The organism is Sphingopyxis sp. P1IMeth2 (assembly GCF_900185685.1).
Classification (GTDB): domain Bacteria; phylum Pseudomonadota; class Alphaproteobacteria; order Sphingomonadales; family Sphingomonadaceae; genus Sphingopyxis; species Sphingopyxis terrae_A.
Window position 1 is genome coordinate 567,247 of the sequence record NZ_FYAT01000001.1, and the last position, 57,208, is coordinate 624,454.

At 63.9% G+C, this 57,208-nt stretch carries 51 protein-coding genes and 1 tRNA gene (2 of these 52 running past the window's edge); 22 read left to right on the forward strand and 30 right to left on the reverse strand.

Annotated elements, in window-relative coordinates:
* The 3 genes from P1IM2_RS02595 to P1IM2_RS02605 form a co-directional block, all read left to right on the forward strand.
* Window positions 1-182: the 3' portion of a MarR family winged helix-turn-helix transcriptional regulator gene (locus P1IM2_RS02595; RefSeq protein WP_186401338.1), read on the forward strand. 181 nt of this gene lie to the left of the window's left edge; only the last 182 of its 363 coding nucleotides appear in the window; its start codon lies beyond the left edge, outside the window; the stop codon is at window positions 180-182.
* The gene (locus tag P1IM2_RS02600) at window positions 179-1,231 is read left to right on the forward strand and encodes a protein kinase domain-containing protein (protein WP_186401339.1); all 1,053 of its coding nucleotides are present in this window, start codon (window positions 179-181) and stop codon (window positions 1,229-1,231) included. The genes P1IM2_RS02595 and P1IM2_RS02600 overlap by 4 nt, the downstream gene beginning before the upstream one ends.
* Window positions 1,232-1,308: 77 nt before the next feature.
* Window positions 1,309-2,841: a tetratricopeptide repeat protein gene (locus tag P1IM2_RS02605; RefSeq protein ID WP_186401340.1), complete on the forward strand. Its 1,533-nt coding sequence runs from the start codon at window positions 1,309-1,311 to the stop codon at window positions 2,839-2,841.
* A 522-nt stretch (window positions 2,842-3,363) separates the two neighbouring features.
* Here P1IM2_RS02605 and P1IM2_RS02610 read toward each other — a convergent pair.
* Window positions 3,364-3,807 carry a DUF2958 domain-containing protein gene (locus P1IM2_RS02610; RefSeq protein WP_186401341.1) on the reverse strand — a complete coding sequence of 148 codons (444 nt, stop codon included), beginning with the start codon at window positions 3,805-3,807 and terminating at the stop codon, window positions 3,364-3,366.
* Window positions 3,808-4,625: 818 nt separating this feature from the next.
* On the opposite strand from P1IM2_RS02610, the gene P1IM2_RS02615 reads away from it, so the two are divergent.
* The 8 genes from P1IM2_RS02615 (at window position 4,626) to P1IM2_RS02650 (ending at window position 17,740) form a co-directional block, all read left to right on the forward strand.
* Window positions 4,626-5,189, forward strand: coding sequence for a hypothetical protein (locus P1IM2_RS02615; RefSeq protein WP_186401342.1), 564 nt, complete (start codon window positions 4,626-4,628; stop codon window positions 5,187-5,189).
* A 59-nt stretch (window positions 5,190-5,248) separates the two neighbouring features.
* A complete protein-coding gene (locus P1IM2_RS02620; protein ID WP_186401343.1) occupies window positions 5,249-6,118 on the forward strand; it encodes a DUF5677 domain-containing protein in 870 nt (289 codons plus the stop codon).
* A gap of 91 nt (window positions 6,119-6,209) precedes the next feature.
* Entirely contained in the window at window positions 6,210-6,596 is a 387-nt protein-coding gene (locus P1IM2_RS02625; RefSeq protein ID WP_186401344.1) for a hypothetical protein, read from the forward strand.
* A 288-nt stretch (window positions 6,597-6,884) separates the two neighbouring features.
* Window positions 6,885-8,213, forward strand: coding sequence for a DNA cytosine methyltransferase (locus P1IM2_RS02630; protein WP_186401345.1), 1,329 nt, complete (start codon window positions 6,885-6,887; stop codon window positions 8,211-8,213).
* A gap of 80 nt (window positions 8,214-8,293) precedes the next feature.
* Complete coding sequence (locus P1IM2_RS02635; protein ID WP_222102987.1) at window positions 8,294-10,330, forward strand: hypothetical protein; 2,037 nt, start codon at window positions 8,294-8,296, stop codon at window positions 10,328-10,330.
* A complete protein-coding gene (locus P1IM2_RS02640) occupies window positions 10,327-11,838 on the forward strand; it encodes a hypothetical protein (RefSeq protein WP_186401347.1) in 1,512 nt (503 codons plus the stop codon). Before P1IM2_RS02635 ends, P1IM2_RS02640 begins: the two co-directional genes overlap by 4 nt.
* Window positions 11,835-17,306 carry an ATP-binding protein gene (locus P1IM2_RS02645; protein WP_186401348.1) on the forward strand — a complete coding sequence of 1,824 codons (5,472 nt, stop codon included), beginning with the start codon at window positions 11,835-11,837 and terminating at the stop codon, window positions 17,304-17,306. The genes P1IM2_RS02640 and P1IM2_RS02645 overlap by 4 nt, the downstream gene beginning before the upstream one ends.
* A gap of 17 nt (window positions 17,307-17,323) precedes the next feature.
* A complete protein-coding gene (locus tag P1IM2_RS02650) occupies window positions 17,324-17,740 on the forward strand; it encodes a very short patch repair endonuclease (protein ID WP_260833897.1) in 417 nt (138 codons plus the stop codon).
* Between the two features lie 257 nt (window positions 17,741-17,997).
* On the opposite strand, the gene P1IM2_RS02655 is transcribed toward P1IM2_RS02650, so the two are convergent.
* The 3 genes from P1IM2_RS02655 to P1IM2_RS02665 form a co-directional block, all read right to left on the reverse strand.
* Complete coding sequence (locus tag P1IM2_RS02655; protein WP_186401350.1) at window positions 17,998-18,510, reverse strand: RNA polymerase sigma factor; 513 nt, start codon at window positions 18,508-18,510, stop codon at window positions 17,998-18,000.
* Window positions 18,507-18,998, reverse strand: a complete 492-nt coding sequence (locus P1IM2_RS02660) for a hypothetical protein (RefSeq protein ID WP_260833898.1) — start codon at window positions 18,996-18,998, stop codon at window positions 18,507-18,509. The genes P1IM2_RS02655 and P1IM2_RS02660 overlap by 4 nt, the downstream gene beginning before the upstream one ends.
* A gap of 220 nt (window positions 18,999-19,218) precedes the next feature.
* Window positions 19,219-20,139: a nucleotidyltransferase and HEPN domain-containing protein gene (locus tag P1IM2_RS02665; RefSeq protein ID WP_186401649.1), complete on the reverse strand. Its 921-nt coding sequence runs from the start codon at window positions 20,137-20,139 to the stop codon at window positions 19,219-19,221.
* Window positions 20,140-20,573: 434 nt separating this feature from the next.
* Here P1IM2_RS02665 and P1IM2_RS02670 point away from each other — a divergent pair, with 434 nt between their 5' ends.
* Window positions 20,574-21,059 carry a hypothetical protein gene (locus P1IM2_RS02670; protein ID WP_186401351.1) on the forward strand — a complete coding sequence of 162 codons (486 nt, stop codon included), beginning with the start codon at window positions 20,574-20,576 and terminating at the stop codon, window positions 21,057-21,059.
* Between the two features lie 48 nt (window positions 21,060-21,107).
* Here P1IM2_RS02670 and mobF read toward each other — a convergent pair whose 3' ends face one another.
* The 8 genes from mobF to P1IM2_RS02710 form a co-directional block, all read right to left on the reverse strand.
* Window positions 21,108-23,879 carry a MobF family relaxase gene (mobF, locus tag P1IM2_RS02675; RefSeq protein ID WP_186401352.1) on the reverse strand — a complete coding sequence of 924 codons (2,772 nt, stop codon included), beginning with the start codon at window positions 23,877-23,879 and terminating at the stop codon, window positions 21,108-21,110.
* Window positions 23,879-25,771 (reverse strand): type IV secretion system DNA-binding domain-containing protein, encoded by a 1,893-nt coding sequence (locus tag P1IM2_RS02680; protein ID WP_186401353.1) that lies wholly within the window; start codon window positions 25,769-25,771, stop codon window positions 23,879-23,881. The genes mobF and P1IM2_RS02680 overlap by 1 nt, the downstream gene beginning before the upstream one ends.
* Complete coding sequence (locus P1IM2_RS02685) at window positions 25,768-26,136, reverse strand: hypothetical protein (protein ID WP_186401354.1); 369 nt, start codon at window positions 26,134-26,136, stop codon at window positions 25,768-25,770. Before P1IM2_RS02685 ends, P1IM2_RS02680 begins: the two co-directional genes overlap by 4 nt.
* Window positions 26,137-26,343: 207 nt before the next feature.
* On the reverse strand, window positions 26,344-26,928 hold the full coding sequence (locus P1IM2_RS02690; protein WP_222102988.1) for a hypothetical protein: 585 nt from the start codon (window positions 26,926-26,928) through the stop codon (window positions 26,344-26,346).
* Between the two features lie 105 nt (window positions 26,929-27,033).
* The gene (locus P1IM2_RS02695; protein ID WP_186401355.1) at window positions 27,034-27,207 is read right to left on the reverse strand and encodes a helix-turn-helix domain-containing protein; all 174 of its coding nucleotides are present in this window, start codon (window positions 27,205-27,207) and stop codon (window positions 27,034-27,036) included.
* 175 nt (window positions 27,208-27,382) lie between these two features.
* Entirely contained in the window at window positions 27,383-28,282 is a 900-nt protein-coding gene (locus tag P1IM2_RS02700; protein ID WP_186401356.1) for a hypothetical protein, read from the reverse strand.
* The gene (locus P1IM2_RS02705) at window positions 28,279-29,472 is read right to left on the reverse strand and encodes a tyrosine-type recombinase/integrase (RefSeq protein ID WP_186401357.1); all 1,194 of its coding nucleotides are present in this window, start codon (window positions 29,470-29,472) and stop codon (window positions 28,279-28,281) included. Before P1IM2_RS02705 ends, P1IM2_RS02700 begins: the two co-directional genes overlap by 4 nt.
* A 167-nt stretch (window positions 29,473-29,639) precedes the next feature.
* A tRNA-Cys gene (locus tag P1IM2_RS02710) sits at window positions 29,640-29,713 on the reverse strand.
* Between the two features lie 267 nt (window positions 29,714-29,980).
* Here P1IM2_RS02710 and P1IM2_RS02715 point away from each other — a divergent pair.
* The 3 genes from P1IM2_RS02715 (at window position 29,981) to P1IM2_RS02725 (ending at window position 32,678) form a co-directional block, all read left to right on the forward strand.
* Window positions 29,981-30,643: a protein-L-isoaspartate O-methyltransferase gene (locus P1IM2_RS02715; protein WP_186401358.1), complete on the forward strand. Its 663-nt coding sequence runs from the start codon at window positions 29,981-29,983 to the stop codon at window positions 30,641-30,643.
* A 32-nt stretch (window positions 30,644-30,675) separates the two neighbouring features.
* Window positions 30,676-32,160, forward strand: coding sequence for a TolC family outer membrane protein (locus tag P1IM2_RS02720; RefSeq protein ID WP_186401359.1), 1,485 nt, complete (start codon window positions 30,676-30,678; stop codon window positions 32,158-32,160).
* A gap of 74 nt (window positions 32,161-32,234) precedes the next feature.
* Window positions 32,235-32,678, forward strand: coding sequence for a DUF2497 domain-containing protein (locus P1IM2_RS02725; protein ID WP_062901225.1), 444 nt, complete (start codon window positions 32,235-32,237; stop codon window positions 32,676-32,678).
* A gap of 3 nt (window positions 32,679-32,681) precedes the next feature.
* On the opposite strand, the gene nudC is transcribed toward P1IM2_RS02725, so the two are convergent.
* The 3 genes from nudC to P1IM2_RS02740 are packed head-to-tail and all read right to left on the reverse strand — an operon-like array spanning window position 32,682 to window position 35,859.
* Window positions 32,682-33,551 (reverse strand): NAD(+) diphosphatase, encoded by an 870-nt coding sequence (gene nudC / locus P1IM2_RS02730; RefSeq protein WP_062901226.1) that lies wholly within the window; start codon window positions 33,549-33,551, stop codon window positions 32,682-32,684.
* Window positions 33,551-34,834: a serine hydrolase gene (locus P1IM2_RS02735; RefSeq protein ID WP_186401360.1), complete on the reverse strand. Its 1,284-nt coding sequence runs from the start codon at window positions 34,832-34,834 to the stop codon at window positions 33,551-33,553. The genes nudC and P1IM2_RS02735 overlap by 1 nt, the downstream gene beginning before the upstream one ends.
* A complete protein-coding gene (locus P1IM2_RS02740) occupies window positions 34,831-35,859 on the reverse strand; it encodes an A/G-specific adenine glycosylase (protein ID WP_186401361.1) in 1,029 nt (342 codons plus the stop codon). Before P1IM2_RS02740 ends, P1IM2_RS02735 begins: the two co-directional genes overlap by 4 nt.
* A gap of 38 nt (window positions 35,860-35,897) precedes the next feature.
* Between P1IM2_RS02740 and P1IM2_RS02745 the strand changes: the two genes are divergently transcribed.
* The 4 genes from P1IM2_RS02745 (at window position 35,898) to smc (ending at window position 41,575) form a co-directional block, all read left to right on the forward strand.
* Window positions 35,898-36,470: a DUF721 domain-containing protein gene (locus P1IM2_RS02745; RefSeq protein ID WP_186401362.1), complete on the forward strand. Its 573-nt coding sequence runs from the start codon at window positions 35,898-35,900 to the stop codon at window positions 36,468-36,470.
* A gap of 17 nt (window positions 36,471-36,487) precedes the next feature.
* The gene (locus P1IM2_RS02750) at window positions 36,488-37,207 is read left to right on the forward strand and encodes a DsbA family protein (protein WP_062901228.1); all 720 of its coding nucleotides are present in this window, start codon (window positions 36,488-36,490) and stop codon (window positions 37,205-37,207) included.
* Window positions 37,208-37,244: 37 nt separating this feature from the next.
* The gene (locus tag P1IM2_RS02755; protein WP_062901229.1) at window positions 37,245-37,991 is read left to right on the forward strand and encodes a thioredoxin domain-containing protein; all 747 of its coding nucleotides are present in this window, start codon (window positions 37,245-37,247) and stop codon (window positions 37,989-37,991) included.
* 140 nt (window positions 37,992-38,131) lie between these two features.
* Window positions 38,132-41,575, forward strand: a complete 3,444-nt coding sequence (gene smc / locus P1IM2_RS02760; RefSeq protein WP_186401363.1) for a chromosome segregation protein SMC — start codon at window positions 38,132-38,134, stop codon at window positions 41,573-41,575.
* A 9-nt stretch (window positions 41,576-41,584) separates the two neighbouring features.
* Here smc and ubiA read toward each other — a convergent pair whose 3' ends face one another.
* The 4 genes from ubiA to P1IM2_RS02780 all read right to left on the reverse strand — a co-directional run bounded on the left by ubiA (window position 41,585) and on the right by P1IM2_RS02780 (window position 45,830).
* Window positions 41,585-42,505: a 4-hydroxybenzoate octaprenyltransferase gene (gene ubiA / locus P1IM2_RS02765; protein ID WP_062901231.1), complete on the reverse strand. Its 921-nt coding sequence runs from the start codon at window positions 42,503-42,505 to the stop codon at window positions 41,585-41,587.
* Window positions 42,506-42,577: 72 nt separating this feature from the next.
* Window positions 42,578-43,270 carry a TadE/TadG family type IV pilus assembly protein gene (locus tag P1IM2_RS02770; protein WP_186401364.1) on the reverse strand — a complete coding sequence of 231 codons (693 nt, stop codon included), beginning with the start codon at window positions 43,268-43,270 and terminating at the stop codon, window positions 42,578-42,580.
* On the reverse strand, window positions 43,261-43,857 hold the full coding sequence (locus tag P1IM2_RS02775; RefSeq protein ID WP_186401365.1) for a TadE/TadG family type IV pilus assembly protein: 597 nt from the start codon (window positions 43,855-43,857) through the stop codon (window positions 43,261-43,263). Before P1IM2_RS02775 ends, P1IM2_RS02770 begins: the two co-directional genes overlap by 10 nt.
* On the reverse strand, window positions 43,854-45,830 hold the full coding sequence (locus P1IM2_RS02780) for a pilus assembly protein (RefSeq protein ID WP_186401366.1): 1,977 nt from the start codon (window positions 45,828-45,830) through the stop codon (window positions 43,854-43,856). Before P1IM2_RS02780 ends, P1IM2_RS02775 begins: the two co-directional genes overlap by 4 nt.
* 204 nt (window positions 45,831-46,034) lie before the next feature.
* On the opposite strand from P1IM2_RS02780, the gene P1IM2_RS02785 reads away from it, so the two are divergent.
* The 3 genes from P1IM2_RS02785 (at window position 46,035) to P1IM2_RS02795 (ending at window position 50,271) form a co-directional block, all read left to right on the forward strand.
* Window positions 46,035-46,781, forward strand: coding sequence for a 16S rRNA (uracil(1498)-N(3))-methyltransferase (locus tag P1IM2_RS02785; RefSeq protein WP_186401367.1), 747 nt, complete (start codon window positions 46,035-46,037; stop codon window positions 46,779-46,781).
* Between the two features lie 156 nt (window positions 46,782-46,937).
* Window positions 46,938-48,857 (forward strand): proprotein convertase P-domain-containing protein, encoded by a 1,920-nt coding sequence (locus P1IM2_RS02790; protein ID WP_186401368.1) that lies wholly within the window; start codon window positions 46,938-46,940, stop codon window positions 48,855-48,857.
* A 40-nt stretch (window positions 48,858-48,897) separates the two neighbouring features.
* Window positions 48,898-50,271: a glutamate--cysteine ligase gene (locus P1IM2_RS02795; RefSeq protein WP_186401369.1), complete on the forward strand. Its 1,374-nt coding sequence runs from the start codon at window positions 48,898-48,900 to the stop codon at window positions 50,269-50,271.
* A 21-nt stretch (window positions 50,272-50,292) separates the two neighbouring features.
* Here the strand turns inward: P1IM2_RS02795 and P1IM2_RS02800 are convergent, their stop codons facing one another.
* The 11 genes from P1IM2_RS02800 to P1IM2_RS02850 form a co-directional block, all read right to left on the reverse strand.
* Window positions 50,293-50,964 (reverse strand): glutathione S-transferase family protein, encoded by a 672-nt coding sequence (locus tag P1IM2_RS02800; RefSeq protein WP_062901238.1) that lies wholly within the window; start codon window positions 50,962-50,964, stop codon window positions 50,293-50,295.
* A gap of 154 nt (window positions 50,965-51,118) precedes the next feature.
* Window positions 51,119-51,769, reverse strand: coding sequence for a ribosome biogenesis GTP-binding protein YihA/YsxC (yihA, locus tag P1IM2_RS02805; RefSeq protein WP_003046680.1), 651 nt, complete (start codon window positions 51,767-51,769; stop codon window positions 51,119-51,121).
* A complete protein-coding gene (gene yidC / locus P1IM2_RS02810) occupies window positions 51,766-53,514 on the reverse strand; it encodes a membrane protein insertase YidC (RefSeq protein WP_186401370.1) in 1,749 nt (582 codons plus the stop codon). The genes yihA and yidC overlap by 4 nt, the downstream gene beginning before the upstream one ends.
* A 42-nt stretch (window positions 53,515-53,556) precedes the next feature.
* Window positions 53,557-53,769: a membrane protein insertion efficiency factor YidD gene (gene yidD / locus P1IM2_RS02815; RefSeq protein WP_003046687.1), complete on the reverse strand. Its 213-nt coding sequence runs from the start codon at window positions 53,767-53,769 to the stop codon at window positions 53,557-53,559.
* Between the two features lie 195 nt (window positions 53,770-53,964).
* The gene (gene rnpA, locus P1IM2_RS02820; protein WP_062901240.1) at window positions 53,965-54,303 is read right to left on the reverse strand and encodes a ribonuclease P protein component; all 339 of its coding nucleotides are present in this window, start codon (window positions 54,301-54,303) and stop codon (window positions 53,965-53,967) included.
* A gap of 41 nt (window positions 54,304-54,344) precedes the next feature.
* Window positions 54,345-54,479 (reverse strand): 50S ribosomal protein L34, encoded by a 135-nt coding sequence (rpmH, locus tag P1IM2_RS02825; RefSeq protein ID WP_003046693.1) that lies wholly within the window; start codon window positions 54,477-54,479, stop codon window positions 54,345-54,347.
* Between the two features lie 128 nt (window positions 54,480-54,607).
* A complete protein-coding gene (locus P1IM2_RS02830) occupies window positions 54,608-54,916 on the reverse strand; it encodes a PGPGW domain-containing protein (RefSeq protein ID WP_234179337.1) in 309 nt (102 codons plus the stop codon).
* Window positions 54,917-55,008: 92 nt separating this feature from the next.
* Window positions 55,009-55,848 (reverse strand): alpha/beta hydrolase, encoded by an 840-nt coding sequence (locus tag P1IM2_RS02835; RefSeq protein ID WP_186401371.1) that lies wholly within the window; start codon window positions 55,846-55,848, stop codon window positions 55,009-55,011.
* A 105-nt stretch (window positions 55,849-55,953) separates the two neighbouring features.
* Window positions 55,954-56,613 (reverse strand): glutathione S-transferase family protein, encoded by a 660-nt coding sequence (locus tag P1IM2_RS02840; protein WP_186401372.1) that lies wholly within the window; start codon window positions 56,611-56,613, stop codon window positions 55,954-55,956.
* Complete coding sequence (locus P1IM2_RS02845; RefSeq protein WP_062901243.1) at window positions 56,610-57,065, reverse strand: hypothetical protein; 456 nt, start codon at window positions 57,063-57,065, stop codon at window positions 56,610-56,612. The genes P1IM2_RS02840 and P1IM2_RS02845 overlap by 4 nt, the downstream gene beginning before the upstream one ends.
* Window positions 57,052-57,208, reverse strand: partial view of a VOC family protein gene (locus P1IM2_RS02850; RefSeq protein ID WP_217372946.1) — the 3' end only. It continues 347 nt past the right edge of the window; the window shows 157 of its 504 coding nt (coding positions 348-504); its start codon lies beyond the right edge, outside the window; the stop codon is at window positions 57,052-57,054. The genes P1IM2_RS02845 and P1IM2_RS02850 overlap by 14 nt, the downstream gene beginning before the upstream one ends.

Here is a 57,208-nt window from a genome sequence, read left to right on the forward strand (position 1 = left end):
GCCGCCATGTCGCCGTGTTGACGGGCCGTTACCAGAGCGACCTCGCCGATGCGCCGATTGACGCCATGATCGTACAACAAATCAACGAGAGCGATCCGCGTAAGCGGGCGCTTTACCTGACGCCGCAGGGGCAGACATTTATCGCCTCACTCACCGGCGCATCCACGGGAGAGCAAGAATGACCGCAGCAGATAAGCTTCTCGGCCTCAATCTGGACAATGGATGGGTGGTCACCGGTCACCTTCAGCGCAATCCGAGCGGCACGGGAGGCACCTTCTCGCAGAGCTATGAGGTCAAGAAGGGCGACAAGAGGGGCTTTCTCAAGGCCTTTGATTTCTGGGAGGCATTCGAACCTGGTACCGACACGGTTGCCGCGATCCAGATCCTCGTCGAATCCTATAACCACGAGCGCGACATCCTTAGCCATTGCGCGGACAAGAAGCTCTCCAAGGTCGTCATCGCGATCGACCATGGTAGCGTAGAGGTTCCCGGCTTCGGAAAGATGGAAGGCCGGGTCTTCTATCTGATTTTCGAAATGGCGGACTGCGATGTTCGGGTCCAGATGGACGCGACGAAACGCTTCGACACGCTCTGGTGCATGCGCGCGATCAAGGATGTCACGCATGGGCTCCACCAGATCCACAAGGAGATGATCGCGCATCAGGACACCAAACCCTCCAATGTCCTCGCCTATGGCGACAGGGGCTTCAAAATCGCCGATTTCGGACGCTCGTCGCGCCGCGGACAGGCCATCCACCACGACGTGATGACCATCGCAGGAGACAAATCCTACGCCCCGCCGGAACTGCTCTATGGTTTTGCTCATCCCGATTTCGTGCCGCGGCGTATTGGCTGCGATCTCTACATGCTGGGCAACCTCGCAGGTTTCCTGTTTTCCGGAACGAACATCACGGCAAGCCTGCTGTCCGCCCTCGATCCTCAGCATCATCCGCGCGCCTGGGGCGGCACCTATCAGGAGGTTCTGCCCTACCTGCAAAATGCCTTCACAAAGGTCCTCGAAGACCTGGCCCCGAGCATCGACGAGCTTGTTCGTGACGATGTGCTCCGCCTGATCAGCGACCAGTGCAATCCCGACATCTCGCGCCGCGGACATTCGAAAATGGTCGGTCATCCGACGCAATATTCGCTGGAGCGTCACCTCTCGCATCTCGACCTCGCGGCGCGAAAGCTCGAAGTGCGGCTGCGGGTGGCACGGGCGAAGGCGGCATGAACCCGTCTGTCTGGCAAACGCAGCGACGGCTCGTCCCGCGATGGCGGAGCTTGGCGACAACGCTAAAATCGCGAGAGTTGGCGTCGCCGCTGCCGATCTTATCGAAGTCCGCCCCGGACATGACAACGCATCCGGATATGTTGATGCGCCTTGAGCGCTGGCGCTTGGCACCCAGCCTCATCACGGCTGCGGAACTGGTGGAAATTTGCGTCGTCGAGGGCCGCGAGCGCGAAGCTGTCGACGCAGCGCGGCGTCTCGTCAACATCGACCGGAACGCGGCACCCCTCATCCGCGAGCATGCGGCGTTGTTGCTGGAACGAAATGGTTTCGGCGATGATGTTCCGGTTGAAGCACGCGGTGCTCAGCCAATCGACCGCTCCCCTCGCCTGCTCACTCGCATCCACCCGCACGATCCCATCGCATGGGTCGAGCTCTCGTTGCGCCAGACTATCCACGGCTCGACAAAGGCGGCGAAGCGCTCGATGAGCGTGGCATTGCGGCTGGCGCCCCACAACCGTCACGTTCTTCGGTCCGCTGCCCGTCTGCTCCTGCATTGCGATGACCCGGAGCGCGCGTTGGCCATCGTTTCCCGGAACGAGGCCACCAAGTCCGATCCTTGGTTGATGGCTTCCGAAATCGCCCTCGCCCATGTGGCGGGTTACAAGTCGCGATTCCTGAAAGCCGGAAGCACGATGCTGTCCGATCGCAAATATCATCCGCGCCACGTCACGGAGCTTGCCGGCGCGGTTGCGACCGAAGATCTCGCGCACGGCAAACGCAAGATGGCGAAGCGTGCGTTTTTGCAAAGTCTGACAGACCCCACGGGAAGTTCGCTGGCGCAGGGCGAGTGGGCCACGGACGCGCTCGGAGGCGACCTCGTCAGCGAGGCACAGCTTCTCTCGACATTCGAGAATGACGAGGCGAGAGCCTTTCATCTCTATCGAATGGGGAAGCTCGAACTGGTCGGCGAGGCTTGCGAGCGCTGGTCGGAGAATGACCCCTTCTCCGTCAGACCTTTTGAATTCGGCGCGGCGAGTGCGGGACTGATCGAAGATTTCGAAGGAGCGCTCGCCTTTGCCGCGAAGGGCCTGAAGATACGACCGACTCTTACCTCTCTGCTCAATACAAAAGCTTTCGCGGCAGCTTCGCTCGGACAGGTCGATGAAGCGGCCGACGCGCTAAACAAGATCAAACCCGGCGACGCCACGAAAATGCAGCAGTTGGTGGCCACGGCCAATCGCGGATTGATCGCGTTTCGCCGGAAACAGGAGGATGCCGGCCGGGCCTTATATGCCGAAGCCATCGACGGCTTCAAACGAGACGGATCCGAGGAGTTCTCCGCGCGGGCCCGGCTTTATCTCGCCCGCGAAGCAATGATCGCCGGAGCCGAGGATTGGCCGAAACTGCTGAAGGAAGCCAAGGAGGCCATGTCTAAATTCAAGGATTCCGAGGCAACGCCGGTTTTGCGTGAACTGGAGAAAAAAGCTGCTGCCGCACTGCCGGACACAAAAGCGGAACCCAAGCCGGTCGAACCGCGGGAGGAGCCGACCAAGCCGACCATCCGGGTAACCTATGGCGCCACGCCAAAACTGCAGCGCAGACTGAAATGATGAGTAACAGGCGCTCACATACGACATCGGTACGCTCGCGATGAGCGCCCATGAAAAAGGGGATACGGCGGACACCGCATCCCCTTCAATCTCGTGCAGATCCGCAGCCGCTGTGCGGGATGCGTTCTCCAAAGATATGCACCATGCTGATAGCATGGCTTTGAAGAAACGCAATGAAGGCTGCTTTCTCGCGGGACTAGCCCGCAATCGAAGAAGTGGAAAAAGCATGCCCAATCGTAAAGTGCCGACCCAGGAGACTTTTCGAAGCTCCGATTCCGGGCGGTTCGTCACCGAGCGTTTTGCGACGCGAAATCCGAAGACCACGGAACGCGAACGCATTAAGCATCCTGAGCGAAAATAAGGATCACCGACAGGTGTATTTCCGAATGTCGTCGGCTTCCCATGGGAGCCGGCGACATTCCCCATTTCAAAGCATGACGATATTCCGCTCAATTATTTTCGGTGAGCGGAATCGGACAGCTTTTATTCGGCAGGACAGATGGCCATTGTTACCTGTCTGCCTCAGCCCTCGGGCTTCGGGAGTTCGGCGCCGCGCGCGGCACGGCGGAAATTCTGTTCGGCGGTGAGGATCGATCCCGCGCGACGCGCCGCGGCGGCCCAGCCCGACAGCGGAACCTCGGACGCAAAGCCAAGATCGCGCTCGATGCCGAGGCCGAAGGGCAGGCGTACCGACGCCAGTTCGGACAGGCTGAACGAACCGAGTTCGGGGCAGCCGAAACCCAGATCGGCAAGCCCGAACAGCGTATCGCCATCCTCACCCAATTCGGTCGCGAGCCACGTTGCCGCGCCCACCGGCGAGAAGAATTTGGCAACCGGCACGAAGTCCGGTTCCACCGCACCCGCCATCACGGCGGCATGCCGCGCCTCGTCATTCGCGCGCAAGGCGTCATGAAGTTCAGCGGACAGGAGCTTGCCCCCATCGCGGCGCTCTTTGGTCTTTCCCATGTCATCCTCCATTCCCGCCCCCTGACCATCAGGCCCCCGGCGGAGCGGGGGTGGGCGGCGAGAACGACCTGCCGGGCGGGGCCAGGGAGGCGGCCCGCACCCGAAGGGCTGGAACGAAGAGGAAGAGCCGCGCAGCGGCTTGCGGGACGCCGGGACGCGCCCAGAGGGGAGAGCCGGCCAACCCAGCGACAGACGGGAGGCCGATCGATAACGCCGCCGCGTTCAACGCGGCGCCAACATGATCGTCAGCGACGAAGACTAATTCGCCGTTCCGGCGGATCTAGAGAAGGATCGCACTCTCGGACCGACCGCGGGCGGTGCGGCGTGCGTGCGCAGCTGTGCTTAGCCGCCGCACCGCCAAGATTGCCGGGCCGAGTGCGCAGCGCGGTCAAGACAGACGTGCGATCCCTGTCGGCGCCTGCGGTCGGCAGCGAGCGCCCATTTTCAACCGCGCACCATATCGGGGGCGTCGCGGGGGCGGCCAGCCTCTGCGGAAGGGGTACGGACGGACTACAGGCCGGCCGTCAGGGGAAGGCTTTCCCCTTTCAACAACCCAAACCGCCGCGCCGTCGGCGCCAAATTTCCTAGCGATGACGAGGGACTGTCGGCGTCACAATGGCGCGGGAGAAAAAACGGGTATTGGTGGTTGGCTACGTGCCTGCACGGACAATTGACGGGCATGGTAAGAGGCGCCCAGCATCCGTCCGTCGCCCAAGCTCACGGTGGTTTTTGCCGCACCTTCCACTTCGTGCAGAACGCGCCGGTTGACATCTCGTTTTTGACCGGGCAAATATGACGGGTCAAAAACGAGATGCTAAATGCAAACATATCATCCCGGTGTATTTTCAACTTTATACGCGTCGGAGCTCGGCTCGACGCTTTGGAATTATCTGACGTCACCGGAGGCGGTGGCGATGATGAAGGCCGCATCCGCGCTGGATCGCCCTGCCATCGAGGCTCTCGAGGAGCCTCTCATGGTCAAGTTCGGTGCCCGCATCATGGAAGATCGCGTGAAGCAGATGTGTGGTCACATGGTTCGCCAGATCATGGAGGCTGAAGGCTATCAGGTCGGTGTCCAGAACGCCAAGATCACCAATGGGGCGCCGTTTTCGCGCGGCACAAAATACCGGAAGAAGGATGAGATCGTCATGCACAGTTTCAGAAACGCGGATGATCCGCGCCTCTTCGCGCTTTCGCACTACAAGGACGGAAGCCTCTTGCCGAAAACCGACGGTTCGCGCTGGCACTACCATCAGGCGATCAAGGGTGGTGCCCGGATTTCCTTGTTAACGCTCACGAAGCTCGATGCCGTCCTCGCGGCGATAGAGAAGGATGGCCACCTGCTCTATCGCATGGACCGAATTACGCGCACGGCGGGCTAGGTACTGCGGCTTCGATCCGGGCAGTCGCGCGTCGGCGTGCGGAGTAAGGATGAAGGCACATGTATAATGATGATATGATCGCCTCCCAGAGGGAGTGGGCCGAGGAAGGCTTGATGGCTACCAGAGCGCTCCTGCCATTGATGACACCTGTTGGAACCCACGCCTGGGAGCCTGAGGAGCGCCAAACGGTTGGGTTCCTTCTATCTGCCACCGCCAGGGCGTCGGAGAGCGCGCTGCTTCTGTGTGCATATGGCCAGCTCTGGGACGCGGACATCTTGACGCGTTCGGTGCTCGAAGGTTCGCTCAAGTTTTCTTACATGTTGCAAGACCCAGCAACTTTTCCCGCTCGGCATTCCGAGTATGCCCATGACCTCTTCAGCATCGCGCTGATGAAGGACCATCGGAAATGCCTCGATCTCCTTGCCGTCATCGAGGAGCCCGAGCATCCGCAATGGCGCCCGATGAGGGACCGCTTGCTGGCCGACGACGAACTTGCCGAGTTGAGCGCCACGTATGACCGGGTTCATCGCCGCGAGCTCGAGAACCGGTGGGGTTTCACTGGCCTTGTCGGCGAATTGTCGCGATCTGGCGATCCCCTTTTTCGCGATCTTGGCGCCATGGCACAAAACTACTCCATGGCAAGCCATATCCATCATATGGACATGGTGGGTGCCTCGATTCCACTCGACCGCGATCGCCGTTCCCCGGAGCGGCGCGAAGCCATCCACCTTGCCCATGAGGGTCGGTTGGTATCGGATATCCTCGCGTTCCTCTATTTACGCCTTGGCGTCGGGTATCGCTTCGTAGGAGCCGACACCGCCCCACTCGCGGAAGCTCAATCGACGATCAGGGCGCTTAACGACAAGTTCGCCATTGCCCACTCCACTTGGATGGATGTCGAATATCCCCCAGCTGATGAGAGTGACTAATATCCCATTCCTGCCATGATGAATGGCCGAGATACCGGGCGAGCCTGGCGAGGCCTGAGCCGAAGGGGGTAGCATGCCAAGAGCAAGATCATTGAAAGAGGCCTTCGCCTATTTCGGGGCGGTCAAGACCAACCCCGTCTGGGGCTGGGCGGCGCGGAGTCCTGACGGTGCCACGGTCGCGATCACTATGTGGGAAGACCAGATGGAGGAGGTTGACGGAAGGATTATCTACGATGTCACCCACCGTGGCGACCTCGAAGTCTGGCGCAATAGGGACGGAAATAAGGATCGAATTCGTCAACTGCAATGGGCGATTGAGCATTGCCACGGCCTAGTGCGCAGCGTGATCGTCAGGGCTGAGGATCCCAAGGCCGTCCTCAGGAAGGTGGTGTCGTGCGAGGCCCATCCTACGCTCATAATGCGAATCAGTCGGCTGGATGAGGAAACGGGCGAGTTCTATGCTGAGAGCATTACCTGACTCCCTCAACTGACCGGCACCGAGAAGGCGCCCCCGGCACCGCAACGTCTGGCGCAATCAACGTTTCATCAAGTTTTCATCTGTTTAAGCTTCCTTTACGTCGACCCGACTCTTCACGATGGCAGGATCGTCGTGACGTTGCTATGCTCATTGCGGGGCTTGGGTAAGTCGAGACAATATCGGCAGTCGGGTCCCTGGTCTGAGGTGTTTTTCCTTGGCTAAGCATGACGGAAACTTGAAGCTAGCCTCGCCGGATAGCCTGCAAGCCAACGAGGTATCTTTTGGCCGATGAAGTCCTATAGTTTCGCCGATTTGTTTGCAGGATGTGGTGGCCTTTCGCTTGGGCTGTCCGAGGCAGGACTGACGGGCAAGTTCGCGATCGAGCGCGATCCGATGGCGTTCGAGACTTTTTCGGCCAACTTCATCGAAAACCAATCGTCTCGCGTCGCTTTCGATTGGCCGTCATGGCTCGCCAAGCAAGCCTGGGACATTGAACTCCTCCTCGCGCAGCACAAGGATGACCTAGTCAAGCTGCGGGGCTCGGTCGACGTTTTGGCCGGTGGGCCGCCATGCCAGGGCTTCAGCTTTGCCGGGCGTCGCATCGAGGAAGACCCTCGTAACTTGCTGTTCGAGAAATACGTGGAGGTTGTCGGTGCCCTCCAGCCACAGGCCCTAATCCTGGAGAATGTTCCCGGCATGCGCGTCGCCCACGCACGTCGCAACGTCATCGACCTCCCGGTTCCCGGCGAGCAGATTGAAAAACCGAAGTCCTTCTACGACAAGCTCGTCGATAGTCTGGACCTCGCTGGATATAAAATGGAAGCAATGCTGGTGGATTCCTCACGATTTGGGGTGCCCCAACGCCGTTCGCGCTTGATCGCGGTGGGCGTCCGAAAAGACCTTTGCGAATGGCTGGACGGTGGAATCTCCCGGATGTTCGTGCTGCTCGAGGAAGCGCGGCTTGCTCAGCTCAAGGAGCTTGGGCTTCCCGATGCCGTCAGTGCTTCCAGCGCCTTGTCGGATCTAGAGACAGCGGGCCGCGAGATGATCGATTGCACGGACCCTGAGTCGAGACGGGGATTCCGCGAGGTAAAATATGGCAAGCCAACAACAACATACCAACGGCTCATGCAAGCCGGTCACGACGGCGGCATGGACAGCATGCGGCTCGCCCGTCACCGAGACGACGTGCGGGAAAGGTTCGGTCGCATTCTCGCCGAGTGTCGGAAGGGCGTCCGGATGGATGACGAGAGCCGGAAGACCTATGGACTGAAAAAACACCGAATCTATCCAATGGCAAGCGGAGAACCGGCGCCCACGGTCACGACCCTGCCGGACGACATCTTGCATTACAGCGAGGCTCGCATCCTCACTGTCCGCGAGAGTGCGCGCTTACAGTCTTTCCCGGATTGGTTCGTGTTCAAGGGGAAGTTCACGACCGGCGGGGACCGTCGAACAAAAGAATGCCCACGCTATACGCAGGTCGGCAATGCTGTGCCGCCCTATCTAGCACGCGCGATCGGCATCGCTGTACGCAACCTCTTGGAGGAAGTTGCCCAAGCGAAATCCCTGTTCGGCGAGGGCGCTGAGGAACTGCCGGTCGCATCGACGGCCTAGGGGGACTTATGACGGGGGAAGCAATTTCGGCGCCATTTCCGGCGCAGCTCTTGAACTGGGCGGGAAACCGGTCGGGGGGAGTGCGGCGCCTGTTCGACGCCGGCAGCGGCCGTCCAGGGCAAGCTGTCTTCGAAACGAACCTGCTGCATCGCCTGGAAGCGTGGGCCGGTTCGATTGCGTCAGGGCCAAGCAACGTCCCGCGTATTGTGCTTTTGGTTGGCGGCCCGGGCAACGGCAAGACCGAGGCAATCGAGTCAACGGTAGGTTGGCTTGACGCTGCGCTTGGCGCAGCGGGAAAAATTGCCGACGGGCTCAGGAAATCCTTCTTCCCACCCGAGGGAACCGCCGTGCCGCGGCTCGTCCGGGTGGACGCCGTGACCCTCGGAACCGGGTCGCGCAAACTTGGCTTGTCAATCGTCCAGGATGCTTCCGCCGTGGTTGGCTCCCCCGGCAAGCAAGCCGCCCAGCTCCTGCTCGACGAACTCGACGCAGTGCAAGCGGCCGGGCCGGAAGAGGCCTATTTGTGCTGCGTGAACCGTGGAGTACTGGACGACGCCCTAATTGAGGCGATCGACCACGATCGGGAAGGTTCGCGCCGCTTGCTGGAGGCCGTTACGCGCGCGGTGAGCCTAACGCCGGACGCGCCGTCTTGCTGGCCGCTCGCGGGATTTTCCGACGTCGCCGTTTGGCCAATGGACGCTGAATCGCTCTTGCTCCCGCCCATCGCCGGTGGAGAGGAGCCGGCGCGCAGCCTATTCCGCACCGCGCTCGACGACAAGAAATGGCCAGCGCTTGGCTCTTGCAAAGGTGGCGCTTTCTGCCCGTTCTGCGGAAGTCGAGAGCGGTTGACGCGAGAACGCGAGGAAACGTCCCTCCTCCAAATTCTTCGATGGTTCGAGGTGGCGAGCGGGAAGCGGTGGAGCTTTCGTGATCTATTCTCCCTGGCATCGTATCTGCTTGCCGGCCACCGCGTATCGCCTCGCGAAGCTAGTCTCGAGCCCTGCGAATGGGCGGGGAAGCTTGTCGGGCTCGACGAGATTGCGCGCCGAGGCGGCAAGCCGGCGAAGGAACAATCGACCGCCATTTTCCAGTTGGTCGCATCGCAATACCAGCACGCGCTCTTCCACCGCTGGGAGCGCGACGCTGGTCCCGCGCTTCTGCGAGAGATCAAGGAACTTGGCCTCGACGACGATAACACCGCGATGGGCTTGCAATGGTTCCTGTCGTCGCGTCGGACAGCCTACCTTCCAGCGATGATCAGCAGTGCGCTCGAAGGTGTCTCCGAGCTTCTTGATCCCGCCCTCACCGATCCCGACACGGAAGTGCAGGCCACCAAGAACACCCGCTTCGCATTGCGCGAGATCGACGTCAGGTTCAGTCGCTCGGTCCTGGAAGGCCTGGACTTTATCCGGAAGCTGCAGGTTCTATCGAAGCTGGAAGTCGATCTAGTCGAACGACTGGCCAAGCTGGACGCGGAGCTTTCGGTTAGCAGCGTCCGCAGGAAGCGCCCGGCATCGGCGACCAATGTCCAGCGCTTCGTTCGCGATTTTGCGTGTCGCCTCGTTCGCCGGGCGCTTGGCGCGCGGACGGCCGCCGTCCTCGACGCGCCGATCCTCCTGGATTTCCAGCGTGTGCTCGAGGACACCGCAGGCGACGATCTATTCGATGTCGCGCAGGAGGTGGAACAGCTTCTCAATCGGAACCAAGACTTCGAGATTTCCCTGACCACGACCTTCGGCCAGCCGCTCCCGCCCATGATCCGGCGGGCGACCCTGGTCGTTCCGTCACGCTCAGTGCAGCCCCTTGATGCCGAGAAAGCCGGCAGACCGGCGTCCCCGATTTGCTTCCTAAAGGTGGGCGACGGCCGATCTGGGCAGCCGATCGCGCTAACCTATGACCTGTTCAAGGCAGTGAAGGAACTCGAGAACGGCATGTCAGTCGCGTCCCTGCCCCGAACGGTACTCGCACTATTGGACACCACGCGCGCGCGCCTTTCTGGCCCGATTGTCAGGGACAAGCTAGTGCTCGACCGCGCCCGCATCCGGATCGGATCAAGCGGGACGTCGGTCGTCCAGCGGCGATCCGGCTTCGCCGTTCGCAAGGAAGGAGGCAGATGACGCTGGCAAAATTCCGGGAAGAGCCCTGGCGCAACTCCCATTCTGCCTACCAGGAGTCTGCGCTCGCGATGTCGCCGGCCCCGGAGTATGCGAGCTCGGAAGTCATCATGTCGTCTGTATACCGCCATGTCGGCCTGGAAGGGGCAACCGAGCGGACAGTGCCGCAACGCGGCCGGGATCTTGACAAGGAAGTCCAATGGTATCGCGACCGATCGCGAAAACCGGACGCCGCCGCACTGGATGCCGACACATTCCATATGTTGCTTCATTCGGTGCTGGAAAGCCCGAAGCTTCCTAACCAGTCATCGAAGCGGTTCGTGCAGGTCACGCCGCTGGTACCTCAGGCGGCGGTCTTCTCCGGGTCGGCACGGCTGAGCAGCAACTCTTGGCCGGCGGGTGCTCTGGTCCGTCGCATGGTATGGCTTGGGTCGTCGGACGCGGCCGCTGCGGCCTCGACCTGGCAGGCGCTGTTCGATGCACTCTCGGTCACCGACGAAGACGACATCTTTGCTCGTTTCCTGCAAGCCGAGATCGAGGCATGGTCTCCCCAGCCGGCTTGGGCAGCCGTTGAGCCTGGCGATCAGTCGATGCTCGACCCGGCAGATCGGGACGGACTGGACTATCCGGCACGGCGTTTCGTTCGCGATCTGGGTTCCATTATCGATGCAAAGGAATCGATGACACGCCGGCAATGGACGAGCCTCCTGGAGGCAATCGTCAGGCTCGCCGCGGTTGCCCATGTTACATGGCTTTGCGATGTCCATGCCAAGTCCTGGGAATGCATCAAGGCGGCGCTCGATGGACATGGTCCCGCCAATGTTCCAGCGGCACGCGTCGCCATTTACCCCAAGGCATTCGAATTCCTGTCCTATGGCGATCGTGCTCTTCCCGGAATCAAGGATCGTGCATCGGCGTTCCTACAGGCCCGGCTCGGTCTCAACGCCACGCTGTGGGCGTTGCAGGCCGTCGGCATCGAGTCGGCTTCGCTATCGTCGGCTGCGGCCGTCGTGGACGTGTGCGACCACGTGCGTGCGAACGCGAGCGCCCTGGAAGCAGCGGGCATTCGCGACGTTTTGGCAGACGTGTCCGAGCGCGAGACGCGGACGCTCCTCTGCAAGAAAGGCATTGGCTCCAACATCATGGAGTTCGCTCGCCATGTCCTCGGCCAGCGCCAGGCCGCGAACCCCGTCCTTCGCGGTTATGACCAAGGTTTCTCGCTGCGCAAGCGTGGCACCAGTAACTCGAGCCCCTGGGTCGTCGGCCTTGGTCCAGTCAGCGTGCTGGCGTTGGTGCATTGTTCGTTGGCGGGGACGACGGGGCCGCGATCGGTGCGGCGCCTTTCCCAACATCTGGCCGGATACGGCGCAATCGTCGACTATCGGGACATCGCGACGAACGACCTAGGCCATCAGCTCCGGATGCTTGGGTTGGTGCTCGATAGCCCTGACGCGGAAAGCGGCATGTTGCTCGTGCCGCCCTTTCCAGCCCGGCAGGAAGAAGCCCTATGAATCGCCTGGCTTCCACGATCGCAGATCTCATTCGCGACAAGCTCTCGCAGTCACCGGGCGGCGACCAAGGCGAAGTGCGACTGATCTTCCACGGACCCCATAGGGAAATCCTGGCGGGGGTCTTCGACCTGTTGACTAGCAACGACGAGGTGGGCTCGAAGGTGCCCATCTTGCTCCTGCTTCCGAGCTTGGCCACGGGCGAAGAGAACCCGCCGGTCGGCGTGTCTGGTCGCTGCGACGACACGCATCTGTTAAACTTGCGGAATTCGCCATCTCAACCAACGTTTCTGGCGCTCGTCCCTCCGGGTCAGCACAGTATGCGCTCGGTAACTTCGACTACCGATGAGTTTGGAGTCGCTGCCGCCAACAACGGCGGCAACGTGCCGTTCGAGGATTGGTGGGCAGACGAATTTATCCAGGAATTGGTCCGCGCCGGCATTGGCCAAGCGGGTATCCAGGAACAACAGCAACGAGACGACGCCCGTACCCTGGTGGGAAAGGCCGCCTCCGCAGCCGACGAAATGGATCCAGAGCGGACCCAGCGCGCGGCCGCCTGGAAAGTCCTTTCGCGCCTCTTCTCGGCCGAGCCGGGCTTGGCCGGCCTCACGCCCGGACAACAAGTCAGCCTCGCCTGCGGCATGCCGCCGATGCGCGATGGAGCCGTATCATCACGCGAGCAAGTCGCGGTCCTGGAGAAGATCGCCGATGCCATGTCCGATGGGTTCGGTCCTGGCATTAGTCGTGCGCAGGAGAATGCAGGGGAGGATGACAGTCGTCACCTTGACGCCTTCCTCGCCCACCTTCGCGAGACTTGCGATCTCCCTACAGCCTTTGAGAGGGCGACGGCAGCCTATTATGTTCGTGGAAACGGGTTGGACATGCCCGTCGCGCCGGATTGGTGGCGGGCGCTAACGACCGAGAAGTGGTCGGAGCTGCTGACCGAGGACGCGGCCGCGCAGGGCGATATCCGCATGGGTTGCTCGAATGCGCTCATCCCCCTGGCGAAGGGCATGCCGATCCTCGTTGAAAGCAATGTCGCGCTCACCTTCGAGACAGTCGGGCCTGACGCATCTGGCACCGTGGTGTCAATCGAGCGCGGCAAGGGCAACAAGCTCGGCGAAGTAAGGGTTGGCGAGGAGGAAGCGGTCTTCCTCGACGAGGCGCCGCCCAGCCACAAGTCTCCTATCAGGTACGCGGCGTCTGCCGATGGTTTCAAACCCGGCGCGATCAAGATCGTATCACTTGCGACCTGGCAGCCGGGGATCTTCGTCGCCTGCCGCCTGGCTCGCAAACTTACCCCGCCGCGCAAGCCGACGCGGCGCGCCAAGGGGGCGCCCGAGTTCGAGACCAGCCTCGTCGTGCCCGGCGGGGGCCGTTATGAACTTTTGGTATTCACATCCCCAGGGGTCGAGCTGGATGCTTCCGCGACCGGCACCGCCGACGATGCGCAGGATCGCATCGATGCGATTCAACAGCTCATCGTGCGCCCTGTTCGGGAGGGCTTCCATCAAGTCGAAGTCGAAGCCGAGACAAACTATCAAGTCGACATTGGTTTTGGCCGACCGGCGACGGACGGCTCGGTTTCGCACGAAACCTGCCGCGTCTTCATCGCCGTCGAAGACGTGGTCGAGCAGGGCTGCCGAAGCGAGTTCGAACGGCTCATCCGTGTAAATCGCCGCGCGATTGAACCGTCGGAAGCCAAGCCGGTCGTCCAGTTAAACCGGAGTTCCCGCGCATCGAGCCTGCAGGATTGGATGCTGTCGGAGGATTCTGCCGGGCGGTCGTATCTCCCTATCGTGCTCGCCGATGATTACGTCGATGCCTGGGTCCAGCCCGTGTGGGGCACGGGCACAGGCCCGATTTTCTCCGCTGGGCGCTTCCTGCAGGATCCACGGCCCGACGCTGCCGAATTCCAGCCCCCAGCTGGCTTCGTGGAAGCGAGGCAACAATTGGCTGCGCGCATACGCGGCACAGGCGACCAGACCGGCTTGATGGAGTCGGCCGAACTTGGGAAATGGCTCTCTAACGACGAGGAGTTTCGTGCGCTTGTCGAACAATATCTCGACGCCTACCAAGCGTGGCTGGCCGCCGAACCCGACGTTGCCTGCTGGGTCGACGTGGGCATCATTACCTCCCTGGAAGACGATGGTAGGACCATTTCGCGGATTCCCGACGCGATCATGTTGTCCCCGCTCCACCCGCTCCGCCTCGCATGGCATGCGGTCGCGCAGGGTGTCCTTTTGGAGGCCGAGTCCGGCGGGAACCCTTGCCCTGCAGTTAGTGTCCTTGATCCTGATTGCGTTCCAGATCTCCTGACGCTCTCGCTTCGGTCTCCCGGCGGCATCGAGAAGGTCGATTTTCTGGCAGTCGAGAATGGCACCGACTATTGGTCGGTCTTGTGGAATGGCGAACGACTTGGCCGCCTCCCTAGCCGGTCGAGAAAAGCTCCGTTCGGCGAGGCCTTCGGCATCTCGGTTGGCGGCATCTCGGTCGGGTTCAGCGCCGCTCAGGTCGCTCGCGCGCTCGAAGACGTGTCAGGCTTGCTTTCGGCAAAGCCGGTCATCGGCGTGGTGGTGGCGAGCGCAGGCGGAACCACTGATGCCTGCAACGAGGGTCTCATCAACTGGTGCTCGGATCGATATCGTGATGGGGACGGACGGGCGCCCCGTCAGGCGGCGGGACCACGCTTCGTTGAGATTTACGACCATCGCGATGGCGACTCCCGCCCCGACGACGCCACGATTGCCAACCTTTCAGAGGATACCCGCAACAGCGTGCGGTGGTTCGATGGCCAGCCATCGACCGCCCGTCCAGACCTAGGGGTTATCGCGCAGCTCGACATGTCGGAGCCAAGCACCGCTCCAGTCTCGGGGCGTTCGCCGCTTGGCCATGGGGGTTTGTTGCGCCATCGGGTCCGCCGTCAGCTCCCCGGCGCGTTCCTGAGCGAGACGCGCCAATCGCTGGCGGGATCGACTTCCGGCGACGTACTTGCCGACAAGGTAGCAGCATGCGTCGGGACTATGGAAAGCCTTGGCGATCGCCGAACTGGCATGCGGTTTGCGCCCAACGTCAACGCAGTGCGCGACATGCTCGAGACGCGCCGAACCGACTTCGTCGCGGTCTCGTCGTCGGCGATCGATCCTGCCTGCTTCCTTGGCGGGTGGTTGGAGGACGCCTACCTCTGGGACTATGACATGCCGTCCTATTCCCACCGAGCCGGCGACACCAACGGCTATTATCTCCTGTCGCGCGTCAAGCAGGCGGATCGCGAAGCCCTGTCGAAGGCACTCGCTCGCCTTCCAGATTGTGCCGCAATCGAGCCCGACCAAGTCCAGGATGTGTTGCTCGAGATCGCCCGGCGCGGGATTCCCACGATCAGGGGACTCGCCGGCGACAACGCGGGCGCGACAGGCGACTTGGGCTTGTTCGTGGCCGTCCGGCTCCTTCAGGATCGGTTTCGGCTCTCGAACATAGGCGAGAGCCTCGTCCCCGTCATCGACGGCACCGGCGAGGACGTGACGGTCTGCATTATCGTTCCGGTAGATCCCTTTCGGGGATATTTTTCCGATCTCGCAAAATCGCTAGGCAAAGACCGGAAGGACGCCTCCCTCTCCCGTCCCGACCTGCTGGTGGTAGGCGTCAAGCTCGGGGTGGAGGGCGTCCGCATCCATCTCACGCCCATCGAGGTGAAATGCCGCCCCGGGTCCGTCTTTCCGCCATCCGAGATAAACGACGCGCTCGAGCAAGCGCGGACCTTCTCCCGGCTGCTGGCCAACATGCTCCCGCATGATGGCCAGCCCGTCGCCTGGGCGCTGGGGTTCCAGCACCTGCTACTTTCGATCATCGGGTTTGGCATGCGGGTCTACAGCCAGCATCCCGACGTCGTGGGGCGTGAGGCGCAATGGTCATCGCTCCACGAGCGCATTGCGTCGGCTATCCTCGATCCACGTCCCTGCGTCTCGGTCGATCAGCGCGGCCGATTGATCATCGTGGACGATAGCGCGCGGAGTGGCGTTCGCGACCGGGACGACGATGGATTCGACGAGACTATCACGATCGGCAGTGCCGATGCCGGCCAAGTCGTCGCCGGAGATCCGCTGGCCTTCTACGACAGCGTCCGGGCGAGGGTCGGGCAATGGGATCTCTTTCCTGTCGCCGGCGCGTTCATGACGGGCCTTGTGCAACCTCATGCCGACACAAGCGTGGAGGATATCCTCCAAGCGCCACCGATAGAATCCCGCGAAGAAAACGCCGGGCCGGGAGCGGGAGTGCCTGCGCCACCCCCGGCCGCTGTCGCGGAGTCGATCGTGGCCCAGCCTGTCGAATCCTCGACCGGAATCATCCTGTCGATCGGCGCCACCGTAGACAGCTTTCGGCCCGGCGAGATCCAGTTAAACATATCTGATACCCGATTGAACCAGCTTAACATGGGCGTCGTGGGCGATCTCGGGACGGGCAAAACGCAACTACTTAAGTCGCTGATCATGCAGATATCGGACGCGTCGGCAGCAAATCGGGGCATCCGCCCGCGATTCCTTATCTTCGACTACAAGCGCGACTATAGCAGTCCGGAATTCGTCAAGGCGACCGGAGCGCGCGTCGTGAAGCCATATCGGCTGCCACTCAACCTGTTCGATACGAGCGCCATGGGCGATGCCGCCGCCCCTTGGTTAGACCGGTTCCGCTTCTTTGCGGACGTTCTCGACAAGATCTACACTGGCATTGGGCCTGTGCAGCGCGACAAGCTCAAGCGGGCAGTTCGCGCAGCCTATGACGCATGCCTCCCTGGCCAACAGCCGACGCTCTATGATGTCCACTCGGCCTATGCAGAGCTGCTTGATGGCAAGTCGGATTCTCCCATGGCGATCATCGACGACCTTGTGGACATGGAGGTGTTTGCTTCCAAGACAAGCGATACGCAGCCTTTCGACGAGTTCCTCGATGGCGTGGTCGTCATCTCCCTCGACGCTCTGGGGCAGGACGATCGCAGTAAGAACATGCTCGTCGCGGTAATGCTAAACATGTTTTACGAAAATATGCTGCGCACGCCCAAGAGACCGTTCATCGGCAGCGACCCGCAGCTTCGCGCGATCGACTCTTATCTGCTGGTCGACGAGGCAGATAACATCATGCGATATGAGTTTGACGTACTACGAAAGCTTCTCCTGCAGGGGCGGGAATTCGGGACTGGCGTTATCCTCGCGTCGCAATATTTGCGGCACTTCAAGGTGAACGCCACGGACTATCGCGAACCGCTGCTGAGCTGGTTTGTGCATAAGGTACCGAACGTCACGCCGGCCGAGCTATCGGCGTTAGGACTCACGGGCGGCGCGGCGGAGATGGCCGAGCGCGTGAAATCGCTCCAAGTCCATCAATGCCTATATAAATCGTTCGACGTGCCAGGCGAAGTCATCCGGGGCCTGCCCTTTTTCGAGCTGGAGGTGCGCCGCGAGACGGAGGACGGGTAAGCAGGATGGTGGATAGCATGAGCCCGGCGCAGCGATCCGAACGGATGTCGCGAATCCGCTCAACCAACACGAAGCCCGAAGTCGCCCTCCGGAAAGCACTCCATCGGCTCGGATTTCGGTTCAGGCTGCACGCGCGGGGGCTGCCTGGGAAGCCCGACATCGTCCTCCCGAAGTACCATACGGCAATCTTTGTCCATGGTTGTTTTTGGCACCGGCACGAGGGCTGCAAGGTGGCGACCACGCCCAAATCCAACACCCAATTCTGGGTCGAAAAATTCGACCGCAATATTCGCCGGGACGCGGCCGCTATCGAGCAACTGGAAGCGGCGGGTTGGCGCGTCCTGATAGCATGGGAATGCGATCTCGTAACGCCCGATAAGGCAGCAGCCAAGGCAATGGCTCTTGGCGAGGAAATCAGGCACGCTTCGCGGTAAGACGGCCTATCCCGCCCACTTTCCAGGGCGTTCAAATTTTTGGACCTCCTAGATGGACAGCTGGTGGTCAGCGATTCGGCGGCAGCAGGTTATGATTTAAGAAGCTGCCGACCATTGCTAAGATTTGACGGTAGCCGAACTGCTAGGCGGCGCGATCCGAAACCCCGTCGGCGAACCGAGACAGTGGGATAGGTGGCCCCGCACTGTACGGCCGACATGAGGCGCATAGCGGTCATCCTTGCCGGTTCCGCTAAAGCTTACCACCGTTGAAACGCGACCGCCTTTCGGCACCGCGAGAGCGCTCGCATCATATGGTATTCAACTCCTTGTTCGCGGATGCCAATTTCTTCCGCGATTTCCCGGTAAGTTTGACGCCGCAACCTGTGCATCAGAAAGATGCGCCGCGTGCGACGAGGCATTGCGAGAATTGCCCGCCGTAAACCGCGCCGCAAATCCGACGCTTCAATTGCCAACGCCTGTTCGGGGCCGGCAGGTGCATCACGTCCTTCATCGAACGGGAACATTCCAGCTTCTTTCCGCTTCCGCCGACGTGCGCGCTCGATCACCAGATTGCGGGCTGCGCGAAATAGGTAAGCGCGCGGATTTTCGACCCGCTCGAATGCCCCGGTTCGCAGCATCCGAGTGAATGCCTCTTGCGTGAGGTCTGAGGCTTCTTCGCGTCCCACACGACGCCGGAAGAAATGAAACAGCTGCTTATTCTCGCACCGATAGAATTCGTCGAACGATGAGGATGGTCTTGGGGCTGTCATGACCGTTCCCCCCGCTGATCGCGCGAGGGCAGCGGCGTATCCCGCGAAGCGCGGTAGAGAGTGACGCCGGCCTCGATCCGGTCGAGAATAAAAGAGTCGCGCTCGGCCTTGGCGGTGCGAATATCGGACTTCGAGTAGATCTCGGCATCGACCGCACAGCGATTGCCCAGTTCGCGGTCGATCGTCGCCCGCGCGCGCCGCCAACAAAGCTCGTCAGTGAAGAGCGGATGATTGACGACGACCCAGAATTCATAATCGGAAAATTCGATCGTCCGGCTGTCTTCGTACCAGGATCGCCGCGCATAGGGGCCGATGAGAGTGATACGCTTGATCCGTCCTGGCTCGGGCGCCTGAACCTGCGAGGGGTCGAACAGGCCGCGCAATATGCGGGTGATGCGCTCGATTTCGCGCTGCTTGCGCCGGATGAGATGGCCGACGCGCGCCATTACGACCTCGCGCGCGTAAACGTCGGGTGTTGGGGGTGTCATTTGCAGCTCGCACCGCGGCGGTCCGCGCGATTGGGCGCGGATGGGCAAGCGGTGTTCGCTGTGGTGCCGCTGGTGCGGCGATCAGCAACCGTCCGACACGCGGCCGGACCTACATGATGCCTGGCAGGATAATCCCCGGAATGGCCGCCAGTCGTTCCATTCCGTGCCGACGATTATGCCAGAATCCGGGAGTCCCGGCAAGCGGGTCCGGGGCTAGCGCCTATCGGCGCGCCGCCGCCGCAAGCTCGGCAATCTTGTCCGAACAGACCTGATGGACCACGCGGCCTAATTCCTCGACGCGCTCGCCGAGCCAAGTCAACTCTTCCTCGCTGATCTTGTAATGCTTGGAATAGCGAGCCTTGGTGTAGGCTTCCTTCAGTTTCTGGAACATTGATCGCTCGCGATGCGTGTCCTCCGGCCAAATGCCGAAGAGACGACGATCCAGGCCCTCGGCGAGAGACCGCAGGAACGCGATATTGTGATTGTACGGCGTGTAGAATGTTAGCGTCAGCAACAAGCAGCCGTAAAGTCGCTCGGTCGCCTGATGCAGTTGAAAGGCGGACTCCTTTAGCCTGCCCCGACTAAGCGCATACTTCGACGTATCGAGAAAGCCCGCTGCGCTGGGCATCCACTCTTCAAAATACTCCCGGGCCGTTTCGAGCGCTTGTTCAGGCGTCTTTGGCTTTGGCGTGGCCAACTCACGGTCATCGGCCTCGTAAAGCGCGATCCCGTCCTTAGCGACCTCCATGAAGAAGACACGGCCATGTGAGAGCCCGTCATTCACCTCATGTAGGCTGTGGACGATGAAGTTGACCGGCGTGTGGAGCGTTTTCTCGATCGTGTAGGCGCGGATCAGCCTTTCCTCGGCCTTCGCCCAATAGGCCGCACGATCCGTCAGTTCCTTCTGGCTGACGATGATTAGGATGTCATAGTCGGATTTATACTGGTTCGCCGAAAGCGGCGCATCGACCCAATCGCCGCGGGCGTGACTGCCGAAAAGGATGACCTTGAGGATGCGCGCGCCCTTGCGCGGCCCGGTCGCATTTTCCGTGGCGCTGCGGAACTCGTCGAAGATTGTCTCGACGACGCGCTCGAGCTCGCGCTGCTTGGCGGCAGGAAGGTGATCGACGTCTGTTCGCATGCTCATGGAATCTTCGAGAAACTGTAGTGGTTTGGCAAGGACAATCGGGTAGCCGCTACAATGCTGTGCCGAAGCCCGTTTTTCGGAGAGGCAACTGAACAGACCCTGGAAATTGGTCGGGCTCAGCAACCTGACCTCCAAGCGTAGGCGAGGAAAATACGTGGGCAGACCACCGAAACATGACCTTTCAACGTGGAATGTGGTCGACGATTGGCCCGATCCGGTTCCCGTCACAGAGGTAGAGATTGCCGTGTTCGAACGCTGGTTCGGCGACGTGTTCGACGAACTATTTAACCGGCCCGCTCCGCCTTCGATCGCTCCAGAAACAGGCGCGCACATAGAAGGAATGGACGCCGAGCCTCTGTGGTCTTGGCCCGACCTGCCATGAATTCGCCAGTAAGGACGAAATTCCATTGGATGTGACATTCAATCAGATGAGCGGCGCGATAGGATCGCTGATTCTGCTCTGGTCCAGGATTGAACGGTCTGCTCGCGACGACGTCGTCCGTCTCTTGGGATTTCTCCCGGCCAAGGCACACGGCATCAAGGCCGTTATAGGAACTTGGGAAGGCGCGGTCGTCGAGGCCCAGTCACCCGACACTCTGTGCTCCCTGCTAGCGGCTACTCTCAAATTGCAGCTTCAGGCGCAGCTGGATATTCGCAACGGGATTTGTCACGGCCTAATCGGAATTATGGGGTCGGTCGGCGACGCTCCTGCCGCGCTAAGCTGGGAGTTGAACGGCCTGAAGCACTCGATCTCCTGGGAAGAGTTACAATCGGCACTTGGCTGGCTTTCCAGGATTCCTTTTGCCTTCTCGATGATCTCGGAACCGGTGTTGGACCGCCTCGACTGCAGGGTGGTCGATACAGTCGAGAACCGAGAATGGTGGCGGGCCGAGTGGGGTCTGCTCCTGCCGTAACTGCGACCACAGGTGGAAATGCTCTCAGCGCAATCTCGGTCGAAGAGGTCAAAGCCCGAAGGCCGCAAGGTTTTTAGATAATGCGGAGCCTGCTGCTTTGTGAGCGTCGGCCGCCGGCATCGCAGCCTGTGCGATGGCCGTCTGCACGGCGCCAGCGCGTTCATTGATCGCCGAAACCAGCTTCGCGCGATTATCGGTGACGATCGTCGCCGACTCCTTCGCTCGCGAGATGCCGACATAGAAGCTTTTCTGGTCGACCAGATTGGTGGCGCGGCTGTCGGCGTGGATGATGACATGATCGGCGGTGCGCCCCTGCGCGGCGAAAGCGGTTTCGACATAGGCATGGGCGATATGACGGTCGCGCGCTGCGTCGAGGTCGAGCGTCTGTACCTGCCCACGAGAGCCGAGGACCGTCGCCGTTCGGGCCTGTTCGTCGATGGAGGCAACCTCGCCGCGTGCGCCATTGATCCGCGCTGCTTCGCGATCGTTGCGAGTGAAGCGGATGCTATCGCCGGTCCTGAGGTCCATATTCTGGGGTACGAACACCTGCACCTTGCCGGAACCCCATTGGCGGAGCCGCCAGTCGACCTCCCGCCCATCCTCGGACCTCAGCGCGATGGCGGCCTTGACTGGATCGACTGCCTCGACACGATAGGCTTCGCCCCGCGCGACGCCCTTGTCGGCATAATCGCGGGTGAAGCGCACGACATCACCCCGGTCATAGCTCAGCGGATCGCGTGCCTCGGCGCGGGTGAGCCCCTTGTTGACAAGGCTTTCGACAGCGACGGCGGGACCGGAAAGCGCGCCCGACCCGACCAGTGCCGCCCTTATGTCTGCTGTCAGCGCGTCGCGCCCTTCGCGCGAGGGCTCGATGACAATCGTTCGCGCCCGCGCCGCCTTGTTGAGCCCGGCATAGTGATCCGCGATCGCGGCGAAGCGCCCGACGCGATCGGCATGTTCGACAATCTGGCCGCCGCCACGGTCGAGCGCGGCGAGCGCCTTCTTCGCATCGCCCTCGATCGAGGCGAGCACCGCATCCTTGGTAGCGGCATTGTTCTGCCGGACGATCTCACCAAGCTTTGCGGTCTCCATGCCGGCGCCCTGAAGCTGCGCGAAGGCGGCGCCGGCCTCGACCGATCCGAGCTGTTTAACATCGCCAACGAGGATGAGGCGGGCGCCATGTTGCTCAGCAAGGTCGAAAAGACGCGCGGTATCGCGCGCCGACAGCAGCGAAGCTTCATCGACCATCCATGCGACCGGCTGACCGGGCGCCGAGCCTTCGGGCGCTAGCAGATGGCGCGCGACCGTATCGCCGCGCGTGCCGAGCGCCTCGCCGAGTGTCATCGCCGCGGATGCCGTCGGCGCCAGCGCGACCACTGACACGCCGCGAGCTTCGGCCTCGCGCGCGAAGGTGGCGAGCACCGTCGTCGTCTTGGCGGTCCCGGCAAAACCCTGAACCGCGGTGATCCGATTGCGGCTAGTAAGGAGTTGTTCTGTCGCGGCCTTCTGGTCAGCGTTCCAGCCAAAGCCGGCCCGCTCCGCCTGCGCCGCCGCACCCGCGACTGCCTTGGCAGCGGCAAGCGGCGAGGCGATCGGCGCGAACGCGCCGCGCCCGTGCGCTTCAATCCTCAGCAGCGTCTTCTCGGCGGCGATATTCTGGCGGGTTGTGAACCCGGCGAACGCGGCGCCGCGCCGATCCATGAAGCTGCGGTCGACCAGTTCGCCCTCCTTTGTCGCCCGCCCGATCGCCTCGCCGATCTCGGCATAGCCGACCTTCCCCAGTCCACCCCGCCCCGCCTCGTCGTGAAGCGCCGCGACCGAGAACACCGACTGTCGCTCGCCAAGCTTGTCGGCGGCATGGGCAACGGCGCGATCAGCGAACGATGGATCCGGAAGGTGAATGTCGTTCGCCGCCTTGGCCTCGGCCTCGCGCACCAACGCCAGCCGGGCATCGGCATCGAACCCCGCCCGGTCGGCGGTCTCGCGCCAGTCGGCGACAAGCGCGCCATGATCGGCCGTCCCCTTCGCCTGCCGCGTATCGAGCGCGGCCACCTGCTTTTCGGCGGCGCTTGCTTCCTCGCGCGATGTGCCGCGTTCGCCGAGCGCAGCCTCGATCTCGGCGCTGCGCGTGCTGAACGCCGCTATCACATCCGCCGAGACACCCTTGATCTCGAACATCGACTCCTTGCCCGGTGCGATCTCATAACCGAGTTCGCGGACCTTCAAGGCCAGCTCGTGCCGGTAGATGGCGCCGATCTGTTTCTGGAGCTGATAGATGGCGCGCGGCTCCAGGCTGCGCCACGATCCATCCTCCCCCTGTGTCGCGTTCATGATGACATTGTGGGTGTGGAGCTGGGGGTCCTGCGCACGGCTCGTCCCATGCTGAAAGCTGGCGACAACGAGATTGCCCGTCGCCTCGCGGGTCACGCTGCTACCATGCCGCACGCGGGTTGCAGACATATGCGTCTCTACATGCGCGAGCGCGGTTTTCACCGCCTGCCCATGTGCTTCGATCAACCGCCGGTCGCCCGCTACCTCCGCCATGATCGACACCGACTTGGGCGCACTCAACGTCACATCCCAGCCGGGCCGATGCTCAAGCTGGCCGTCGCGAACCGTGCCGAGCTGTTGGCCCGCGACCTTGCCGTCGAGCAGTTCGCGAAAGGCGTCGCGATCGACCTCACCCGATAGTCCAAGCTCCTCGGCGCCCTTGCCGTGCCATTCGGAGGGCGACAGCCCGCCATCGGCGTAGTAATCGTCGACCTCATAATAGCTGCTCGCCTGTGCTGAGCTGGTCAGCGCCGATACCGACGCGACCATCAGATCGGCCCGCCATCTTCTGCGGGCGGGGGTGCCGGTGGCTTCTTCCTTGGTTTCGGCTTTTCAGCCGCCGGACGGGCATCGGTGGCAGCATCCTCGGGCTTCTCAGGCGCTGGCGTTTCTATGGATCGGTGCCAGAGGGTCGTATCCGGGTTCGCGGCGACAAAGGCGGGCTGGCGGGGCTCGCCCCGTTTCTCGATATGGTCGGCGGTGAGCGCGATGCGCGCGACCGGAAGCCCGTCGGGGAACAGCAAATAGCCCTCATGGCGTGCGAGGCGGAGTTCACTTTCGAACACAGCGGGCCGCGTCTTGCGCTGGCGGCCGAGCGTCATCCGTGGCTTGTCGTCGCCGTCGCCCAGCGCGCCGGTCATGGTCTGGATCTCGACCTCGCAGGTGCCGATCGTGTCGCTCGCCCAGCGTCGGGATTCGCCATCGCCCATCTGGAGGAACAGCTTGGTGTTGCAGCAGCCGAGCATGGATTCGGCGAGGTCGTCGCCGTAGCGATGTCGCATCTGCCCGACGCCCTGAAAGGTCAGCACGACCGCCGCCCCAAACTTGCGGCCCTCTGGAAGAAGACGGGTCAGATTGTCGACGCGGGGCAGGTCGGCAAGCTCGTCGAGCAGGAACCAGACGCGCCGGTCTGATGACGGGGCAAGGCCCAGCATGGCGCTCGCGGCGCATTCGAGCCAGCACGCGAGCAGAGGCTTGAGCGCCGCAAATTGTTCTTCCTTCCGCGGCACGAAGATCCAGGGCTTGGCGCCCTTCGTCTCGTCGAGGCCGGCGATGAAATCGCGGAACGAAAAGACCTTCTCGCCTTCCTCGGGCATCCGAAGGAACTGGATCAGGTTCGCGGCCTTCGCGAGCATGAAGAGCACGCTGCCGGTGGCCCGGTCGGCGTCGTCGGAGAAGGTGCGCGCCGACGACGTGTCCTTGAGCCAGGTCTTGAGCTTGTCCTTGTCCATCTTTTGCAGCGCCTCGAGCAGGTCGGGCAGCGTGCATTTCTTCTCCTTCCAGAGTTCCCGGATCATGTTCGCGACGAGGATGCGGCTGGTTTCCAGCCAGACGTCGTCGTCCTGCTTCCCGGTTTCGGTAACGAGCTGCTGCGCGATGCGGTCGGCGTCGGCGGGGTGGGCGATCTCGGCGAAAGGCGACCAATAAACGCATCGGGCATCGAACGGATTGAGGATAATGTCGCCGCACTCGGGCCGGAAGTAATGGGCGATGAACTCGCCGCTGGTGTCATAGACCAAAGCGGCTTCGCCGCGCGCGGCGATCCCGTCGAACAGCTGGCGCAGCACCGTCGTCTTGCCGCTGCCCGTCGTGCCGACCATCGCCATGTGGCGAGTCTCGAGGCGGCGGGGAAAGGGGACGGGACCGATCGCCAGCGGATGCGAGCCGGCTTCGGCTCGCGCCAGCTTCACAAGCTCTTTCTCGCTCGTCACCTTGGTGCCGTCGATCACGCGATCGCGGAGCGCGCGTTCGCGTCGACGCGCGGCGACATCACGGAGTAGGAACAGGCCCGACAGCCATGCGATAAAACCCAGTATGGCGCCGCGCATGATGAACGACTTGGTGATGCTCGCCCGGCGGACAAAATAGGGATCGGTCGCGACCGTGCGGGCGGGGGTCAGATAGTCGGCTCCCTCGTAACGGATGACTATCCCGGGATCGCCGCCGTCGCCTGCAAACCATGACAGCATCTTCGCGTGATAATGGGTGCCGGTGTCCCGAAGGATGCTCGGGTCGAGCATCAGATAGGGCGCGGCCAAACCGCCGAGCGCGATCGACGAGACCATGATCGCGAGCTGTCGTTTGAACCGCCGCGTCTGGCTGTAGCGAAGATGACGCCGCAGCGTCTCGGCATGAAGCCGGAGATCATGAGGCTCGCTCATGGCTGTTCCCCCGCTACCGCCCGTTGCCGGTCATAGGCCCGGTTCGTCTCGGCGGTGATGACCTCATCGCTCTTGCCGCCGCCCTTCGCGGCGCTGCGCGCATAGCAATAAGCGGCGCAGGCTGTGTGCAAGGTGCGGTCGAGCAGGCGTTCGACTTCGACGAGGCGCGTGCTCATCGACGCCACCTCCGCGACCAGTTCGCGATCGTCGGAGCTGTTGACGGTAGAATTGGCCTGCCCGTCGATCCCTGTCTTCACGCAGCGGCGAAGCATCGCGTAGACCGTCTTGCCCTGCCGGTCGGCGAGTGCGCGAAGCGCCGTGTCGAGCGCTGCGGGCAGGCGAACGGAATGTTGGACGGTCTTCATCGCGCCGCCTCCCTGAGGGTGCGGATCGCACCCTCCGATTTTGGCGGAATAGCGTCGCTTCGGCGAAGCAACGGCGAAGCGCACTCTGATCGCACCCTCGAAAAGTGGCGGAAAAGCTGGATGCACCCGTGCGTGAGGTGTGTATCTAAATTACGGGTCCGATGCGTAGCATCGCGGCCCTGCGACCTTGCCAAAAGGACGACCGGATCAGGCATGGTCCGAACCTTCCCTGCAACCGTCGCAGATGGAGCCGCCGAGTTCGCCGGAGCAGCAATCGCAGGGTCGATCGCTTCCGTTTGGTAGAGCGTCGGCCATCGGTTTGGCGAACTGATCAGCCACCCACCGGGCGATGATTATGCGAGCTTCGCGGTCGGCCTTACGGCGGTAGAGGCCATGCTCGATGATCCAATGGAGTATCGTTTGCTCGATGGCTTTTTGCACTCGCTCATCGAGCTGGTGAGCTTCGACCGGATTGAGGTGCGCGGTGACGCCGGGAGCCTCGATCAACCCGCCAAGCGGAAGATAGCTCACACCCGCCTTCTGCAACGGGCCGTCGATCCGCAAACTTGAAAGCTCGCCTCGGTAGATATGGAGAGACGGGCGCTCGTTGAGCGTCCATTGCGCGATGGAACAGCGATAGGTTTCGCCATCGTCGTTGTCCAAGAGCAGCCGCTCGATGAGCGGCAAGGTGAAACCGGCGATGCGATAGTCGGCGGTGAACCGGAGTGTGACCTTGCGGCCAGCCCACAAACGATTGGTGAGCCGATCAATGGCGCGGCGAAAAATGGACATGAGAAATCCTTTCGTGAAATCACGATGAAGAGCTTTCGGATGCTTCGGGGAGCAGGCGCGGAGCGGCCCCCTATTCAAAAGGCTGGGGTCGTGGGCGCTTGCGGGTCAGACGGCGGTGCGGGATTGTGCAAAGCGCCGGATGGATTCGGTGGTCAGCAGAGTTCGCCTGCCGATCTTGATGGCGTCGAGGCCACCGGATTTTATCAGGGCGTAAACCGACGACCGCCCGACGCCGAGCGCCTTGGCGGTATCATTAATCGATATGGCAATAGGTTCCATGTGCGTGTCTCCATGCTGCCGATTCGCGGCGAGAGACATGCCAAGTTGCACATGGCTGCCGGTGTGTCGTCCAGCAATGGGAAAGCCCTAGAAGTCTGCCGCTGACGCGCATTACAGAAATGCAGTGCTGGGGTCCGAAAATCCACTGGCGGCGATCGAAAAACAATAACGCTGGTCAGCGGTCTTCGGCGGACGCGTTCATCTCCAAATGCGTGCAGATTTTTTCCGCATAACGCGTCAACTGATCGCGGCGCGGCACGTCACCGGATTCGTCGGCGTTGGTTTCGAACCATTCGGCAAGCCAATTCTTGACGGTGCTGATCGCCGCCGCCCGATCCTTAACATCCAATACCCCTAGCCGGGGATCGCCGATCAGGGCGATAATCGCATCGACATAGCGGTATTTGGTGTTCCGGCCGGGTCCGCCTCTGCGCTTCGGTCTGCTCATCGCGAGCATCGTCTCGACGTCATCGCGATGAAGATAAAGGTCAGCAGGCAGCGACATCGCAGTCGGATAACGCATGACCATCCCCCGATCCTTGCTGTGTTCGGAGAACAGGAAATAGCGCAGCCTGCCGAAAAACTGCCTGCGTTTGAGAGGAACCCGCTGCTTGCGGAAGCGAGAAAGATAATAGGCTTTTGGGCCGTCCACCTTCTGCAAATAGCCCAGCACCTCATCAAAGAGCCTGTCCGGCGCGTGGGGCAGTTTTAACGGCGCGTCGGGAATTTTGAGGCCGTATTGATAAGCCTGCCGCCAAAGGTGAGGCCCTATCGTGGCGGCCAGCGCGCCCAGCGCGAGGTAGAAGAAAAGGTCCGTCGCTGTCGAATGGCCTGAGACAAGGAGGCCGATCAAGAGGAGGACAGACAGGAATCCGAAGGCAAAGCTGATGACGAAGGCGAGATTATAATATCGAACCGGCGACGGCTTGGCCTGATTGATAATCGCCGCGTTCAAGCTCAAGCCTTCGTCCAGATCGTCCGACCTGAATTGGGCCAGCACCTTCCAGAGCGGCACGTTGTCGGCTTCGTCCCCGTCTGCGAAGATTCTCCAACCTTCTCCGGGGCGACCTGTCATCTGTTCCCTCCTTCGCGCAGTTCGTCCAGATAGTTGCTCCACCACTGCGCCATTTCAACACGCTCAGCCCAATAAGCTGACTGATTGTAGATGCGCCGAACGCTGCCCGCGACCATGTGCGCCAGCGCCCGCTCGATCGCGTCGGGGTTCCATTTGCCGGATTCGTTCAAGAGCGAGGATGCCGACGTGCGGAAGCCGTGCGCAGTCATCTGGTCCTTTGGATAACCCATCCGGCGGAGCGCTGCATTGATCGTATTCTCACTGATCGGCCGCGCCCGCGATCTGATTGATGGGAACACATAGCGGCCAGAACCGGACAGGGATCGCATGTTGGTGAGGATCGCGAGAGACTGCCGCGACAAGGGGACCGAATGAGGTTGGCGCATCTTCATCTTCCCTTCTGGAATAATCCAGACCGCCTTGCCAAAATCTACCTCCGTCCATTCCATATGACGGACTTCGCCGGGACGCTGAAAAACATGGGGCGTCAACCTTAGCGCGTGCATCACTGCGGGGTCGCCCTGATAATCTTCGATCGCGCGAAGCAACGCCCCGAACGTGACCGGATCGGTGATAGCCGGGAAATGTTTGACCCTCGGTGTGGTCAGCGCGCCAATTAATAATTGCGCCGGATCGCGTTCCGCGCGGGCAGTGGCGACCGAATAGCGAAACACGCGACTTGCGAACGCCCGCAAGAGATTTGCCGTTTCCAGTCGGCCACGCCGCTCATGCTTCCGTAGTTCGTGCAACAATTCCTGCGGCGTGATTTCCGCCACGGGACGCTTTCCAAAATCGGTTCCGAGCAGTTTCACGAACCAGCGCATCTTTGCCAGCGTCGGCTCCGCCAAGCCCTCCCGCTTCTTCTTCTCGATCAATTCCTGCGCCACGCTCGAAAAACTGTTGCTGGCTCGGATGCCTGCCTCGATGCGAGCTTGCCGCTTAACAAAATTGGGATCGATCGAATGGGCCAACTGTCTGCGCGCAGCATCGCGAGCACTACGCGCCTCCGCCAAGGTGATTTCGGGGTAGGAGCCGATCGCCAGTTTCCGCTCTACGCCGTTTATGCGATACTTGACGCGCCACAGCTTGCTGCCCCTTGGGTTGACCAGTAGATACAGGCCCTGCGAATCTGAGACCTTGTAGGGCTTGTCCTTGGGTTTCGCTTTGCGAATTGCGGTGTCGGTCAGCACGGTGGGGGCCTCGCTTTCATGGAGGCTTGGCGAAGCCCCCTGATTAGGCCCCCAACATCTGCAACTACGGGCAAACAGAGGCCATCGCTGGCAATCAGCGAATGGCCTTAAACTATCGGAAATTAGGGGTTTTTTCAACCATCAGCACACCTCGGCTGACAGGTTTATGGAGGCCCGAGCCGGAATCGAACCGGCGTATACGGATTTGCAGTCCGCTGCGTCACCACTCCGCCATCGGGCCTCGCGCCGAACGCCGCGGCCGCTGTGTCGCGGGCCGGGCCGGGTGTTGGACGGCGCCGCTAGTGCGGGGCTTTGGCGGGCTTGTCAAGGATTCGCCAAGGCCCACTCCATTTCGCACGCATTTTCGCGCAATGCGGGGTTGGCGCCACCAACGCGGCCAGCTATGCGCGACGCAGCGCCGCGCGATGCTGTATTAGTATTGCAACACAGCATCGGTTCGGCTAGAACGGCCCCAAGCTTCAGGGCCCCAGAATCGGAAAATAGGCTGATGGCGACGAAATTGAACGAAGTGACTGCTGCGGACATGCGGGCTGCGATGATCGATAGCCAGCTGAGAACCAATGACGTGATCGACCCGGCGGTCGTCGCGGCAATGGGCAGCGTGGCGCGCGAGGCGCATGTTCCCGCGGCGTTGGCGAGCGTCGCCTATATGGACCGCGCGATCGCGCTGGGTCACGGCCGCGCGCTCAACGCACCGCTCGTCACCGGCCGCCTGCTGGTCGCAGCCGATATCCGGCCCGGCCAGCGCGTGCTGCTGATCGGTGCGGCGACGGGCTACACCGCCGCGCTGCTCGCGGCGCTCGGTGCGTCGGTCGTCGCGGTCGAGGAGCAGGCCGACCTGCTCGCCGCCGCCCGCGCCGCAACCGACAATCCCGCGATTCGCTGGGTCGAAGGTCCGCTGGCCGCAGGCGAGCCCGGCGAAGCGCCCGTCGACCGCATCCTGATCGACGGCGCGATCGAACAGCTTCCCGACGCGTTGGCAGCGCAGCTCGCCGAAGGCGGCAAGCTGGTCGCGGCGCGCCGCGAAGGCAGCGTCACCCGGCTTGTCCAGGGCGTCAAGACCGCCGGCACACTTGCGCTGCGCGCCTTTGCCGACATGGATGTCGCGGCGCTGCCGGGTTTCGAGGCCCCCAAGGGTTTTCGCTTCTGAGAGCCCTCCCTCCCTTCAGGCTGAACCATATCATGCACGACATCGACACAAAAATGACCGGACGACGCGCCCGCTGGCTGGCGGGCATGGCGCTCGGCGCGCTGGCGCTGTCGTCGCAGGCGCAGGCCGAGACGCTGCAGGGCGCGCTCGCCAAAGCCTATGAGAATAATCCGACGCTGACGGCGGCGCGCGCCGGACAGCGCGCGAATGACGAGAATGTTCCGATCCAGAAGGCATCGGGCCTGCCCTCGGTCGGTGCCAGCGTCGATTATCAGGAAAATCTGGTCATCCCGGGCAACAGCTTCGTTTCGCCGGGCCGCGTCCTGTCTGCGGGCAGCCAGCTCAGCGTGCCGATCTATCAGGGCGGCGCGGTGCGCAACGCGGTGAAGGCGGCCGAATATCGCGTCGAGGCCGGGCAATCCGATCTTCGCGCAACCGAAGCGAGCATTTTCTCGCAGGTCGTGGGCGCATATATGGACGTGATCCGCGACCAGGCGATCGTCCAGCTCAACCAGAAGAATGTCGCGGTCCTCAAGACCAATTTGCAGGCATCGAGTGACCGCTTCGAGATCGGCGATCTGACGCGCACCGACGTCGCCCAATCGCAGGCCCGGCTTGCGCTGGCCGAGGGCGACCTGCGCGGCGCCGAAGCCAATCTGATTCGCAGCCGCGAAAATTATGTGAAGCTGGTCGGCGATGCGCCGGTCGACCTCCAGCCGCCGCCGGCGCTACCCAATCTCCCCCAATCGGTTGAGGATGCGGTCGCGATCGCGCTCAACAACAATCCCGACATCGAAGCGGCAAACCAGCGCATCAACGCATCGCGCGCCGACATCGGCGCTGCGCGGGCCGCCCGCATGCCCAAACTGTCGGCGACGCTGGGGGGCGGCTACAACAATAATCTCCATTCGATTCCTGCCGGCAACACCGTGGCCGAGAATACGACGAAGAGCGCCGCCGCCGGCCTGTCGCTGACGCTGCCGATCTTTCAGGGCGGCCGCCCGTCGGCCCAGGTGCGCCAGGCGCAATCGCGCAGCAGCCAGGCGATTGAAACCTATGTTGCCACCGAACGCGACGTGATCGCGCAGACGCGCGGGGCCTATGCCGCGTGGCAGGCGAACGAGCGCGTCATCGCCGCGACCGAGCAGGCGGTGGGCGCCAATGCCCTGTCGCTCGAGGGGGTGCGCGCCGAAAACAGCGTCGGCACGCGCTCGATCCTCGACATATTGAATGCCGAACAAGAATATCTGAACGCGCAGGTCCAGCTCGTCTCGGCGAAGCGCAACAGCTATGTCGCGGCTTTCTCGGTCCTCGCCGCGATGGGCAAGGCCGAAGCGCGCGACCTGGGGATCGAGGGCGGCGCGCTCTATGATCCGGCGGTAAATTATCGCCGTGTTCGCGGTCAGATCTGGGATTGGGCCGACGATCCGAAGCCGCAGCAGCAGGCCACCGATACGCGCAGCGTCCCCGCCGCCGATGCCAGCGTGCCTGCCGTGGAGCCGCTTCCCCAACAATAAGACTTGGCAAGCCCGCCCGCGCGCCGGTATGAACATGGTTAACCGGTATTTCCGGTGGAACTTAGGGGGCAAGCATGGGCGACATGTCGCGGGAGCCATCGATGGAAGACATTTTGTCGTCGATCCGGCGCGTCATCGCGCGTGACGAGGCCCCTGGGGCGCGCGCGCAGCGTGCGGCGGTGCCGAGCGAGGATATTCTCGACCTCAACGAAGAGGAAGAAGACGCCGTCGCCGAATCAGCCCTTGACGACAGCGGCGCCGCGACCGCGCAGGAAGAGCTGGTGTCGGTTGCCAGCGCCGATGCCGCGCGTCAGTCGCTCGAAGCGCTCACCGCCGCGATGGCGCCAGCCGCGGCCGCGGCCGCCGCGACGGTGCCCGCAGGGGGACGCAGCCTCGAGGATGTCGTCGTCGACGCGATGCGGCCGATGCTCAAGCAATGGCTCGACGCCAATCTGCCGGCGATGGTCGAATCGATGGTGGCGCGCGAAATCAGCCGCATCACCGGCAAGCGCCTCTAAGGCTCAGGCCGCCCAATCCTCCAGCAGATAGCGCGCGATCGCCAGCGGCGGCGGTGCCATGAAGCTCGCGCCCATGTCGCCGGCGAGCGCCGCGCGCACCTCCGCACGGTCGACCCACATCGCCGCTTCAAGTTCGGTGGTGTCGATCGTCAACGCGGCGTCGCGCGCGACCGCGCGGCACCCGATCATCAGCGACGAGGGGAAGGGCCAGGGCTGGCTCGCCACATAAGATACATCGGACACGGCGATGCCCGCTTCCTCGAACAATTCGCGCGCCACCGCTTCCTCAAGCGATTCACCCGGCTCGACGAAGCCCGCGAGAGCGGAAAAGAAGCCCGGCGGGAAGCCGGGCTGGCGGCCGAGCAGCACGCGGCCATCATATTCGGCGAGCATGATGACAACGGGGTCGACGCGCGGGAAATGTTCCGCCCCGCAAGAGGCGCAGCGGCGACCCCAGCCGCCCCGGAACAATTCGGTCGGTGAACCGCAAACGGCGCAGAACCGGTGCCGCGCGTGCCAGTCGACGAGGCTGCGCGCGCCGCCATAGAGCGCCGCTTCTTCGGGCGACAGCATCGGGAGCAGCCGCATCACGGTGCGCGAACGCGCATCGACGCGCCCTCCGGCATGTGCCTCGCGCACGAAGCGGGGCGCGCCGCTATCGTCGATCCCGAGCAGCAACAGCGCACGCTCGTCGGCCGGATCAAGCGCTTCCCATATCAGCCCGCCGCCGCTGCCCGGCACCGGATCGATGCCGTCAAGCAGCAGGCAGGTCGCGCGCGGATCGGCGATCGCCGCCGCGAAAGCATCGGGATCGGTGCGGAGCCGGTCGGCGCGGTCGAGCCGCGCCCCGGTAAAGCCGAGCGGCAGCGGCATCAGGCCATCACATCCTTGTAAAAGGCCTTGCCGAAGTCGCGTTGGAAGGGCAGCGCCTCCGACGGCATATATTGGGTATAGCCGCCGACGCGATAGCCGCGGCGGCGATCGACAAAGGCGATGGTGCCGGCCGCACCGCCCCAGCCATAAACGCCCTCACCGGTCGGCGATCCGGCGAGCGACACGCGGCCGCCGGCGCCAAAGCCCTCACCGTCGATGAACGTATTCTTGCGATCAACCGAATCGGCGAGCAGGTTCGACATTCCGAGCCGCGCGGTTTCGGGCTTCATGATCCGCACGCCGCCGGTTTCACCTTCGCCGAGCAGCATGGCGAGGAACCGGTCGTAATCGCGCGCTGTCGAAACGAGACCGCCGCCGCCATAGGGCATCGGCGGCGGGTCGAGGTAGATCGAGCTCGTCGCGGGGTCGATCGGCAGCAGCACGCCGCCCAGCGGCGCATAGTTGGTCGACAACCGCGCTTCTTCGTCGCCGGTGACGCGAAAACCGGTGCTCGCCATCCCGAGCGGATCGAAAATGCGCGCCTTCAGAAAGACGTCGAAGGGCTGACCCGAGACGACCTCGATCACGCGGCCCATCAGGTCGAGCCCGACCGAATAGCTCCAGCGAGTGCCGGGTTCATAGACGAGCGGCAGCGTCGCGAGCCGGTCGGCGAAAACCTCCAGGCTCGGCGCGGGGGTGGTCGGCGGGAAGCCTGGAATCGGCAGACGGCTGACCTGCCCGCCCAATATCCCCGCCTCGTTATAGGCGTCGCGGAGCGGCCCCTTCTGGACAATATTATAGCCGAGCCCGGCGGTGTGGGTGAGAAGCTGGCGGACCGTGATCGGCCCCTTCGCGGGGTGCACGTCGGTGATCGATCCGTCTGGAGTGTTCTGCACCTTCATCGCCGCAAAGGCCGGCAGGAAATCGGCGATCGGCTGATCCAGCGTCATCTTGCCGTCCTCGATCAGCAGCATGGCCGCCATGCCAGTGACCGGCTTGGTCATCGAATAGAGGCGCCAGATCGTGTCCGGAGCCACAGCGCGCTGCGAATCCATCGCCTGCTTGCCTGCGCCCAGATAGTCGGGCGGCGCCTGATCCTTGCCTATCGCAGCGATAGCGCCGGCGAGTTCGCGGCGGTCCACGAATCCCTTGATGAAGGCGTAGGTCGCCGGATAGAGCGCCTCGGCATTGGTCCAGGCGAAGGCGGCGCGCGGCAACAGCGTCGCGCTGCCCCCCAGCGCCAGGCTGCCTAGCAGCGCGCGGCGCGAAATCATCATCGTCATCGGTCACTCTCCCGCATCTTGTCGACCAGTTTGCGATACAGCGTCGGCAGACCCGCCGCGTCAAGCGCCGAAATCGGCCACCACTCACCTTCCCCTGCGGCATCCTCAACTCCGCGCCGGACGAGCGTCAATGTGAGGTCGAAATGGGTGAAGCCGTGCCGCACGGAGACGGCTCCGTCATCGGATGCGGGCGGCTCGTCCCACGTACTGCCGGGCAATGCCCGCATCCCGCCGAGCATTCCCTTGTCGGGGCGCCGTACCAGCCACAGCCGCGCATCCGATTCGATCCACCAGGCGCTTCCGTGGCGTTGCGGCTTCGCCCTTTTGGGCGGCTTGACCGGCAGGGATTCGGCGGTGCCGGCCGCAAATGCGGCGCAGTCGGCGGCGACAGGACAGCGGGTGCAGGCGGGGCTGCGCGGCGTGCAGATCGTTGCGCCCAGATCCATGAGAGCCTGCGCGAAGTCGCCGGGGCGATCGCGCGGAACGAGCGGCGCCAGCGCGGCACGGATCGCGCGCTTTGCGGTCGGCAGCGGCGTGGTGATCAGCCGGTGGCGCGCAATCACCCGCTCGATATTGGCGTCGACGACGACCGCGGGGCGGCCGAAGGCGATCGCCGCGACCGCCGCCGCGGTGTAATCGCCGACGCCCGGCAAGGCGCGCAAGCCCGCCTCGCTATCCGGAAAAAGGCCGTCATGATCGGCGACCACCGCCCGCGCGCAGGCGAGCAGGTTCCGCGCACGGGCATAATATCCAAGGCCCGCCCACGCCGCCATGACGTCCGCGTCGTCGGCCGCCGCGAGATCGGCGACGCTCGGCCAACTCTCGGTAAAGCGGGCGAAATAGCCTGCGACGGCGGCAACGGTCGTTTGTTGCAGCATCACTTCGGCGAGCCAGATGCGGTAGGGATCGGGCGTCACCACGCTCCCTGGCGCGATACGCCAGGGTAGGATGCGCGCCGCATGGTCGTACCAGGCGAGCAGCCGCGGCGCGAAATCCGCGTCGGCCGCGATATCGGGGTCTGGCATCTGGACGCTCACCCCCCGCCTATGGCATGGCGGCGGCGATGGCGAAAGCAGGCTCCAGCGACGGCGACAAGTCCCCTAAAGCGCGCACGAAGAAGGCTGCCAAAAAGCCGCCGGCGCGCAGCTATGAGCGGCCGCGCGGCGGCGAGGCGCGCGCGATCGCCGATATGGTTCCCGAAATCGGCCGGACCGCCTTTCGCAAATTCGGCTTCATCCAGTCGTCGGTCGTCAGCCGCTGGCGAGAAATCGTCGGCGATCGGCTCGCCGATGTCACCCAGCCTGCGATGATCCGCTTTCCCGCCGGACAAAAGGCGAGCGGAACGCTGCATCTGACGATCAGCGGCGCGCATGCACCCATGCTGCAGCATGTCGCCCCCGATATCGTCGCGGCGGTCAATCGCTTCTTCGGCTATGCCGCGATTGCGAGCGTGCGCATGACGCATGGTCAGGTCGCGCCCGCCCCCGCCCCCGTTCAGCAGCCGGCAATGCTGAAGCCGGTACCCGCCGAACTGGGGGATAGCCTGCGCGACATCGGCGATCCGGAACTCAGGACCGTGCTCGAACGCATGGCCGCCGGGCTTGCCAGCGCGCCGAAACTCCCGCGCATCAGTTGAAGGAAGACGGCACGTCCATGCCCAAGATATCCGGTCGCACCCTGTCCCGCCGCACCGCCATCGGCGCCCTGTCGATCGCCGCGCTGTCGCTGGTCGCCGCCGCGCCCGCCGCTCCGGCGCCGGCCTGGTCGTCGAAGATCAGCACCAGCGCGATCGGTGCCTATATCGTCGGAAACCCCGCCGCCAAGGTGCGTCTGGTCGAATATTTCAGCTATACGTGCACCCACTGCGGCGAATTTGCGCGCGACGGCGACGTCCCGCTCAAGGCCCAGTATATCGACAAGGGGCTGGTGGTCTTCGAATATCGCAACCTCGTCCGCGACCCGGTCGACCTGACCGCAGCGCTGCTGGCGCGCTGCGGCGGCGCCAAGGCCTTCGCGGCCAACCACCACGCCATCTTCATGGCGCAGCCGGTCTGGCTGACGAAGGTGCAAAAGGCGCCCGAAGCCATGGTCAAGAGCTGGTATGTCGGCACCGAGAGCGAACGCGCGCGCAAGATCGCGGCCGACACCGGCCTCGGCGCGCTGATGGCGAAACGCGGCTACACCCAGGCGCAGATGAACGCCTGTTTCGATAGCGAGGTCACGCGCGCCGAACTCGAAGGCATGACCAATATCGGGCTGGGTGCCGACCATGTGCGCGGCACGCCGGCCTTTTTCATCAATGGACGCCACACCGACGTGACCGTCTGGTCCGCGATCAAAACGCAACTCGACGCGGCGCTGAAGGCCTCGTAAAAGCCCGTTCACGCGAATTATCCGGAGACTATCCCCAATGACCAGATTGCCCCTTCGCCCCATCCTTCTCGCTTCGATCGGCGCCCTTGCGCTCGCCGGTTGCGGCAAGGGCACTACCGACCAGTCGAAGGAACAGGCGGTCGTCGCCAAGGTCGCGGCGCCCGCGGGCAAGCAATGGTCGACAACGGTGACCAAGACCGCCGAGGGCGGCTATCTGATGGGCAACCCCGACGCGCCGATCAAGATCATCGAATATGCGTCGCTGACCTGCTCGCACTGCGCCGATTTCTCGAAGGAAAGCCACGAAGAGATCAAGCGCGACTTCATCGACAGCGGCCGTGTCAGCCTGGAAGTGCGCAACTTCATCCGCGACCCGCTCGACGCGATGGCCGCGGCAGTCGTGCATTGCGGCCCGGTCGATCGCTATTTCCCGCTGCAGGAAAATGTCTTTGCCTCGCAAGCCGAACTGTTCGCCGGCGCGCAGGCCAATCCCAAGGGCGGCGAAGCCGCGATGGCGCTGCCCCCCGCGCAGCGCTTTCCCGCGCTCGCCAAAGCCTGGAAGCTCGAAGAATTCTTCCAGTCGCGCGGCGTAACCGCCGACCAGATCAATGCCTGCCTGTCGAACGTCGACAATATCAGCAAGCTTGAGCAGATGACCAACAAGGGCATCGAACAGTTCAAGATCCAGGGCACGCCGACCTTCGTCATCAATGGCCAGGTCGCCGAGGGCATCACCACCTGGGGCCCGCTGCGCGACCGCCTGCGCACCATGGGCGCCCGCTGAAGACAATAGCCCTCCCCGTCGCGGCGGGGAGGGCGGCACCCCTTGCGACTCGACCGCCCACGCGCCATGACGGTGCCAGGGGGATATGTGACAGCAAGGTTGCACCGGCTCCGATTCGCTGACCTGCACGAGGTGGCCTCGTGCAGATAAGACGCCTGCGCCTGACCGGTTTCAAAAGCTTCGTCGAGCCAACCGAATTGCGGATCGAACCCGGGCTGACCGGCGTCGTCGGTCCGAACGGCTGCGGCAAATCGAACCTGCTCGAAGCGATCCGCTGGGTGATGGGCGAATCGAGCCCCAAATCCATGCGCGGCGGCGGGATGGAGGATGTGATCTTCGCCGGCACATCGCAGCGCCCGCCGCGCGAATTTGCCGAGGTGGCCATCCATTGCGATACCGAAGGCAATGTCGTCGCGGGCCTGTCCGACGCGAGCGAAGGGCATGAACTCGAGATCATCCGCCGTATCGAACGCGGCGCGGGCAGCGCCTATCGCGCAAACGGGCGCGACGTCCGCGCCAAGGATGTCGCGCTGATCTTTGCCGACGCCGCGACCGGCGCGCACAGCCCCGCCCTCGTCAGTCAGGGCAAGATCGCGAACGTCATAGCCGCCAAGCCGACCGATCGCCGCGCGATGCTGGAGGAAGCGGCGGGCATCGCTGGTTTGCACGTCCGCCGCAAGGATGCCGAGCAAAAGCTGCGCGCGACCGAAACCAACCTCAATCGCCTGTCCGAAATCGTCGCCGACATGGAAGTGCGCGCAAATGCGCTGCGCCGTCAGGCGCGGGCGGCGGAAAAATATCGCAAGCTCAGCGACGATATCCGTATCGCCGAAGGCCGGCTGATCTACGCGCGCTGGCGCGATGCCGCCACCGCCGCCGATCAGGCGCGCCGCGAAGCCGATGCCGCCGAAGCCGCCGTGAAGGCCGCGCAGACCGAACTCGAAACCGTTTCCGCCGCGCAGGTCGAAGTGGCGACGCGCGTCGGTAGCGCGCGCGCCGAGGCGCAGGCACAGCGCGATGCGCTCGCCGAGGCGACCGCGACGCTTGTCCGACTGCAGGGCGAGGAACGTGCCGCGCGGCAACGGCTCGACGATCTGGCGGCGCAGCAGGCGCGGCTCGCCGAGGACCGGGCGCGCGAGGGCGAATTGGCGCGCGACGCCCATGCCGCCCTGACCGCGCTCGACGCCGAGGCGAAGCGTCTCACACAGGACATTGCCGCGCACGACGCGGGAAAGGCGGCGCTGGTCGAGGCGCATCAGGCGGCCCAGGCACGCCTCCGCGATGCAGAGGTCGCACTCGCGCAGGCACGGGCGAAGGCGGCGAGCGAAGCCGCCGATCGCCGCATCGCGGTGTCGGCGCGCGATACGGCCGAAGCCGCCGTCCGGCGTATCGCCGGCGACCGTCAGCGGGTCGAGGCCGAAATCGCCGCGCTGGGCGACAGCGCCGCACTCGCCGCAACCCAGGCCGAAAGCGTCCGCGGCGCCCAACAGGCCGAAGCGGCGATAATTTCCGCGGAAAGCGCGCTGCACGAGGCCGAGGCCGACCGCGAAGCGATCGCGGCCGATCTTGGCGCAATCGATGCCGGTCTTGCCGAAGCACGCGCCGCGCTCGCCGCGCTCGACGGCGAGGCGGCAACGCTCGAACGCGCGCTCGCCGCCGCCCGCACCGACGACGACCGCATCCTCGACCGGCTGCGCGTGACGCCGGGCCACGAGGCGGCGCTCGCCGCCGCGCTCGGCGATGATCTCGACGCCGGGACCGACCGCGCCGCCGCGCGCAGTTGGGGCGCCGCCGATGCCGACAAGAACGACCCGGCGCTGCCGGCAGGCACGCAACCGCTCGCGGCGTTCGTCCAGGCGCCCCCGGCGCTCGTGCGGCGACTCGCCCAGATCGCGGTTGCCGATCGCGACACCGGCCAGCCGCTCGCGGTCGGCCAGCGGCTCGTCACCCTGGACGGCGTGATGCGCCGCTGGGATGGCTTCGTCACGCGCGGCGACGGCGCGACGGCGACCGAGCGGCTGCAACGGCAGAATCGCCTCGACGCGCTCGCCGCACAACGCCCGCAAGTCGAACTCGGGGTGCAGGAATTGCAGGATCGGCGCCATGTTGCGGCAACGCAGCTTGCCGAGCGAACCGACGCCGCCGCCGCGGCGCGCAAGGCGCTCGCGAGCGCCGACGAGGCACGCCGCACTGCGCTGCGTGCCGCCGATCAGGCGCAGGCCGCGCTCGACCGTCACCGCGACGCCGCCGCGCTGTTCGACCGTCGGCTCGCCGAAATTGCGGCGGCCGGGAGCGACGCCGCTGCGGACCTCACCGCGAAGGAGGCGGCGCTCGCCGCGCTCCCCGACGACAGTCTGGCCCGCGCGGCGCTTGAGGGTGAAGAAAGTGCAACCGACCGCGCGCGCAGCGACGCCAATGGCGCACGCGACGCGCTCGCCGATCATGAGCGCGCCCTTGCCGGCCTCAGCGAGCGGCACGCGGTCGTCGGCGCCGAGATCAAGAGCTGGAAGGCGCGCGCGGGCGAAGCGGCACGGCGCGTGACCGACATGGACAAGCGCGCCGACGCGCTGACAGCCGAAGCCGCGAAGCTTGCGGGCCTGCCCGAAAAGCTCGCCGCCGATAGCGAAGCTGCTGCGGCCCGGCAGACGGAGGTGCGGGGTAAAGTGGGCGCCGCCGAGGCGCAGGAGCGCGAAGCCGAAGCGGCGCTGCGCGAGGCCGAAGCGGCGCTGACGACGATCCGCGAGCGCGTCGCCGCGGCGCGCGAGACACGCGCCGGCGCGGTGGCACGCTCCGAAAATGCCGAGCTGCGCCGCATCGAGATGGGGCGCCTGTCGGGCGAGCGCTTCGAATGTCCGCCCCCCTTGCTACCGCAGAAGGTCGGGTTCGAGGGTGATGGCGTCGACGATGCAAATGCCGAGTCGGCCGCGCACGACCGGCTGATCGGCGAACGCGAGCGGTTGGGCCCGGTCAACCTCGTCGCCGCCGACGAGCTTGCCGAACTCGACGTCGAACGCGAACGAAGCGCCGCCGAGATCGAGGAGCTGCAACAAGCGGTCAACCGGTTGCGCGGCTCGATCGGCAACCTCAACCGCGAGGGCCGCGTTCGCCTGCTCGCCGCCTTCGAGACGGTGAACGAACATTTCCAGCGCCTGTTCACCACGCTGTTCAACGGCGGGCAGGCGCATCTCGAACTCGTCGATTCGGACGATCCGCTCGAGGCCGGGCTGGAGATCATGGCGCAGCCGCCGGGCAAGCGCCTCGGCACGCTGACTTTGCTCTCGGGCGGCGAACAGGCACTGACCGCCGTCGCGCTGATCTTCGGCCTTTTCCTGACCAATCCGGCGCCGATCTGCGTCCTCGACGAAGTCGATGCGCCGCTCGATGACGCCAATATCGAACGCTTCTGCGACCTGCTCGACCGGATGACGCGCGAGACGAAGACCCGCTATCTGATCGTCACCCACAATGCGGTGACGATGGCGCGCATGCATCGCCTGTTCGGAGTGACGATGGTAGAGAAGGGCGTCAGCCGCCTCGTCTCGGTCGACCTCGGCGGCGCCGAAGAACTGCTTGCGGCCGAATAGGCGCCCGCGTCAGGGGGCGCTGCCGACCACCAGCATCGCCGCGAAGACCAGCAGCCCCGCAAAACGATTGCTGCGGAATTTGGCGAGCGCGTCGGCGCCATTGTCGGGGTCGAGCGTGACGACCTGCCCCGTCAGGTGCAGCGCGGCGGGGATCAGGGCGACAAGCACAAGGGCATCGGGACGAACATTCCACAGCGCGCCCGCCCAGCCGCCGAGCGCCACAACGTAGCAGAGCGCGACGCCGGCCTTCACATGCCGCCCCATCGCGCGCGCGCTCGATTTCACGCCGACGAGTGCGTCATCCTCGATATCCTGAAGCGCATAGATGGTATCATAGCCGATCACCCAGGCGATCGTGCCCGCATAGAGGAAGGGCAGCGCCAGCCCGCCTTGATCGTTTGCGCCGCCGCCGACCGCGATCCAGCCGACGAGCGCGCCCCAACTGAAGACAAGGCCGAGCCATGCCTGCGGCCACCAGGTAATCCGCTTCATGAAAGGATAGGCGGCGACCAGCGCGAGGCTGGCCACCGCGACGATCTGCGCCGGCAGGGGCAGACGCAGCAGCACGACGAGCCCGATCATCGACAGCAGCAATGTCCACATCAGGGCGTTGCGCACCGACACTTCGCCGCTCGCGACCGGGCGCACCGCGGTGCGCGCCACCTTCGCGTCAAGATCGCGGTCGACGATGTCGTTATAGACGCAGCCCGCGCCGCGCATCACGATCGCGCCGAGCAGCATCCACAGCAGCAGCGGCCAATGCGACCAGGCCCCGCCCGCCAGCGCCAGCGCCCATGCGCAGGGCCAGTAGAGCAGCCACCAGCCGATCGGCCGGTCGAAGCGCGCAAGCAGCGCATAGGGGCGCATGCCTGCGGGCAGGATCGCCAGAAAGCCCTGATGCTGGCTGTCGGGGGTATGCGTCGCTGTCATCGCCGCCCGCGCGATAGCAGGGGGCGCGGCGACAATAAATGGGGCATCGGCGTCCGGCCGCGCCCCGGTCGATCAGGTGCAGGTCATTTTCGTGGCCGCAGGGGACGGATTATAGACGCCGTCGCCGCCCGCCGGACCCTGCAGATCGCGACCTTCGCGGATATTGAAGGCGGCGGTCGTGCGGATGACGCGCGGCCCGAGCCAAGCGGCAAAGGCAAGCGGCTGATATTGGTAAGTGACTTCGACGAACATCACGGCGGTCCCGGTCGCTGCGGTGACTTCCGCGCCCGGTTTCCCCATCCCTTTAAAGGCGGTGCCCGTCTTGCCGGTCCCTTGCAGCCCATAGGCCGAATTCACCGGATAATTCCCATAGCAGCGTTGCCAGTGAATCCACTGGCCGCCGCTCGAATTGCGCTCAAGGCTCGACAGGATGATGCGGCCGTGGGCCTTGAAGTCCAGCCCGCGCGACTGCTCCTCGACGCCTGCGAAAACCTCGTTGATATCGACTTCGCGCACCCGCGGCAGCGACAGGTCGCTGCCATAGGCGATACGCGATGCGTTATCGGCGGCGCTCAGCGCCACCTGGCTGATGCGCGTGTTCGCCAGCGTCAGATTGGCGATCTCCAGCCCCCCGAAGCCCAGAAACACGAGCAGCGGCATCGTGAAGGCGGTTTCGATGAGCACGACGGCCTTGTCGTCGCGCGCGAAGCGCACCAGCCGGGCGGTGCGGCGCCGGGCGTGGGCAAGGATGCGGATCAGTTGCATATCACCCTACTTGTCACGGTGTTGACGTTATACGGCTGGTTGCGGAGCACGGTCGTCGCGTAGAGATAGGTTTCCGGGGGCTGGCCGAGCATGCGCCACACCGGCAAAATGCGTTCGAATTTCATCTTCGCGGTATAGAGCACGACATCCTCGGCGCCGCCGTTGCCGTTCGCGCCCTGATCGGCATCCCAACTATTGTTGCCGTTGCGATCTTCGAAACATTCGCCCGAATCATAGCGGTTGTTGTTGTTGGCATCGGTGAAGGGTTCGGGCTTGCCGACGTCGTTGAAGCTTTCATAGGATTTGCGGGTGAAGGTCACCGGGGCGCCGGGAAAGACATTCTGAACCTGATCGCGCACCGCCGCGTCGATGAGCGTCTGGTTGGATGCCGCCGATTCAAGCGTCGAGGCCCGCGCCGCGTTGCTGACGGCGCCCTGCAGCACCTGCTTGGCGTACATCTGCCACGTATAATCGAACAGGCCCATTAACAGCAGGATGAAGACCGGCGCGATCAGCGCAAATTCCAGGATCGCAGTGCCGCGCTGGTGGCGGCGAAGGCGGCGGAGGAGCGACGGTATCCGGATCATTGCGAGAGCCTCAGCTTCGAAATCTGGCGTGCGATCGCCTGGAAATTGTCGTTGAGCTGCGAAGCGTTGGAGGCTTCATAGGCCTTGCCCGGCGTCGCACAGGTCGTGAGTTGCGAGTTCAGCGAGGTGCCGAAGCCGACCACCCAGATGGTGATATTCTTCGCCTTTGCCCTTTCGCAGAGCTGGAGGAAGCGGTTGTTGTGCCGGTCGGTCAGATTGCTGTCGCTGGTCCCGCCGACACGCTGCATCGTCCATTCATAGCCCTGGAAGGTCAGATTCCCCATATTCGCCGACATGTCGCCGTCGGTCATGAAGACGATATGGCGGCTGATCGGGCGCTTGTTCGGCGCTTCGGCATTTTCGTCGGCGAACATGCCGTCGGGCGACAGGAGGCGGATGCCCCAGACCATGCCCGAATCATGATAGGTGCCGCCGACGGGCTGCAAGGCGTTGATGTAGGTGTTGAAGCTGGAACGGTCGCTCGCCGTCATCGTCGTCAGCTTCATCGACGGCGCGGGGCAGACGCCCCAGCCGCTGCTCCAATATTTGGAGTAACGCTGCCAGCTGCCGCCCGACGTGCTGTCGCTCGACACGCTGCTGCTGCTGACGTTGAGCGAACTCGTGGTTCCCGATGACGAAGGATTTTTGGCGCGCGGGAAAGCGATTTCGGGAATCAGCACTTTCCACTTGGTCCCGTCGTCGCTCGTCGGCGCGCTGTCGACATCCATGTCGCGGGCGCCGGCCGGCGCGGTCTGCGTCGGACCGAAAGCGACGGTTTCGCGCTCCATGACGCATCCGCCCCAGGTGGCCGAATAGTTGGTACCGCTGTCGCCCGTGTCGGTGACGATCGCCGAGCCCGCCTTCGCCTGCGTGACATCGAAAACGCGATCTTCGTAACGATATTTATTGTCGAAAGTCTGGATCGGCTCTTCGGTGGTCGTCGTCGTCGAGGTGCGCGTATAGGTCGCAACGCGGCGCTGCAGGCGGCACCTGTTGCTCGACCAGGTGTATTGGTAATTATAATAGGTGTAGGTCTGCGAGCTGTTGTTGGTCGTGACGCGGTTGCCGTTGCTGTCAAAGGTCTGCCCGGTCTGGTTGACGGTCGGCGACCCGCTTGGCGACGGCGTCGTATCGGCCGGCGGCTCCAGATTGCCGCAGCTGCTGCTGTTCTGACCGCTCACCGTGCTGACGTTCGACCAGCTGCCATAGCTGACATTGCCGGTCGACGAGCCATTTTCGACGGTCTGGCCATTGCCGTAGGTGATCTTGAAGATCGGCGTGCGCGAAGGCAGCAGCACATTGTTCGAAAGCCAGTCGGGATTCTTTGCATAGAGAATTTGGCCGACATTGGCGCTCGAGCTGTAGGGCACGACGCCAAAACGCAGACGGCCATCGCCGATATCGGCGGTGGTCAGCGTGTCGAAGAAGTTCATCGTCGCGGTCTTGAGCGCGCTGATGCGGTTGACCGAGTCGCCCGAATTGGTCGTCGCCATCGATCCGGTAACGTCGAGCACCATCATGATGTCGGCGTTCGAGATTTCGAGCTTCGCCGTGCAGTTGACCGCAAGGTCGAATTGCTTGGTCCCGAATATCTTCATGATGTCGGTGGGCAGCGTAACCTTGGCTTCGCCGACGACGTTCGACGTCCCCTGCGCCTTCGATTTGAAATCGACGCCGCTGCTCGCGTACATGCCCGACGGGAAGTTGAAGGCGAACATCTTGTTCGCTTCGCCTTCGGCGTTCGAATCATAGTCGCCGCCCTGCATCGCGCGGCGTCCCGCGAGCACGCCCGCGTCGCACGCCTGTTGCAGGCGAAGCTCGGCCATATAGGCGCGGCCGATATCGACGCCCGACCCCACGAGGGCGACGATCGGAACGAGCGCGCCCGCCGTCAGCATCATCGTGTTGCCGCGCGTATCGCGGCAGATGGTCGAGATGCCGGCCCGCAGGCGGCTGAAAACGGTCCCTCGCATGGTCTAAAACCCCTCTTGGCCCGGCCGCGCGACCCACCAGATGCGCGGCTGGTAGCCTTGCACCTAGGGGGAAACTGCTTACCAAATCGCTAATCGGCCTGACCGGGAATGGCGGTTTTTCGGGGATTCTGGCCCGAAACGGAACAATCGGCACCGTGCAAAGCAAAAGATGCGCGAAGATTGTGCCTCTGCTATCGCCCAGCCATGCCCGCGACACCTGCATGGCCGCCCGCCAGCACGCCCCGACTCTATACCGACACGCCGCTTGCCGCCGGCGCGATGGTGGCGCTCGACGGAGCGGCGGCCCATTATCTGCTTAACGTCATGCGCGCGAAACCGGGCGATCCGCTGCTACTGTTCGACAATCGCAGCGGCGAGTGGCTCGGCGCGGTCGCCGAGGCGTCGAGGCGGACGCTTTCGATCCGCATCGAACACCAGATGCGCCCGATCGAACGCGTGCCCGATCTTTGGCTCTGCTTCGCGCCAGTGAAAAAGGCGCGGCTCGACTGGATCATCGAAAAGGCAACCGAGCTCGGCGTTGCGCGGCTCCAGCCCGTCATCACCGAACGCACGATCGTCGAGCGCGTGAAGCAGGAGCGGCTCGCTGCACAGATTGTCGAGGCCTGCGAACAATGCGGCCGGACCGCGCTCCCCGACCTCGCCGATCCGGCCAAACTGCCGCAGCTGTTGAAAGACTGGCCGGTGGGTCGCACGCTACTCTTCGCCGACGAAGCCGGCGGGGTTCCGCTCGCTGCGGTCGCGGCGCCCGCCCCCGCTGCCATTCTGACCGGCCCCGAAGGCGGTTTCACCGACCGCGAACGCGCGATGCTGAGCGACCATGATGCCGTGAAGCGTATCGCACTTGGACCGCGTATTTTGCGGGCCGAAACCGCCGCGATTGCAGCAACGGCGCTATGGATGGCGCAGCATGGCGACTGGCGCGGCGGCTAGAAGCTGTTTCATACTGAAACAAGAATGCTGCCAAACTGGCAGTTATTAACTCCAAATTAGGGATGTCGCGGGCAGAGGGTCGCCATGCAACGGCGGGACCAAAGCCGAGGACGCTGGCGTGGGGGCCAGCGGACGCTGCCAATCAGGGCATGGACCATGTTCCTGTGGCTGGCGATGACGCTCGTCGTTGCACCCGCTGCCTATGCGCAGACCACCACGACATACAGCAACACGACGGGCGGCGCGATCAACAGCAGCGCCCCCTGTTCGTCGCCGCTCGTCCGCAATTTCACGGTATCGACAAGCTATATCGTCGGTGACGTCGATCTTGGCGTCCTCGCAACCCATACGTGGCGCGGCGACCTCAGGATCACATTGCAATCGCCGGCAGGCACGCGGGTCCAGCTTGTCAACGGCGACACCAACAATATCTCGGGCGACAATTTCAACGTGCGGCTGAACGACGGCGGCGTCCAGACGGTCAACACCGACGGCAATACCGTAACCCATTCGACCAGCGCGCCGCCCTATCAGCATGACTTCAGCCCCAATTCGCCGCTGTCGGCATTCAACGGCGAAAATGCGCAAGGTACATGGCGGCTCGAGATTTGCGATCAATATCCGCAGGCGGACAATGGCAATTTCGTCCGCGCCGACCTGTATCTGACCAGCCTGCCCGCCAACTATGCCGATCTGTCGCTTACCAAGAGTGTCAGCAGCGCGGCCCCGGCGACGGGATCGAGCATCAGCTATACGCTGGCCGTCACCAATGCGAGCGGATCGCCGGCGACCGCGACGGGCGTCACCGTGCTCGATACGCTGCCTGCGGGCTTCAACTTCACGAACGCGGCCGGATTCGGCAGCTATAACAGTACGACCGGCGTCTGGACGGTCGGCAGCGTCCCGCCGGGTGCGACCCGCACGCTGACGATCAGCGGCACGGTCAACGCGACATCGGGTGCGACGATCCTCAACAGCGCCGAAATCACCGCCTCCTCGGCTCCCGACATCGATTCGACGCCGGGCAATGGCGCGACCGGCGAAGATGATTATGCCGCAGCCAGTTTCACCGTCTCGGGCAGCCGCGTCGCGGGCGTGGCGCCGGTGCTGATCTGCCCGGCCGGATCGACGCTGCACGATTGGGACAGCGTGAGCTGGTCTGCCGGCACGACGAGCGGCAGCTATGCGCTGACCGCCATCGGGACGATAAACTTCAACATCGCGATCAGCGGCGGCAGCTTTCTGAGCAACGCCACCTATGGCGGCCAGTCGCCGACGCGGCAGAATGTCGTCACCGGCGGGCTGTCGCCTGCGCAAAATTCGATCTTCGAGATCGTCGACTTCACAAGCCAGGCGGGGGTCGTCACGTCGACGATCAACCTGCCGACCGCGGTGCCGGGCGCGCAGCTCACGCTGTTCGACATTGATTATGCCTCGGGCCAGTTCGCCGACCGCGTGACCGTCACCGGCAGCTTCAACGGCACCACCGTCTATCCAACGCTGACCAACGGCGTCGCCAATTATGTCGTCGGCAACAGCGCCTATGGCGACGCGACCTCCGCCGACGGCAGCGCCAACGGCAATGTCGTCGTCACCTTTGCCGCGCCGGTCGACACCATCACCATCGAATATGGCAGCCACAGCCTTGCCCCGGCGAACCCGGGGCAGCAGGGCATGGCGATTCACGACATCAATTTCTGCCGTCCGGTCGCCAATCTGCTGATCGCGAAGACGAGCAGCATCGTCAGCGACGCGGTCAACGGCACGACCAATCCCAAGGCGATTCCCGGCGCCACCATGCGCTATTGCCTGCTGGTGACCAACGGCGGCAGCGCGACTGCGACAGCGATCTACGTCGCTGACCCGCTGCCCGCGACGACCAGCTTCGTTCCCGGTTCGCTGCGCAGCGGCACGAGCTGTGCCGGGGCGACAACCGTGGAAGACGACAATGCCACGGGGGCAGACGAAAGCGACCCGTTCGGCGCCGCGATCGCGGGGACAACGGTGTCGGCCTCGACCGCGGCACTTGGCCCCGGCAGCGCCTTTGCAACGGTCTTCGACGTAACCGTCAACTGACCCCTTCCAAGATGCCGCGAGGCCGCTTACATGCGCTGCCATGAGCACGCGGCAGGTTTCAGATCAAAACGATCCCATCATCGAAAGCCGCGACCAGCTCGCGGCCCCCATGATCAAGGGCGAAAAGCCCAAGGAGCGGTGGCGGATCGGCACCGAGCACGAGAAATTCGTCTATCGTACGAGCGATCACCGGGCACCGAGCTACGACGAACCGGGCGGCATCCGCGACCTTCTGATGGCGCTCACGCGTTTCGGCTGGGAGCCGGTGATCGAGGGCGGCCATGTCATCGCGCTCGCGGGCAGCGACGGCACCGTCAGCCTGGAACCCGCGGGCCAGCTTGAACTGTCGGGCGCGCCGCTCGAAAATCTGCACCAGACCTGCGCCGAAACCGGCCGGCACTTGAAGCAGGTCAAGGAAGTCGGCGCCGAGCTCGGGCTCGGGTTCCTCGGCGTCGGCATGTGGCCCGACAAGACGCGCGCCGAACTGCCCATCATGCCCAAGGGCCGCTACAAGATCATGCTGAACCATATGCCGCGCGTCGGCAGCATGGGGCTCGACATGATGCTGCGCACCTGCACCATCCAGACCAACCTCGACTATGCGAGCGAGGCCGACATGGTGCAGAAGTTCCGGGTGAGCCTAGCGCTTCAGCCGCTCGCGACCGCACTCTTTGCTTCCTCGCCCTTTACCGAGGGCCGCCCCAACGGCTTCATGTCGTACCGAAGCCATATCTGGACCGACACCGATCCGGCGCGCACCGGTATGCTGCCCTTCGTGTTCGAGGATGGCTTCGGCTATGAGCGCTATGTCGATTACATGCTCGACGTGCCGATGTATTTCGTCTTCCGCGACGGCCAATATATCGACGCCGCGGGTCTCAGCTTCCGCGATTTCTTGAAGGGTGAGCTGTCGGTCCTGCCGGGCGAACTGCCGCAGCTTTCCGACTGGAACGACCATCTCTCGACCGCCTTCCCCGAAGTGCGTTTGAAGAGTTTCCTCGAAATGCGCGGCGCCGACGGCGGCCCGTGGAACCGAATCTGCGCCTTGCCTGCACTCTGGGTCGGGCTGCTCTACGACAGTCAGGCGCTCGATGCCGCATGGGATCTGGTCAAGGGCTGGAGCATCGAAGAACAGCAGGCGCTGCGCGATGCGGTGCCCAGCGAGGGCCTCGACGCGCCGGCACCCGGCGGCGGGACGCTCGGCGAACTCGCGCACCGCGTCCTCGACATCGCGGCGGCAGGCCTGGCGGCGCGCGGCGAGGTCAATTCGATGGGCGATAACGAGGTCGGCTTCCTCGAACCGCTGCGGCGTATCGCCAAGAGCGGCAAATCGCCCGCCCACGACCTGCTCGACCGGTACGAGGGTGCCTGGCATCACGACCTGTCGAAAATCTACGACGAGCAGAGTTTCTGAGCGCGCTGCTGTGTCGGTGCGTCAGTCCTGCTGCGCGCCTTCGAACTGTTCGATGACCCAGTCTTCGGCCTGCGCGCCGCCGATCCATTCCTGCATATGCGGATGGCTGACGACCGCCTGGCAATAAGGCAGGGCAAAGCGCGGCAACGGGATCGAATAGGTGATGAAGCGCGTCACGACGGGCGCGAACATCATGTCGGCGGCCGACCAGTCGCCGAACAGATAATCGCCCTCGCCCCCGAACCGCGCGCGTGCCTCGGCCCAGATCTGGAGGATGCGGACGACGTCGGCCTGCACCTCGGGCAACAGCTCCGCGGCGGGGTAGATGCGGCGGATGTTCATGCTGTGGTGGCGGCGCAGCGCCGAGAAGCTGGCATGCATTTCGGCCGCCATCGAACGCGCCATTGCGCGCGCCGCCATGTCGGCGGGCCAATAGCCGCGGGCGCCGTCCGTTTTCTCGTTGAGATAGTCGATGATCGCCAGACTGTCCCAGACGACGATATCATTGCCGTCCCACAGGATCGGCACCTTGCCCCCCGACGGCGCGAATTCATCGCCCTCGCGGCGGCGATTCCAGTCTTCGTCATAGAGCGGAACGGTGACTTCCTCGAACGGCAGACCGCTGTGCCGGGCGGCGAGCCAGCCGCGCAGGCTCCAGCTCGAATAGGCCTTGTTCCCGATGAAGAGTTTCATGCGGTCTCCATATTCCTCTCCCGCTTGCGGGAGGGGCCAGGGGTGGGCGCGAGCGGAGCGAGCTTCGGTCGCGAAATCACCCACCCCGCTGCGACTAGCGAGCAAGCTCGCAAGTCTCGCTGCCCCTCCCGCTTGCGGGAGGGGAAACATTTCGTCAACTCTCCACCGCCTCCAGCACCGCGGTGCGCAGCTCGGCGATGCCCATGCCCTTTTCGCTGCTCGTCACGATCACCTCGGGGTGCGCGGCGGGATGTTTGCGGGCCTCGGCCTCGGTGGCGGCGTGGACCGCGGCGAGTTCGCTCGCCTTGATCTTGTCGGCCTTGGTCAGCACGACACGGTAGCTGACCGCAGCGGTGTCGAGCATTTCGAGCACCTCGCGGTCGACATCCTTGAAGCCGTGCCGGCTGTCGATCAGCACCAGCGTCCGCTTGAGCACCTGGCGCCCACGCAGATAGTCGTTGACCAGAAAACGCCACTTCTTGACGACATCCTTGGGCGCCTTCGCAAAACCGTAGCCCGGCATGTCGACAAGGCGGAACACCAGCGGATTGCCGACGTCGAAATAGTTGAGTTCCTGCGTGCGCCCGGGCGTGACCGAGGTGCGTGCAAGCCCGTTGCGATTGGTCAGCGCGTTGAGCAGCGACGATTTGCCGACGTTCGAGCGGCCGGCAAAGGCAATCTCCGGGACGCTCGGCGCAGGCAGATGCTGGAGTGCGGGCGCCGATTTCAGAAAGGCGATCGGACCCGCAAACAGCTTGCGGGCGCGTTCGCCGCGATCTTCGGCCGCCGGATCGATCTCGCTCACTTTACCGGCGCCGCCCGGAGTTGCGGGAATTTGCGATACATCCACTGCTGCTGCGCGATCGACAGGCAGTTGTTGGTGATCCAGTAAAGCAGCAGGCCCGCCGCGAAGGGCGCCATGATGAACATGAACATCCACGGCATGATCTTGAACACCTGTTGCTGCACCGGATCGGTCGCCTGCGGATTGAGGCGGAACTGCAGGAACATGGTGATGCCCAAGAGCAGCGCGAGCGGCCCGAGCGCGAGCAGCGACGGCGGCGTGAAGGGCAGCAGGCCGAAGAGGTTCAGGAAGTGCAGCGGATCGGGCGCCGACAGGTCGCGAATCCACAATGCGAAGGGCTGGTGCCGCATTTCGATCGTCAGCATCAGCACCTTGTAGAGCGCATAGAAGATCGGAATCTGGATGACGATCGGCAGACAGCCCGCGAGCGGATTGATCTTTTCGTCCTTGTAGAGCTTCATCAGCTCCTGCTGCATCTTCGGCTTGTCGTCCTTGTGGCGTTCTTGCAGCGCCTTCATCTTCGGCTGGACGAGGCGCATCTGCGCCATCGAATGGAACTGACGCTGCGCGATCGGGAACATCAGGCCGCGAATGATGACGGTGAGCAGCATGATCGCGACGCCGAAATTGCCGATCTGGCGGAACAGCCAGTCGAGCAGCTTGAAGATCGGCACTTCGAAAAATTCGAACCAGCCCCAGTCGATCGCGTTCGACAGGCGCGTGATGCCCTGCTGGTCCTGATAATGCGACAAGATGCTGACTTCCTTCGCTCCGGCGAAGATACGGCTGGTCGTCGACACCTGCGTTCCCGGCGCCACCTGTTTGAAGTCGCGCGCGAACAGCGTCTGATAATTGTCCGCGGCCGGCGCGGTGATCGACGCGGTGACCCGCTCGCCCTTCGCCGGGATCACCGCGGCGAGCCAATATTTGTCGGTGAAGCCAAGCCACGCCGCCGAATTATATTTGAAGGCGCCGCTTTCATCGAGATTCTTGTAATCGACATCGAACACCGACTTGCCGTCCAAATAGCCGGTCGGGCCAACGTGGATCGTCCAGCTGTCCTTTTCGTGCGGGTCGGTCGGCTTGCCGAGGCGGTCGATCAGCGCGAAGCTGCTTGCCGCGACCGGCGCGCTGCCCGCGTTCGCGATCGTCTGCTTCGCGGTGATCAGATACTTGTCGTCGATGCTATACTCGACGCGGAAGGTCTGGCCGGTCGTATTCGACCAGCTGAGCGTCACCGGGGTCGCCGGGGTCAGCTTCGTGCCGCTGGCGGCCCACAGCGTCGTCGGCCCCGGAACCTCGATCCCCTGCGCCGACCAGCCGACGCTCGCAAAATAGGCGGCCTTGCTGTTGCCCGGCGCGAACAGACGCACCGGCGGCGCATTCTTTTCGATCGTCTGGCGATATTTGGTCAACGTGATGTCGTCGATGCGTGCGCCGACAAGGTTGATCGACCCTGCGAGCGACGGGGTTTCGATCGGCACCCGATTGCCCGTGGCAAGCGCCGCCTCGACCGGCAGAATCGTCTTGGCGACCGGCGCCGCGGCCGCGGGCGTGCCGGATGGGGGCGCGCTGGCGGGCTGGCCCTGCGTCGTCGCGGGGGTCGCACCGGGCGCGCCGGCGACGGTCTTGGTCACGTCGGGCTTTGCCGGGGTGGGAAAGAATTTCTCCGAAACGAAATTCCAGCCGAGCAGGATCGCCACCGACAGTAAAATTGCCGCGATCAGGTTACGCTTGTCGTCCACGCTCTTCGGTCTCTCTTCTGGTCAATGTGGGGAAATGCCGCATCAAGGTACGGGATCGTAGCCGTGGCCGCCCCAAGGATGGCAGCGCAATAGCCGCTTTGTCGCCAGCCAGCCACCCTTGATCGCACCATGGCGTTTCAGAGCGATGATCGCATATTCGCTGCACGACGGCGCATAGCGGCACGTCGGCGGCAGGATGCGCGACGGGCCTAATTGCCAGGCACGGGCGATCAGGATGAGCAAGCGGGCAATCATTGGAAACACCCGGAAAACTGCGCAACTTCACACGCGATTGCACCAACTGCCGCGCCATGACCCGCGTCGGGAAGGGGTACGGCGCGCATATCCGCAGAAAACTGCGCAACTTCATTCGCGATTGGCGGTTTGCGGCGTAGGGCGGGCGGGATCATGTCTGGACGCTATGCCATCGCAACAATGCAGGACAGCCGGTCATTTCGCCAGCTTCCTTGCCGCGCGCTGCAGCGCCGAATCGAGATGCTCACCCAGCTCGGCAAAAGCGATGTCGTTGCCGCCCGGCCGCCCGATCATCACATGGTCGGCGCCGGCGATTCCCCGCGCGGGGATCGCCGCGCGGGCGAGCGCGCGGAAACGGCGCTTCATCCGGTTGCGGGTGACGGCGTTGCCAACCTTCTTGCTGACGGTAAAGCCGATGCCCGGCGCATCGTCGCCGTCGCCGCGCGGACGCACGAGCAGGACAAAGCCGGGCATGGGAAAGCGAAGGCCGCGGTTGGCGGCCAGAAATTCGCTGCGTTTGGAAAGCGATCGCACCAGCACCAGCTCCTTTTGGGCTGGCGGCGAAGCGCCGGCGATTAGGCCGACAGCTTCTTGCGGCCGCGCGCGCGGCGGGCGGCGAGAACCTTGCGGCCGCCGACGGTCGCCTTGCGGGCGCGGAAGCCGTGACGGCGCTTGCGCACGAGGCGGCTCGGTTGATAGGTGCGCTTCATCGCGGTATCCCCAAATTCTCTTCAATCGGTGCAACGAAAAAGGGCCGCCAAGCGAGGGCGGCCGCTGATCGAGGCGCGGATAAGCGAGAGTCGGGCGAAAGTCAATCGCCCTCGACGCCCGATTGCGATCAATCCCCATCGAGCGCCTCGAGCGCGGCGCGGGCGCGGCGGCGCGCGGCGCTGACCCGGCGCATGACACGGTCGGTCCAGGCGCCATAGCGCGGATGGCGCCGCTTGAAGCGAACATAGCGGCGTTTCGCCCAGGCGCTGTTCTGCAAGACAAGCATCAGTCCGACCGGAAACAGGATGATGAAGCCGGGGCCGGGCAGCGGGCCGATAAGCACCGCGACGATCATCAGCAGCCCACCGAGACAGAAGAGCGCGCTGCGCACCTGCGCGTTCGATCGCAATCGCTGGTATAAGCCGCGCTTTGCCATGCCGGGCGATGTGGGGAGCGGGCGGGTGGGTTACAAGACTAAAACACGTCGTTCCCGCGAAGGCGGTGGCAACGATTTAAATTGATCGGGGGTCAGTTCAGCGGGACGAAGCGCGCCATGTCGTCGCGGGTCAGATAGCGCACCTGATCGAAGGGGGTGGCGTTGGTCAGCGCATAGAAGGCGCGCGCATGGGCGTCGTCCATGCCCATTTCGCGGTAGAGGCCGATATATTCGGCGTGAACCGGATCGCTCGCGGGATAGTCCTTTGCCTCGCGTCCATATTCGTCTGCCCAGCTGTGGACACCGAATTCGGCGTCGGGAGCGGCGCGGCGGGTGGAACCGGCGAGCCAGAGCTCGACCGCACCCGACCGCACCGAACCGCCGCTCGGGACGACGGTTTCCAGACCCGCCCGGCGAATCGCGCGGGCGAGAATCAGATTGGCCTCTTCATCGAGGCTGCCGGGGCAGTCGATCATCTCGAGCCGCCTCACCCCCGGAAAGGCCGCGAGCATCGCGGCGAACTGGCGCGGTGTCGCACCGTCGACATCGCCGCTCATCCGCGCCGTCGTACCGTTGACGACCGCAAAGGGGCCAAAGCGCGCCTGCGTCGGGCCGCGCGTCGCCAGCCCGGCGCCGGGCGCATAACGCCGCGTCGCGCCCAGATCGGCCTCGCCGGCAACCGCAGTATCGCCGAGCAGGGCGGCGGTGTCGTCGTCAGCCGCGAATTCGTCCGCATCGTCGGCGAATTGGGCGCCCGCATTCCCGGCGTCGGACGCGTTGTCATCGATCCATGTCACGGTGGTCGTCACCGTGGTCGTGACCGTCACGAGTTGCTGCGCCCGCGCCTGCGGCGGCGCGAAGGCGAGCAGCGCCGCGAACAACGCGACGAGAAGCGTCCGGGCAAGCGCGGCGGGGGCGACAGGCGAAACCATCGACCCGCCTTCGCGCGCGCGCCCTTCCCAAATGGCAAAGCAGCACCGTCAGCGCGGCGTTAACCGCATATCGGGACGCCCCCAGTCAGTTCGGAACGCGGAGGCTCAGTCGCGGTCGGGGGCGCCGAGGGGGAAATAGCTGCGATAGGGCCGCGCATCCTCGACGCAGCGCGCCACCGACGGCCGCGCGAGCAGGCGCGCGCGGTAAGCGCGCAATTTGGCGTGGGCGGGATCGATCGGATGCACCCAGTCGGCATAGAAGAGCGCCGGCGCCGCGGCGCAATCGGCCAGCGTGAAGCCGTAGGGCGTCGCCCAGTCGCCATCGCCAAGCCGCGCCTCGAGCCAGCCATAGACCTGTTCGAGCTGATCGCGCGCGCGGGCGACGCGGGCCAGATCGGGCGTTTCGGTGATGAAGGGCAGATATTCGGCGACTGCGGCCTGAAAGCGCGCCTGGAAATGATTGTCGAATATCCGGTCGAGGAAGCGCACCTCGAGCGCCGCCCGCGGATCGGCGGGAATCAGCCGCGGGCCGGCGTCGGAGCGCTGATCGAGATACTCGGCGATGATGCTCGCCTCGAACAGCGGGCGCCCGTCATCGACGATCAGCGGAAACTGCCCGACCGGCCAATGCGCTCGCAGTTCGTCATAATTGGTGAAGGGCGGCGCGGTTTCGATCGCCCGAAATTCGTGCGCGACCTCCTTTTCGTAAAAGGCGATCTGCGCCTTCCACGTATAGGAGGAAAAGGGGTGGCCATATAGGATCATCGGTCATTCTCCTGCTCCATCGACAGCCAAGCGAGCGGCAGGCCGATGAAGGCGATATGCGGAAACAATGCGATCGCGCCCCGGGCGAGATCGGCAGGCGGAAACGGGGCTCCGAAACGCAGTGGCAGCACGATAGCGTTCATCACCAGATAGAGGATGACACCGTAAAGTGTGCCGCTGAGCCACCACAGCCTGCGCAGCGCGGGGATTCGCGCCGCCGCGGCGAACCAGACGCCGACCATCGCCGCCATGATCGCGTAATGGGTGACGAGCCCGGCGAGCGCCCCCGCCGCGCCCCAGTCGGCAGCACCGTCGCCAAAGGGGCCCTTGGCGACGCCGCGCAGCATCCGCCCGGGATCGCTGCCCGCCAGCACGCTCCACGCCGCAGCATAGAGGATGTCGAGCGTGCCGCAGAGCGCCCAGGCGAAGAGGAAGGGGTTACGCCGCGCCAACGGCGTCGCCCCGCACCGCCGCCTCGATCGCCGCGATGTCGATCTTTTTCATCGTCATCATCGCATCAAAGGCGCGCTTCGCCACGCCCTTGTCGCTGCTCGTCGTCGCTTCGATCAGAACGCGCGGGGTGATCTGCCAGTTG

Coding starts and splice junctions, on each gene's coding strand:
- P1IM2_RS02795 (WP_186401369.1), top strand. CDS start 48,898: ATGAGCACGCGGCAGGTTTCAGATCAAAACGATCCCATCATCGAAAGC.
- nudC (WP_062901226.1), bottom strand. CDS start 33,551: ATGCCGCTGCCGCTCGGCTTTACCGGGGCGCGGCTCGACCGCGCCGAC.
- P1IM2_RS02620 (WP_186401343.1), top strand. CDS start 5,249: ATGTATAATGATGATATGATCGCCTCCCAGAGGGAGTGGGCCGAGGAA.
- P1IM2_RS02780 (WP_186401366.1), bottom strand. CDS start 45,830: ATGCGAGGGACCGTTTTCAGCCGCCTGCGGGCCGGCATCTCGACCATC.
- P1IM2_RS02840 (WP_186401372.1), bottom strand. CDS start 56,613: ATGATCCTATATGGCCACCCCTTTTCCTCCTATACGTGGAAGGCGCAG.
- P1IM2_RS02755 (WP_062901229.1), top strand. CDS start 37,245: ATGACCAGATTGCCCCTTCGCCCCATCCTTCTCGCTTCGATCGGCGCC.
- rpmH (WP_003046693.1), bottom strand. CDS start 54,479: ATGAAGCGCACCTATCAACCGAGCCGCCTCGTGCGCAAGCGCCGTCAC.
- P1IM2_RS02665 (WP_186401649.1), bottom strand. CDS start 20,139: ATGCGAACAGACGTCGATCACCTTCCTGCCGCCAAGCAGCGCGAGCTC.
- P1IM2_RS02690 (WP_222102988.1), bottom strand. CDS start 26,928: ATGTCCATTTTTCGCCGCGCCATTGATCGGCTCACCAATCGTTTGTGG.
- P1IM2_RS02715 (WP_186401358.1), top strand. CDS start 29,981: ATGGCGACGAAATTGAACGAAGTGACTGCTGCGGACATGCGGGCTGCG.
- P1IM2_RS02770 (WP_186401364.1), bottom strand. CDS start 43,270: ATGCAACTGATCCGCATCCTTGCCCACGCCCGGCGCCGCACCGCCCGG.
- P1IM2_RS02785 (WP_186401367.1), top strand. CDS start 46,035: ATGCCCGCGACACCTGCATGGCCGCCCGCCAGCACGCCCCGACTCTAT.
- P1IM2_RS02745 (WP_186401362.1), top strand. CDS start 35,898: ATGGCGAAAGCAGGCTCCAGCGACGGCGACAAGTCCCCTAAAGCGCGC.
- P1IM2_RS02735 (WP_186401360.1), bottom strand. CDS start 34,834: ATGACGATGATGATTTCGCGCCGCGCGCTGCTAGGCAGCCTGGCGCTG.
- P1IM2_RS02750 (WP_062901228.1), top strand. CDS start 36,488: ATGCCCAAGATATCCGGTCGCACCCTGTCCCGCCGCACCGCCATCGGC.
- P1IM2_RS02640 (WP_186401347.1), top strand. CDS start 10,327: ATGACGCTGGCAAAATTCCGGGAAGAGCCCTGGCGCAACTCCCATTCT.
- P1IM2_RS02645 (WP_186401348.1), top strand. CDS start 11,835: ATGAATCGCCTGGCTTCCACGATCGCAGATCTCATTCGCGACAAGCTC.
- P1IM2_RS02600 (WP_186401339.1), top strand. CDS start 179: ATGACCGCAGCAGATAAGCTTCTCGGCCTCAATCTGGACAATGGATGG.
- P1IM2_RS02650 (WP_260833897.1), top strand. CDS start 17,324: ATGAGCCCGGCGCAGCGATCCGAACGGATGTCGCGAATCCGCTCAACC.
- P1IM2_RS02835 (WP_186401371.1), bottom strand. CDS start 55,848: ATGGTTTCGCCTGTCGCCCCCGCCGCGCTTGCCCGGACGCTTCTCGTC.
- P1IM2_RS02630 (WP_186401345.1), top strand. CDS start 6,885: ATGAAGTCCTATAGTTTCGCCGATTTGTTTGCAGGATGTGGTGGCCTT.
- P1IM2_RS02800 (WP_062901238.1), bottom strand. CDS start 50,964: ATGAAACTCTTCATCGGGAACAAGGCCTATTCGAGCTGGAGCCTGCGC.
- P1IM2_RS02790 (WP_186401368.1), top strand. CDS start 46,938: ATGTTCCTGTGGCTGGCGATGACGCTCGTCGTTGCACCCGCTGCCTAT.
- ubiA (WP_062901231.1), bottom strand. CDS start 42,505: ATGACAGCGACGCATACCCCCGACAGCCAGCATCAGGGCTTTCTGGCG.
- P1IM2_RS02685 (WP_186401354.1), bottom strand. CDS start 26,136: ATGAAGACCGTCCAACATTCCGTTCGCCTGCCCGCAGCGCTCGACACG.
- P1IM2_RS02680 (WP_186401353.1), bottom strand. CDS start 25,771: ATGAGCGAGCCTCATGATCTCCGGCTTCATGCCGAGACGCTGCGGCGT.
- mobF (WP_186401352.1), bottom strand. CDS start 23,879: ATGGTCGCGTCGGTATCGGCGCTGACCAGCTCAGCACAGGCGAGCAGC.
- P1IM2_RS02615 (WP_186401342.1), top strand. CDS start 4,626: ATGCAAACATATCATCCCGGTGTATTTTCAACTTTATACGCGTCGGAG.
- P1IM2_RS02725 (WP_062901225.1), top strand. CDS start 32,235: ATGGGCGACATGTCGCGGGAGCCATCGATGGAAGACATTTTGTCGTCG.
- P1IM2_RS02610 (WP_186401341.1), bottom strand. CDS start 3,807: ATGGGAAAGACCAAAGAGCGCCGCGATGGGGGCAAGCTCCTGTCCGCT.
- P1IM2_RS02740 (WP_186401361.1), bottom strand. CDS start 35,859: ATGCCAGACCCCGATATCGCGGCCGACGCGGATTTCGCGCCGCGGCTG.
- P1IM2_RS02775 (WP_186401365.1), bottom strand. CDS start 43,857: ATGATCCGGATACCGTCGCTCCTCCGCCGCCTTCGCCGCCACCAGCGC.
- P1IM2_RS02655 (WP_186401350.1), bottom strand. CDS start 18,510: ATGACAGCCCCAAGACCATCCTCATCGTTCGACGAATTCTATCGGTGC.
- P1IM2_RS02695 (WP_186401355.1), bottom strand. CDS start 27,207: ATGGAACCTATTGCCATATCGATTAATGATACCGCCAAGGCGCTCGGC.
- P1IM2_RS02700 (WP_186401356.1), bottom strand. CDS start 28,282: ATGACAGGTCGCCCCGGAGAAGGTTGGAGAATCTTCGCAGACGGGGAC.
- P1IM2_RS02720 (WP_186401359.1), top strand. CDS start 30,676: ATGCACGACATCGACACAAAAATGACCGGACGACGCGCCCGCTGGCTG.
- P1IM2_RS02830 (WP_234179337.1), bottom strand. CDS start 54,916: ATGGCAAAGCGCGGCTTATACCAGCGATTGCGATCGAACGCGCAGGTG.
- P1IM2_RS02660 (WP_260833898.1), bottom strand. CDS start 18,998: ATGACACCCCCAACACCCGACGTTTACGCGCGCGAGGTCGTAATGGCG.
- P1IM2_RS02670 (WP_186401351.1), top strand. CDS start 20,574: ATGAGCGGCGCGATAGGATCGCTGATTCTGCTCTGGTCCAGGATTGAA.
- yidD (WP_003046687.1), bottom strand. CDS start 53,769: ATGATTGCCCGCTTGCTCATCCTGATCGCCCGTGCCTGGCAATTAGGC.